The sequence below is a fragment of the Adlercreutzia sp. ZJ176 genome (assembly GCF_011038975.1).
In the GTDB taxonomy this organism is placed as follows: Bacteria; Actinomycetota; Coriobacteriia; order Coriobacteriales; family Eggerthellaceae; genus CAAEEV01.
In genome coordinates, this window is the sequence record NZ_JAAKEC010000010.1 from 1 (window position 1) to 55,983 (window position 55,983).

54 protein-coding genes, 1 tRNA gene and 1 other RNA gene are annotated in these 55,983 nt (G+C 67.0%); 49 read left to right on the plus strand and 7 right to left on the minus strand.

Annotation, left to right across the window (positions count from 1 at the left end; genetic code table 11):
• The first annotated feature begins 426 nt into the window (after window positions 1–426).
• A complete protein-coding gene (locus tag G7Y50_RS06475; RefSeq protein WP_165055393.1) occupies window positions 427–732 on the plus strand; it encodes a hypothetical protein in 306 nt (101 codons plus the stop codon).
• A gap of 183 nt (window positions 733–915) precedes the next feature.
• Here the strand turns inward: G7Y50_RS06475 and G7Y50_RS06480 are convergent, their stop codons facing one another.
• Complete coding sequence (locus tag G7Y50_RS06480; RefSeq protein ID WP_165056992.1) at window positions 916–2,133, minus strand: PD-(D/E)XK nuclease family protein; 1,218 nt, start codon at window positions 2,131–2,133, stop codon at window positions 916–918.
• A gap of 419 nt (window positions 2,134–2,552) precedes the next feature.
• Here G7Y50_RS06480 and G7Y50_RS06485 point away from each other — a divergent pair, with 419 nt between their 5' ends.
• Together G7Y50_RS06485 and G7Y50_RS06490 are read left to right on the plus strand one after the other, a co-directional pair.
• Window positions 2,553–2,918, plus strand: a complete 366-nt coding sequence (locus G7Y50_RS06485) for a hypothetical protein (RefSeq protein ID WP_165055397.1) — start codon at window positions 2,553–2,555, stop codon at window positions 2,916–2,918.
• Window positions 2,908–3,291, plus strand: coding sequence for a hypothetical protein (locus G7Y50_RS06490; protein WP_165055400.1), 384 nt, complete (start codon window positions 2,908–2,910; stop codon window positions 3,289–3,291). Before G7Y50_RS06485 ends, G7Y50_RS06490 begins: the two co-directional genes overlap by 11 nt.
• A gap of 50 nt (window positions 3,292–3,341) precedes the next feature.
• Here G7Y50_RS06490 and thpR read toward each other — a convergent pair whose 3' ends face one another.
• Window positions 3,342–3,866, minus strand: a complete 525-nt coding sequence (gene thpR, locus G7Y50_RS06495; protein ID WP_165055402.1) for an RNA 2',3'-cyclic phosphodiesterase — start codon at window positions 3,864–3,866, stop codon at window positions 3,342–3,344.
• A 43-nt stretch (window positions 3,867–3,909) separates the two neighbouring features.
• The gene (locus G7Y50_RS06500) at window positions 3,910–4,272 is read right to left on the minus strand and encodes an arsenate reductase family protein (protein WP_165055404.1); all 363 of its coding nucleotides are present in this window, start codon (window positions 4,270–4,272) and stop codon (window positions 3,910–3,912) included.
• A gap of 561 nt (window positions 4,273–4,833) precedes the next feature.
• Between G7Y50_RS06500 and cpaB the strand changes: the two genes are divergently transcribed.
• Genes cpaB through G7Y50_RS06565 form a run of 13 tightly spaced genes read left to right on the plus strand, consistent with a single transcriptional unit; the run spans window position 4,834 to window position 15,162 of the window.
• Complete coding sequence (cpaB, locus tag G7Y50_RS06505) at window positions 4,834–5,514, plus strand: Flp pilus assembly protein CpaB (protein ID WP_165055406.1); 681 nt, start codon at window positions 4,834–4,836, stop codon at window positions 5,512–5,514.
• The gene (locus G7Y50_RS06510) at window positions 5,514–7,022 is read left to right on the plus strand and encodes a chromosome partitioning protein ParA (RefSeq protein WP_165055408.1); all 1,509 of its coding nucleotides are present in this window, start codon (window positions 5,514–5,516) and stop codon (window positions 7,020–7,022) included. The genes cpaB and G7Y50_RS06510 overlap by 1 nt, the downstream gene beginning before the upstream one ends.
• Window positions 7,019–8,353 carry a CpaF family protein gene (locus G7Y50_RS06515; RefSeq protein WP_165055412.1) on the plus strand — a complete coding sequence of 445 codons (1,335 nt, stop codon included), beginning with the start codon at window positions 7,019–7,021 and terminating at the stop codon, window positions 8,351–8,353. Before G7Y50_RS06510 ends, G7Y50_RS06515 begins: the two co-directional genes overlap by 4 nt.
• Window positions 8,326–9,294, plus strand: a complete 969-nt coding sequence (locus tag G7Y50_RS06520) for a type II secretion system F family protein (RefSeq protein ID WP_206214793.1) — start codon at window positions 8,326–8,328, stop codon at window positions 9,292–9,294. Before G7Y50_RS06515 ends, G7Y50_RS06520 begins: the two co-directional genes overlap by 28 nt.
• Entirely contained in the window at window positions 9,294–10,253 is a 960-nt protein-coding gene (locus tag G7Y50_RS06525; protein ID WP_241159500.1) for a type II secretion system F family protein, read from the plus strand. The genes G7Y50_RS06520 and G7Y50_RS06525 overlap by 1 nt, the downstream gene beginning before the upstream one ends.
• An 18-nt stretch (window positions 10,254–10,271) precedes the next feature.
• Window positions 10,272–10,538, plus strand: coding sequence for a hypothetical protein (locus tag G7Y50_RS06530; RefSeq protein WP_241156517.1), 267 nt, complete (start codon window positions 10,272–10,274; stop codon window positions 10,536–10,538).
• The gene (locus G7Y50_RS06535) at window positions 10,535–10,726 is read left to right on the plus strand and encodes a hypothetical protein (protein WP_165055415.1); all 192 of its coding nucleotides are present in this window, start codon (window positions 10,535–10,537) and stop codon (window positions 10,724–10,726) included. Before G7Y50_RS06530 ends, G7Y50_RS06535 begins: the two co-directional genes overlap by 4 nt.
• A gap of 20 nt (window positions 10,727–10,746) precedes the next feature.
• Window positions 10,747–11,280: a TadE/TadG family type IV pilus assembly protein gene (locus tag G7Y50_RS06540; protein ID WP_241156518.1), complete on the plus strand. Its 534-nt coding sequence runs from the start codon at window positions 10,747–10,749 to the stop codon at window positions 11,278–11,280.
• Window positions 11,277–13,418 (plus strand): TadE/TadG family type IV pilus assembly protein, encoded by a 2,142-nt coding sequence (locus tag G7Y50_RS06545; protein WP_165055419.1) that lies wholly within the window; start codon window positions 11,277–11,279, stop codon window positions 13,416–13,418. The genes G7Y50_RS06540 and G7Y50_RS06545 overlap by 4 nt, the downstream gene beginning before the upstream one ends.
• Window positions 13,415–13,855, plus strand: a complete 441-nt coding sequence (locus tag G7Y50_RS12200; protein ID WP_304518489.1) for a hypothetical protein — start codon at window positions 13,415–13,417, stop codon at window positions 13,853–13,855. The genes G7Y50_RS06545 and G7Y50_RS12200 overlap by 4 nt, the downstream gene beginning before the upstream one ends.
• A gap of 28 nt (window positions 13,856–13,883) precedes the next feature.
• Entirely contained in the window at window positions 13,884–14,486 is a 603-nt protein-coding gene (locus G7Y50_RS06555; RefSeq protein WP_165056994.1) for a hypothetical protein, read from the plus strand.
• On the plus strand, window positions 14,483–14,845 hold the full coding sequence (locus tag G7Y50_RS06560; RefSeq protein ID WP_165055426.1) for a DUF192 domain-containing protein: 363 nt from the start codon (window positions 14,483–14,485) through the stop codon (window positions 14,843–14,845). Before G7Y50_RS06555 ends, G7Y50_RS06560 begins: the two co-directional genes overlap by 4 nt.
• Window positions 14,842–15,162, plus strand: a complete 321-nt coding sequence (locus G7Y50_RS06565; protein WP_165055429.1) for a hypothetical protein — start codon at window positions 14,842–14,844, stop codon at window positions 15,160–15,162. Before G7Y50_RS06560 ends, G7Y50_RS06565 begins: the two co-directional genes overlap by 4 nt.
• On the opposite strand, the gene G7Y50_RS06570 is transcribed toward G7Y50_RS06565, so the two are convergent.
• Both G7Y50_RS06570 and thrC read right to left on the minus strand, forming a co-directional pair.
• Window positions 15,155–15,499: a winged helix-turn-helix domain-containing protein gene (locus G7Y50_RS06570; protein ID WP_165055432.1), complete on the minus strand. Its 345-nt coding sequence runs from the start codon at window positions 15,497–15,499 to the stop codon at window positions 15,155–15,157. The two genes, G7Y50_RS06565 and G7Y50_RS06570, sit on opposite strands and share 8 nt — an antisense overlap.
• An 82-nt stretch (window positions 15,500–15,581) precedes the next feature.
• The gene (thrC, locus tag G7Y50_RS06575; RefSeq protein WP_165055435.1) at window positions 15,582–17,156 is read right to left on the minus strand and encodes a threonine synthase; all 1,575 of its coding nucleotides are present in this window, start codon (window positions 17,154–17,156) and stop codon (window positions 15,582–15,584) included.
• A gap of 170 nt (window positions 17,157–17,326) precedes the next feature.
• Between thrC and G7Y50_RS06580 the strand changes: the two genes are divergently transcribed.
• From G7Y50_RS06580 to G7Y50_RS06605, 6 genes are all read left to right on the plus strand, one after another.
• Complete coding sequence (locus G7Y50_RS06580) at window positions 17,327–17,608, plus strand: type II toxin-antitoxin system RelE/ParE family toxin (RefSeq protein WP_165055574.1); 282 nt, start codon at window positions 17,327–17,329, stop codon at window positions 17,606–17,608.
• 10 nt (window positions 17,609–17,618) lie between these two features.
• The gene (locus tag G7Y50_RS06585; RefSeq protein WP_165055571.1) at window positions 17,619–17,918 is read left to right on the plus strand and encodes a HigA family addiction module antitoxin; all 300 of its coding nucleotides are present in this window, start codon (window positions 17,619–17,621) and stop codon (window positions 17,916–17,918) included.
• Between the two features lie 237 nt (window positions 17,919–18,155).
• Window positions 18,156–18,425 (plus strand): FeoA family protein, encoded by a 270-nt coding sequence (locus G7Y50_RS06590; protein WP_241156521.1) that lies wholly within the window; start codon window positions 18,156–18,158, stop codon window positions 18,423–18,425.
• A 231-nt stretch (window positions 18,426–18,656) separates the two neighbouring features.
• Window positions 18,657–18,890: a FeoA family protein gene (locus tag G7Y50_RS06595; protein WP_165055437.1), complete on the plus strand. Its 234-nt coding sequence runs from the start codon at window positions 18,657–18,659 to the stop codon at window positions 18,888–18,890.
• A 239-nt stretch (window positions 18,891–19,129) separates the two neighbouring features.
• On the plus strand, window positions 19,130–21,484 hold the full coding sequence (locus G7Y50_RS06600; protein WP_165055439.1) for a ferrous iron transporter B: 2,355 nt from the start codon (window positions 19,130–19,132) through the stop codon (window positions 21,482–21,484).
• Window positions 21,485–22,117: 633 nt separating this feature from the next.
• Window positions 22,118–22,351, plus strand: a complete 234-nt coding sequence (locus G7Y50_RS06605; RefSeq protein WP_165055441.1) for a hypothetical protein — start codon at window positions 22,118–22,120, stop codon at window positions 22,349–22,351.
• 320 nt (window positions 22,352–22,671) lie between these two features.
• Here G7Y50_RS06605 and G7Y50_RS06610 read toward each other — a convergent pair whose 3' ends face one another.
• Window positions 22,672–23,235: a TetR/AcrR family transcriptional regulator gene (locus G7Y50_RS06610; RefSeq protein WP_165055444.1), complete on the minus strand. Its 564-nt coding sequence runs from the start codon at window positions 23,233–23,235 to the stop codon at window positions 22,672–22,674.
• 173 nt (window positions 23,236–23,408) lie between these two features.
• Between G7Y50_RS06610 and G7Y50_RS06615 the strand changes: the two genes are divergently transcribed.
• The 17 genes from G7Y50_RS06615 to G7Y50_RS06695 all read left to right on the plus strand — a co-directional run bounded on the left by G7Y50_RS06615 (window position 23,409) and on the right by G7Y50_RS06695 (window position 40,908).
• Window positions 23,409–25,970, plus strand: a complete 2,562-nt coding sequence (locus G7Y50_RS06615; protein ID WP_165055448.1) for a molybdopterin-dependent oxidoreductase — start codon at window positions 23,409–23,411, stop codon at window positions 25,968–25,970.
• Complete coding sequence (locus G7Y50_RS06620; RefSeq protein WP_165055451.1) at window positions 25,970–26,596, plus strand: 4Fe-4S dicluster domain-containing protein; 627 nt, start codon at window positions 25,970–25,972, stop codon at window positions 26,594–26,596. Before G7Y50_RS06615 ends, G7Y50_RS06620 begins: the two co-directional genes overlap by 1 nt.
• Window positions 26,597–26,707: 111 nt before the next feature.
• Window positions 26,708–27,955, plus strand: coding sequence for an NrfD/PsrC family molybdoenzyme membrane anchor subunit (gene nrfD / locus G7Y50_RS06625; RefSeq protein WP_165055463.1), 1,248 nt, complete (start codon window positions 26,708–26,710; stop codon window positions 27,953–27,955).
• Between the two features lie 67 nt (window positions 27,956–28,022).
• Window positions 28,023–28,400 (plus strand): hypothetical protein, encoded by a 378-nt coding sequence (locus G7Y50_RS06630; protein WP_165055465.1) that lies wholly within the window; start codon window positions 28,023–28,025, stop codon window positions 28,398–28,400.
• Window positions 28,387–28,848, plus strand: coding sequence for a DUF4405 domain-containing protein (locus G7Y50_RS06635; RefSeq protein WP_165055467.1), 462 nt, complete (start codon window positions 28,387–28,389; stop codon window positions 28,846–28,848). The genes G7Y50_RS06630 and G7Y50_RS06635 overlap by 14 nt, the downstream gene beginning before the upstream one ends.
• A 52-nt stretch (window positions 28,849–28,900) precedes the next feature.
• Complete coding sequence (locus G7Y50_RS06640; protein ID WP_241156522.1) at window positions 28,901–29,626, plus strand: molecular chaperone; 726 nt, start codon at window positions 28,901–28,903, stop codon at window positions 29,624–29,626.
• Between the two features lie 103 nt (window positions 29,627–29,729).
• Window positions 29,730–30,113 carry a metal-dependent transcriptional regulator gene (locus G7Y50_RS06645; RefSeq protein ID WP_165055469.1) on the plus strand — a complete coding sequence of 128 codons (384 nt, stop codon included), beginning with the start codon at window positions 29,730–29,732 and terminating at the stop codon, window positions 30,111–30,113.
• A 480-nt stretch (window positions 30,114–30,593) separates the two neighbouring features.
• Entirely contained in the window at window positions 30,594–31,334 is a 741-nt protein-coding gene (locus tag G7Y50_RS06650; protein ID WP_165055471.1) for a septum formation initiator family protein, read from the plus strand.
• A gap of 98 nt (window positions 31,335–31,432) precedes the next feature.
• A complete protein-coding gene (locus G7Y50_RS06655) occupies window positions 31,433–32,380 on the plus strand; it encodes a Ppx/GppA phosphatase family protein (RefSeq protein ID WP_165055473.1) in 948 nt (315 codons plus the stop codon).
• A 188-nt stretch (window positions 32,381–32,568) separates the two neighbouring features.
• Window positions 32,569–32,651 (plus strand) — tRNA-Leu (locus tag G7Y50_RS06660).
• A gap of 87 nt (window positions 32,652–32,738) precedes the next feature.
• The gene (locus G7Y50_RS06665) at window positions 32,739–33,788 is read left to right on the plus strand and encodes a polyprenyl synthetase family protein (RefSeq protein WP_165055475.1); all 1,050 of its coding nucleotides are present in this window, start codon (window positions 32,739–32,741) and stop codon (window positions 33,786–33,788) included.
• 29 nt (window positions 33,789–33,817) lie between these two features.
• Complete coding sequence (locus G7Y50_RS06670) at window positions 33,818–34,714, plus strand: peptidoglycan-binding protein (RefSeq protein ID WP_165055478.1); 897 nt, start codon at window positions 33,818–33,820, stop codon at window positions 34,712–34,714.
• Window positions 34,715–34,830: 116 nt separating this feature from the next.
• On the plus strand, window positions 34,831–36,096 hold the full coding sequence (gene leuC / locus G7Y50_RS06675) for a 3-isopropylmalate dehydratase large subunit (RefSeq protein ID WP_165055490.1): 1,266 nt from the start codon (window positions 34,831–34,833) through the stop codon (window positions 36,094–36,096).
• Between the two features lie 51 nt (window positions 36,097–36,147).
• Window positions 36,148–36,639, plus strand: a complete 492-nt coding sequence (locus G7Y50_RS06680) for a 3-isopropylmalate dehydratase small subunit (RefSeq protein ID WP_165055495.1) — start codon at window positions 36,148–36,150, stop codon at window positions 36,637–36,639.
• Window positions 36,640–36,723: 84 nt separating this feature from the next.
• Entirely contained in the window at window positions 36,724–39,357 is a 2,634-nt protein-coding gene (locus G7Y50_RS06685) for a phosphatidylinositol-specific phospholipase C domain-containing protein (RefSeq protein ID WP_165055509.1), read from the plus strand.
• Window positions 39,358–39,405: 48 nt separating this feature from the next.
• Window positions 39,406–40,509, plus strand: coding sequence for a 3-isopropylmalate dehydrogenase (leuB, locus tag G7Y50_RS06690; RefSeq protein WP_165055513.1), 1,104 nt, complete (start codon window positions 39,406–39,408; stop codon window positions 40,507–40,509).
• A 24-nt stretch (window positions 40,510–40,533) separates the two neighbouring features.
• Window positions 40,534–40,908 (plus strand): NifB/NifX family molybdenum-iron cluster-binding protein, encoded by a 375-nt coding sequence (locus tag G7Y50_RS06695; RefSeq protein ID WP_165055516.1) that lies wholly within the window; start codon window positions 40,534–40,536, stop codon window positions 40,906–40,908.
• 356 nt (window positions 40,909–41,264) lie between these two features.
• Here the strand turns inward: G7Y50_RS06695 and G7Y50_RS06700 are convergent, their stop codons facing one another.
• On the minus strand, window positions 41,265–44,222 hold the full coding sequence (locus G7Y50_RS06700; RefSeq protein WP_165055519.1) for a hybrid sensor histidine kinase/response regulator: 2,958 nt from the start codon (window positions 44,220–44,222) through the stop codon (window positions 41,265–41,267).
• Between the two features lie 173 nt (window positions 44,223–44,395).
• Here G7Y50_RS06700 and hisS point away from each other — a divergent pair, with 173 nt between their 5' ends.
• The 10 genes from hisS to G7Y50_RS06750 all read left to right on the plus strand — a co-directional run bounded on the left by hisS (window position 44,396) and on the right by G7Y50_RS06750 (window position 55,532).
• A complete protein-coding gene (hisS, locus tag G7Y50_RS06705) occupies window positions 44,396–45,700 on the plus strand; it encodes a histidine--tRNA ligase (RefSeq protein WP_165055521.1) in 1,305 nt (434 codons plus the stop codon).
• Between the two features lie 242 nt (window positions 45,701–45,942).
• Window positions 45,943–47,721, plus strand: coding sequence for an aspartate--tRNA ligase (gene aspS, locus G7Y50_RS06710; RefSeq protein ID WP_165055532.1), 1,779 nt, complete (start codon window positions 45,943–45,945; stop codon window positions 47,719–47,721).
• A gap of 281 nt (window positions 47,722–48,002) precedes the next feature.
• On the plus strand, window positions 48,003–48,608 hold the full coding sequence (locus tag G7Y50_RS06715) for a recombinase family protein (protein WP_370458003.1): 606 nt from the start codon (window positions 48,003–48,005) through the stop codon (window positions 48,606–48,608).
• A gap of 492 nt (window positions 48,609–49,100) precedes the next feature.
• A complete protein-coding gene (locus G7Y50_RS06720) occupies window positions 49,101–49,370 on the plus strand; it encodes a GntR family transcriptional regulator (RefSeq protein WP_165055551.1) in 270 nt (89 codons plus the stop codon).
• A 114-nt stretch (window positions 49,371–49,484) separates the two neighbouring features.
• An RNA gene (ffs, locus tag G7Y50_RS06725) (signal recognition particle sRNA small type) lies at window positions 49,485–49,578 on the plus strand.
• 143 nt (window positions 49,579–49,721) lie between these two features.
• Window positions 49,722–50,381: a VTT domain-containing protein gene (locus G7Y50_RS06730; RefSeq protein WP_165055554.1), complete on the plus strand. Its 660-nt coding sequence runs from the start codon at window positions 49,722–49,724 to the stop codon at window positions 50,379–50,381.
• Between the two features lie 163 nt (window positions 50,382–50,544).
• Window positions 50,545–53,208: a DNA polymerase III subunit gamma/tau gene (gene dnaX / locus G7Y50_RS06735; RefSeq protein ID WP_165056996.1), complete on the plus strand. Its 2,664-nt coding sequence runs from the start codon at window positions 50,545–50,547 to the stop codon at window positions 53,206–53,208.
• 63 nt (window positions 53,209–53,271) lie between these two features.
• Window positions 53,272–53,580 (plus strand): YbaB/EbfC family nucleoid-associated protein, encoded by a 309-nt coding sequence (locus G7Y50_RS06740; RefSeq protein WP_165053767.1) that lies wholly within the window; start codon window positions 53,272–53,274, stop codon window positions 53,578–53,580.
• Window positions 53,581–53,583: 3 nt separating this feature from the next.
• Window positions 53,584–54,180, plus strand: coding sequence for a recombination mediator RecR (gene recR / locus G7Y50_RS06745; RefSeq protein ID WP_165053764.1), 597 nt, complete (start codon window positions 53,584–53,586; stop codon window positions 54,178–54,180).
• Between the two features lie 374 nt (window positions 54,181–54,554).
• Window positions 54,555–55,532 (plus strand): ModD protein, encoded by a 978-nt coding sequence (locus G7Y50_RS06750; protein ID WP_165053761.1) that lies wholly within the window; start codon window positions 54,555–54,557, stop codon window positions 55,530–55,532.
• Window positions 55,533–55,983 lie beyond the last annotated feature (451 nt).

Here is a 55,983-nt window from a genome sequence, read left to right on the forward strand (position 1 = left end):
CCGTTCTTCATCATCTTGGCGCCGCAGACGCCGCATTTTGGGCTAGACACCGCTCACCCCCGACCCGGACTGACTTTTTTCTCGAAAAAGTGTCCCCGAACAGGGGTGTCAAGTGCTTTTGTTACACACTTTCTTGCCTATAGGGAAGTTGGTCGGCAACAACTCCGGAGGCATGTATATCTAGCTTGAACTGGGAAGATAGGGTAACTCTTTACACACTTTTCTGCCTATATCCCTGACATACCTGCAAACATCGAATCGGGCAATAAAACGGGCCTAGGATTTGCAGACAATCCCAGAGCACAAGTTCAATGGAAGGACAGAGCCTGTATACTGGTCACCGTGAACAAACACAAGGGCAAAGTTATCATAGGACCGGGAGCGAACGTCTGGCCTCACGAGTTGAAGACGGCGGAGGCGCTGGCTATGGTCGGTTACGTCGTGGAGTTCGTGCGGCGTAGCGAGCAGAAGCGCGTGCACTCCGCCGACGTGCTCATCGACGGTGAGTTGTGGGAGCTCAAGGCGCCGACCTCGGACAAGGCATCCGCCGTGGACAAGAACGTGCGCAAGGCGCTGCATCAGGCGAAGTGCGTGGTTTACGACTCGCGACGGATGAAGAGGGTCTCTGACGCCCAGGTGGAGCGCGAGCTGCGCAAGAGCGCGGCTGTGCTGCACAGCATGCGGCATCTGCTTTTTGTGAACCGTCGCGCCGAAGTGATTGACATCAAGTAGGAATCGGATACCATACAGTTAGCAAAGCGCCCGAACGGTGTGTAATACACTTACCTCCGGCGCTTTCTTTGTGTTTGGGATGCCCAACAGGCAACACCGAGTAACGAAGAATCACACCAGATGGCGCAATAACGCAGGCCATGCTGTCGTGAGGAGCTCCGTGCCATTAGGCGTGACCCTTTGTCATCTTGCAGATATACCCTCCTGCTTAGCGTCTTCAATGATGAGGGGTGCGATTCTCGCCTCGAATCTCATGAGCTTTTCGAGCTGCTTGTCGAGTTCTCTGAACACCTCATCTTCGGGCATTTCCTCATCGACAACGCAGTCAGCCGTAGAGAACGGCACATGGTAAGCCCAGTTGGTTCTCTTGGGACGCGAAGCGGCATGCCTGAATAGCGATTCGAAGCGGTTCATGAACTCTGAATCTAAGCCTTTTCGGTTCAGGCAGATCCAACTCTTGAAGCTCTCGCCTTCGCTGTTCACGACCTCGTAGAAGTAGTGGTTGCGGGTACCCCAAGCGCTGCTCGGCTCGTTGGTGGCGGGCAGGGCCGCCGTCATGCCTTGCGTTGTGAATCGCGCATAGGTCTTGTTGCACTTGCTCCTGTCGAGGATGATCTGGCCTGCGGAGTCGCGCTGCTCGGCCCACGCGAGGATGATCGCTGCGAGCGAGGATGCCCTATCAGGGCGATGCTCGTAGATGAGGTCGAGCGCCCTGCGGTGCTTAGCGTAAATGTCTGCGCAAATCCGTTCGAGCCGTTCGTCTCCCACGACACCCCTCCTGATTGTCTCGATGTAATTGTCGATAAGAAGCTCCACGTCGGGAGACAGCCGGGCCTTTGCCTTGGCTGTCTCTATGATGTCGAGGACATCGCGGTAGCTCATAGGGCACCAGTGCTCTGGATCGCTCGGGTCAGCTCCGTTAGGCGATAGGTATATGAAGACACGCCGGCACTGGGGGTATTGCGACTCGACAATTCTGCGGTATCGGTTCAGTTGATCGTCGTGCTCGCCTGCGCCTATCTTGTTCTCGATGCAGATAACATAGCGCTCGCTGGCAGAAACGGCCAGGATGTCGATACTGCGCCACTCGCGTCGTACGGTGAAATCGTGGCAGTCTAGGAGAAGGGCGTCAAAGATGTCTACGTTGTCGTTGCCGGCAGCGGCAATATGGGTGAGAAACCCCCGGATGACTGCATCTCCAAGCCCATGGTTGTCGTTGGGGTCGAGGAGCCAACCAAGAACGTTGCTGTGTCGTATCTCTGCACGTGCAATGCCGAGAACGTCGAAGAGATTGAATTGGTCGGCCCATTCGTCAAGGGGCTTGAGGCAATCGATGTCGAGAAGGAGCTCCTTTAGAGCAAGGGTATCGTCGTCCTCGGAAGCAGGTAGCTTCTCATTCATTGCGTCCCCAATCTTCAGAACGTAAGTCAAGCTGCCAATCTGCGATGCTGATGGGGTTCTTGCAGCTGTTGAGCCATTGTACCAAAACGATGTCGTAGCCCTGTGAATTTGCATGGCGAAGGAAGCGCAATGGCACCGGCGTGGCGCAATGGCGCCGTCTTCCGTTCATTTGGTTTGGCTCTGGAGGAGTCTTGCCTACCTGTCGCCAAGGGTGGACCGGGTTCAATAAAGACACTGATCCATGACCACTGCTCATTTAACCTACCAATGTTGACCCGGTGTTTCAACGGGACTTTTTCGAATGCTGCATCGCCAATTTGCACTCACTCCAAGGCATTTGTTCCGCTTTCTGCACCAGATGCAAATACGTATTTAACTGTGCTATTATTTGCGAAGAAAACAACGATGAAGGGAGCGTCATGGCACCGATGGAGCTTTTAGAAAGGGCTGCCGGGGTGAGCAGTCGGGTGTCGCGCGACTCGCGGATCAGCGTCACCGAGCTGTCACGGGGTACCGACTGGCGCAAGCGCCTCCCCGACGAGGGCATCATCGAAGTAACCGACCGGGGCGACACTGCCGCATGGCTCGTCTCCGACAAGGACATGCAGGCGCTCGTCAAACGCTACAGCCTCCTGGAGGAGGAGCTCGAACGCGCGCAGATCTCAGCGATTTTCAGGACGCGCGAAGATGCGCGGCCGAAAACCGGGAACGAGCTGAAGCAGGCGGCCCGTGCTGCCTTCGCCAAGCGCGGGCAAGAGCTTTCGGAGATCATCGATGGCGATTAGCGAAGAGATTCTCCTCGAGGCGGTGGATGCCATTGCCGGTTTGGACGGGCTGTCCATGGATGCCGACCACCTTGTGGAGGACGTCTACCTGCTTGCCTATGCCTTCCCCGAAGAAGGCGACTTCAAGGCCGCCGTAGCCAGCACCTGCAAAGCCGTCTCCTTTCTCGCGCGGGGGCAGGTGAGCTCGAGCTCGCTGAAACACGAGCTCGACCAGTGGCTCTCCTACCATTACCAGCACCGCGTCGCTCAAGGTGCGAAGGCCGACTGCCGCGTCATCTACCGTCCCTCAGAAGAGGGGATCGAGGTTAAGGGGTTCGGGCACCGCAAGATCCCCGAGGACTTCTATCGTCGGATGAGCGCGGGGCGTATCTAGCTGCCCCGCTTGCTTTGGGACAGTGTGATCCCCTTCGTCACCTTTCGCCCTTACCACTCAACCGCATAGAGCGGCTTGTAGACGACGCCTTGCCGTTCCAGGGCGCTCTTGAAGAGCGTGGCTCTCGCAGCGAAGGCCGGCTCCGGAAAGGGGACGGATGGAAGCGGCGCACGCGGGATGCGCGCGCGGCGCGCCAGGGTGATATGCGGCTTGAAGGGCTTGGAGTCGAACGGGATTCCGCGCGACTCCAAGCTCTCGCGCACCGACGCCGCAAGCGCCATCAGCCCGTCGTCCTCGGCGACGCCCAGCCACAGGGTGGCGTCCGAGGCGCGCCCAAACTTCCCCAGCCCGTCGGCTGTCAGGCGCGCCGGGGCCGCACTTGCGCATGTCTCGTCGAGCACGCCCATGGCCTGCCTCGTGGTTGCATCGTCCACTTCCCCGAGAAAGGCGAGGGTTATGTGGTAATTTTTCCTCGGAACGAACCGTCCTTCAACAACGGCGCTCAACACGCGCGCCATGCCTGCCACCTCGTCGACGAACGCCTCGGGCGGTTCGAGCGCTATGAATGCCCGCACAAGCCCCTCCTTTCAGCTGTGAAAAACCGTGAAGCAAAGAGAGCTAGCCCAGCGCGGCCCTCCAGTCGGCCTCCTTGAAGCCCGGTGTCGCCGGCACGCCGTCGACGATCAGCAAAGGCCGCTTCACCAGCATGCCGTTGCCTGCCAGCAGCGCGTAGGCATCTTCGTCGGTCATGCCGCCATCGAGCTTCTGCTTGACGCCCTGCTCGCGGTAGAGCATCCCCGACGTGTTGAAGAACCGGCGAATGGGCAGCCCGGACGCCTCGTGCCAAGCCCGCAGCTCCTCCGCCGTCGGGTTCTGCGCGACGATATCGCGATCCTCGAACGCGATCCCGTTGTCCTCAAGCCACTTCTTGGCCTTCCTGCACGTCGAGCACTTGGGATACTCGATGAAGAGCACTGACATGGATTCCCCTTCCCGCGGGCCTTCTCGCAGGCCAGCTTCCTGCAACCACCGTCCATCACCGTCGAACACGCACATCATAATGCCAGAGAGCGAATGACGGCGAAGTCGAGAAGCGTCTCCGTGACGAAAAACATCTCGTCGGCGCATGCCGGCCTGCGCAAAGGCAGGGACTTGCGCATGCTCGCGGGTGATGAATGGCGCAACGCTGTGACTGCGAAGCCCGTGCCGCCGCCGTGCTTCTCTCCAAGTCCGGCCACGTCAAGGAGAGGAGAAGGGGCGGGCGTGCCTAACGGGTGCGCGGGATGAGGGGAAGGGGCGGGAGATTCGCGCCAGACGGGGGCGACGAAGCGGGGGCTTCGCGTTGGATGGGCGCGGCCCTTGGCGGGCGTTCCTGCCAGGACACGTCGGCCTGCCGGGGCGAAGCGCGGCGTGCGCGCACGACGCTTCGCATCCGGAAGGGTGAAACGCTGCCTGATCCTCCAGGGGGTTTCGCCAGGTTCCGTCCATGTATCTGTCAGACGGGCTCGTTACGCTGGGCTTGACTGAAGAAGGCAGGTGCTTATGGCGAGGAGAAACAAATCGTTGGTGGCGGGGCTCATATGCGGCCTGTGCTGCGTGGCGTGCGTCGGCGTGTACGTGGCCCAGGTGGACGAGCAGGCCAGCGCCGCGCGCGCCGAGGCGCTTTCGCGCTACGGCGGCGACCAGCTTGAGGTGTGCGTGGCGCGGCGTGACGTCTCCGCGGGCGAGGTGCTTGACGATGCGTCGGTCGAGACCAAGATGTGGGTGGCGGCGCTGCTCCCGGAGGGCGCGTTGACGAGCAAGGCCGAGGCGGTCGGCAAGCAGGTGGGCTCGAGCATCCTGGCGGGCGAGGTGATATCGAGCAAGCGGTTCGAGGCCGCAAGCTCCACGATCGAGGTGCCCGACGGGCTCTCCGCGGTGAGCGTTCCGGCGCGCGAGGTGCAGGCGGTCGGCGGCGCGCTGGCGCCCGGCATGCGGGCTGACGTGTACGCGGTGGGGTCGACTTCCACGTCGAAGCTGGTCGCAGGCGCGCTCGTCATCGCAACGAGCGCCTCCGAGGCGGGACTCTCATCGGGGTCGACGGCGTGGCTGACGCTGGCCGTTCCCCCTTCTGCGGTCGAGGAGCTGGTATCGGCTGCCCAGAACCTGGAGCTGTACTTCGTGCTGCCCACGGCGACCCCTGATGGGGGATCCTCCGACAAGGGCGGCGGAAAGGGGGCGTGATGGGGCGGATCGTGCTGTGCGCTGACTCGGAGAGCTTGCGGCATCCCGAGCTCATGGGGCTTGACGGCGAGAGCGTAGAGGCGCTTCCCTGGCTCGAGTGCTTTGCGAGTGCCGGGGAGGCGCGCCGCTTCGCGTGCAAGGAGAAGGGCGTCGACGAGGTGTGGGTCGTCTCGTCAGACGACATGGAAGGCATCAACGTGGCGGCGGCGATGAGGCAAGACGATCCCGGGAAAGCTGTGTATCTGGTGCTCTTCGAGGCATCGGGATCGGTCTTGAGCCGCGCGCAGGCCGCGCGCGTGACGGGCACGCTCACCAGGCAGACGCTCACGCAGCGCTTCGCGCTCGAGAAGCGCAGGCATGCGCGGCGCTTGCCTGCGGGTGCGGGGGAGCGTGCGGCTGCGGCGGGGGCAGATGTGACGCCGGGGGTGAACGCTCGCGCGGCCGCAGCGCCGGGGGCAAGCGTGGAGGCTGCGGCGGGGGAGGCTGCGGCGCCAGGGGCGAGCGCGGGGGCAGCGGTGGAGATGGCGGCGGGCGCGGATGCCGCGCCGCGATTGGCAGCGGCAGCTGGCGCGGGGGAGAGCGCCGTCCCCGCCGCTTTCGCAGGCGCCCCTGCCGAGCGCAGCGCGTTCGTGCTCACGGTGGTGAGCGGCAGCGGCGGCGCGGGAAAGAGCTCGGTGGCGACGCTGGCTGCCTGCCTCGCGTGCGAGCGCGGCCTGCGCACGCTGCTGCTCGACGGCGACCTTCAGTTCGGCGACCTGCATCACCTGACGGGGCTCGAGCCTGCCGCCACGCTTGACGAGCTGATCGCGCAGGACGGCGCCGAGGTCCGCTTGGGCGTCAAAGGACAGGAGGAGCTGGTGCTCGTGGGCGCTCCGCAGCGGCTCGAGCAGGCCGACGCGGTGGCGCGCGAGCTGCCCGCGCTTCTGCGGAAGCTTGCGCGCAGCTTCGACGTCATCGTGGTGAACACGGGTGCGAGCTGGGCTGACTATCACGTGGTGCTGCTGGAGCAGAGCTCGTGCGCGCTGTTTTTGGTGGACCAGCGCGCCTCGTCGGTACGGGCGTGCCAGCATGCGCTCGAGCTGTGCGCGCGGTGCGGCATCGCGACGGGCTCGTTCGCCTACGTGCTGAACCGCTGCGGCAAGGGCGCGCCCTTCACCTCGATCGACGTGTCCTGCGCGCTGCAGGGGGCGCACGTGGCCGAGCTTGCGGAGGGCGGACACGTTGTCGAGGAACTGCTGGGTGCGGGGTATCCTTCCGAGCTCGTGGCCTCGGCGAACCCCTTCTGCGCGAGCGTCGAGCGCCTGCTCGACGAGCTGCTTCCCGAGGTCGCGGCGGCTCAGGGGCTCTCGCGGGGCGCGGCGCGCGGGCAGCGCGCGAAGTGGGGCGGGACGCTCTCGCGCCGGTCGCGCCGGCGCGCACACGAGGCGCCTGCGTCCGCGCGAGCGCTCGCGGGCATTCCGGCTGACGCGCGTGCAGGTGCTTCCGCTGTCGAGGAGGTGGGGACATGACGCTCGCGGAGCGCGTGCGCAGCGTGGAGGGCGCCAATGCGGCCGGGGCGCGGGACGCCTCGCCGCGCCGGCGCGGCGTCGAGGACCTGCGCCGCGACGTGCGGAAGCGCGTGCCGCTCGAGAGCATCGCCGTCATCATGGCGAGCAACCCCGAACGCGCGCGCAACGAGCTGCGCACGGCGTGCCGCGGCGCGCTCGCCGAGCCCCAGTGGGCCGACCTCACGGGCGCCCAGAAGAGCCGGCTGGCCGACGAGCTCATCGACGTGGTGTTCGGCATGGGTCCTTTGGAGGGGCTCATCGACGACGAGAGCGTCACCGAGATCATGGTGAACGGCTCACGCAGCGTGTACTTCGAGCGCGACGGCAAGCTGGAGCGCAGCCCCGTGAGGTTTGAGAGCGACGAGCAGGTGCGCGTGCTGATCGACCGCATCATCGGGCCCTTGGGACGGCGCATAGACGAGGCGTCGCCCATGGTGGACGCGCGCCTCGCGCAGGGGCATCGCGTGAACGCGGTGATACCGCCCGTGTCCCCCGACGGGCCGGTGCTCACCATCCGCGCCTTCTCGCGCCGCGTCATGACGCTCGAGGAGATGGAGCGCCGCGGCTCGCTCGACGCCGACCTGCGGGCGTTTTTGGGGTGGCTCGTGCGCGCCCGCAAGAACGTGGTGGTGTCAGGCGGCACGGGAAGCGGCAAGACCACGCTGCTCAACGCGCTGTCGTGCCTGATTCCCCATGAGGAGCGCGTGATAACCATCGAGGACTCCGCCGAGTTGAAGTTCGAGCAGCATCCGCACGTGGTGCGCCTGGAGGCTCGCCCGCGCAACGCCGAGGGCGAAGGCGAGGTGACCATACGTGATCTGGTGGTGAACGCCCTGCGCATGCGCCCTGACCGCATCATCGTGGGGGAGTGCCGCTCGGGCGAGGCGATCGACATGCTGCAGGCCATGCTCACGGGGCATGAGGGATCGCTCACCACGCTGCATGCGAACTCGCCCGAGGACGTGGTCGACCGCATGGTGACGATGGTCCGCTATGCGGTCGACCTGCCGGTGGACGCCATCGAGGCGCAGATCGGCGGCGCGTTCGACTATGTGGTGCAGGTGGCGCGCGCACCTGACGGGTCGCGCTTCTTGGCGCAGGTGGCTGAGGTGGGGTTCGACCGCGAACGGCGGCGCTGCGTGGTCGAGCGCGTGTACGTGCGCGATGCGCTCAGCGACGCGGAGGCAGGCGCGTGGCTGCGCCGGCCGGCCTGCTTGGATGAGGTCGTGGAGCGCCGCGTGGCGACGCGAGAAGAGGTGGACGTATGGGAGCAGCGAGCTTTTGGGCGGTGACGGCGGCGCTTCTCGCGCTGGCGGCGGGATGCTTGGCGGGAGCTGCGGCGTGGCGCGCGGCTTTGCGCTGGCGGCTCTCCGCGAGCGCGCTTGTCTCAAGCAGTCGCGAGCGCGCATTCCTCGTCCTGTGCAAGGGGTGTGCGCCGCTGAGGCCGTTGGCGCGGCGCCTTCTGCGGGTGCCGACGGCGGCCGAGGTGGTGAAGGGGGCGGCGTCCCTGGCTGACGCGCGGGGGTACGTGGCGGGCGCCGAGGAGCTGCTCTCCTCGGGGCTCGGCGTGCTCGCGTGTGCGTCGGCGGCGGCGTGGGCGCTGTCGGGCTCGGCGGTGTGCGGCGTTGCAGTGGGATGCTGCGCGGTGGGCGGCGCTGTGGCGGCGCTGCGCTCGGCGGCGGACAAACGCGCGCTCGGCATGCGCGAGGAGGTGCCGGAGGCGCTGCGCTGCATGGGCGTGTGCTTCCGCTCGGGGCTCTCGCTCCTGCAGACGCTCCAGCAGACGTCCCATGAGGTGAAAGGCCCGCTCGGCGACTTGTTCGCAGCGGCTGCGCGGCGAGTTGAGATGGGCGCGCCGACATCCGAGGCGCTCGAGGCGCTGCGCGACGGGCATCGCGTTCCCGAGCTGGCGTTCGTGGCCGTGGCGCTCGACGTGCAGCACCAGAGCGGCGGAAGCGTGGCGCCGGTGCTCGAGGCGGCGCGGGAGTCGGTCGAAGGCGAGCTCGAGCTCATGCGGTCGCTGCGCGTGCAGACGGCCCAGGCGAAGCTCTCGGCGCGCATCGTCACGCTGATGCCCTTCGTGCTGGTGGCGTTGTTCTCGCTGGCGAGCAGCGACTTTCTGGCGCCGTTCTTCAGCAGCTTCGCCGGCGTGGCCCTGCTCGGGGTGGCGCTCGCGATGCAGGCGGCGGGCGTGCTCATCGTGCGGCGCATGCTGCGCGTCGAGGCGGGGTGATGGCGATGACGGCAGTTGGCCAGGCGGGGTTGGCGTGCGTCGGCATGGCATGCGCGGCGGGCGCGGGCTTCAGCTTGTGGGGCGCGTACGCAGAGGAGCGCCACCGCCGGCGGCATGTGCGCGCCGTGCGTGAGGGAGGCGCGGCGGGCGCGTCAGCGCGTGGTGCGGACGCGCGCGGCAACGCGGGGCTTTTGGACGGGGCCGCGCTCTCGCTCGCGGTTGACCTGGGGAGGCGGATCGCGCTGGGACATGGGCGGCGCCTGATTCCCCCGCGTTGGTTGCGTGCGCCGCGGGCTTTGAGGCAGGCGCGCGTCGCGGGGCTCGACGGGCAGCTGACGCCCGAGGGCTTCGGCGAGGCGCGCGTGCGCCTGGCGCTTGCGGGCGCGGGCGCGGGCTTGGCGGTGGGGCTGGTGTTCTCGGGCGAGCTTGCGGCGCTGCTCTTCGTCGCAGGCGGCATCGCGGGATGGCGCCTTCTGCCTGCCGCGGTGGGGCGCCGCGCGCGCCGTCGCGCGCAGGAGATGGAGCGGCACTTGCCCGAGATGCTCGACGTGGTGGCGCTCGGCATGCGCAGCGGGCTCTCGTTCGACCGCAGCGTGGAGCTGTACGTCGAGCATTTCGACACGCTGCTCGCCGAGGCGTTCGGTCTGGCGCAGCGACAGTGGAGCTGCGGTTTGGCGCGTCGTGACGACGCGCTGCGCAACGTCGCGAGCTCATATGACTCGCCGCTGCTCAGGCGCGTGGTCGAGGGCATGGTGCGCTCGCTCCGCTTCGGCTCGTCGATGGCTGAGAGCCTGGAGGCGGCGGCGCGCGAGGCGCGCGTGAGCTACCGGGCGCGCCGGCAGGAGCAGGTTGCCAAGGCGCCCGTGAAGATGATGGTGCCGACGGGCGTGCTCATCCTGCCCGCCATGCTCATCATGGTGCTCGGGCCGGTGCTGCTCGAGCTGATAGAGGGGTTCTGATGGAGAGGAGAGAGGGTCATGGGAAGAATGGCGGCTGTTCGGAGGGGTTTTGCGTGGGTGCGCAGCGCGTGGGTGCGCAGCGCGTGGGGGCGCATGGGAGCGCGCGTGACGTCGGGATGGTGCCGTGCGCGGGCGAGGCTGGCGAGCGAGAGCGGTCAGGGCACGACCGAGTATGCCATCTTGGTGGGGGTGCTCGTGGTGATCGCGATCATCGCCATCACGCTGTTCCGGCCGAAACTCGAAGAGCTCTGGAACGCCATCGCCGATGGCATCAACGGCTTGTGAGCGACGAGCGGGGGCAGTCGACGGTGGAGTACGCCATCGTGCTGGGGGCGCTTCTGTGCGTGGTAGTCGCGCTCGGAGCGCTTCATCAGGTGCTCGACGCAGGGGTGCTCGTCGAGCATGCGCTGTCGGCGGCGTCGCATCACGTGCAGATGTCGGTCGGCTGGATGGCGGACGTGTTCGCCTACTGAGAAGGCGTGAGGAGGTTGCGGTGACGTGTGCGGTGACGTGTGCGGCGATGCGCGGACTGCGCCGCCTCGCTCGGTGCGAGCGCGGGCAGGCCACGGTCGAGGCGGCCTTCGCGCTGCCGGTGGTCATGGTACTGGTCCTGCTGCTCGTGCAGCCGGGCATCATCCTGTACGACCGCATCGTGATGCAGGGTGCGGCCGCGGAGGGCTGCCGCCTCCTCGCCACTTCGGCGGGGGATGCACGTGTGGACGAGGACTTCATCCGGCGGCGGCTGGGGGCAGTGCCCGAGCAGGACTTGTTCCACGTGCACGGAGGCGCATGCACGTGGAAGATAGGGCTTGAGGGCGACGAGGCGTCGGAGCGGGTGGGCGTGTCCATATCCACCGAGGTGAAGCCGCTTCCCCTGATCGGCGCGGGCGCGGCCTTCCTCGGCATGACGAACGAGCGGGGGAACCTGGTGGTGAGCGTGCGCGTCGAGCAGACCGCTCAGCCTGCGTGGGTGGCCGACGGTGCGAGCGGGCTTGACCCAGCGGAATGGATAGGAGCATGGCAATGAGGGCAGGGAGATGCGTCCGCCTGTCGCTGTTTCGCGACGAGCGCGGCGTCACCACGGTGGGCATGGCGGTGGCCCTTCTGGTGACGCTGTCCCTCGTGTTCTCGTCAGCGCAGGTGTATCGGATAAACACGGCTTCCGCCGAGATCCAGGAGGTGGCCGATGCCGCCGTGCTGGCGGCCGAGAACGAGGTAGCGGAGTTCATGGTGGCCGTGCGCATGTGCGACGCTGCCGTGCTGTCGATGACGCTGCTCTCGGCGAGCGCATGTGGGCTCGGCGTGGTCGCGCTGTGCGTGCCGGCAGGGGCGAGCATCGGCGGGCAGCTCGTCGAGCTGGGGGCGAAGGTGGCCGAGGCGCGCGACTCTTTCGCACGCAAGGCCGAGGCGGGGCTCAATGCCTTGCAGCGGGCGCTGCCGTTTCTGGCGGCGGCGAACGCGGCGTCGGTTGCGGCGGCGAACAACCCGCAAGGCTCCGCCGCGGGCTACTTCGCGGCGGCGGTGCTCGTCCCCTTCGAGGGGAAGCCCATCAGCATCGCCGGCGCGCAAGCCGCCTCCGATGCGGGGAAGGCGGTCTCCGATGGCGCGGAGGACATCCGCGCGGCGGCTGAGCATGCCGAGCAGGCGGCTGAGCAGGCGAACGAAGCCAAGCTGCGCGCGTTCGAGCGCGACTGCGGAGCGAGCCCTGCGTACTGCATGTACGAGCGCGCCGACCATCTGGCGAACCTTCCCGCCGACGAGAACCCTCTCTACCGTAGCGTCGACGCCTGGTCGTTCTCCGTGGCGCTCAAGCGCGCGCAGGCGTACTACCCGGCGCGCTTGGCGGCTGAGCAGCCCGCGTCGCCAAGCGTGGCCGAGCAGGCGAACTCCGAGCTGCGCAAGCGCTTCTACGCCTACGCGTCCGAGCAGCTCTCGACAGGGTACGTGGTGGAGACGCCCGATTCGTTCGAGGCGCGCTTCCCGCACCTGTTCCGTAACACCGAGGAGCTGCGAGGCACGGCGCTTTACGACGAGGCGGTCTACCCGGTGACCGACCGGGACGGGGTCCTGACGATGCACGCGTGGCCGGGGTGCCCGAACGCCGCGGGCGCTGTGGGCACGGGGTCGATCCGCAGTTTGGAGGAGGGCGGCTACCAGACGTGCGAGCTGTGCGCGTTCGTGCCTTCGAGTTTGGGGAACGTGGCGGCTGCCTCCACGGCCATCGACAACGGGTTCGAGTACCACTACGAGGCGGTGGCGCGCGCCGCCGAGGACTACGCCCGGGCGCGGGAGGAGCTCGCGCCGAAGGCGGCGGAGGTGAAGGAGAAGGCCGGCGGGCTCATCGACGCCTGCGCGCAGGCCATGGCCGATCTGGGTCCGCAGCGCATAGCGGCGTCGCCGCCAGGGGCGAAAGGCGCGATTGCCCTGGTGGTGAACCTTGACGCGTCGGCGGCCGACGCGGGGTTCGAGAGCTCATTCGTGAGCGGTGGTCGCACGTTGGGCACGCGCGCAGCGGTGTCGGGCGCGACGCTCGTGGCCGATGCGGGCCACGACGGCTCGACGGTCGTCACGTCGCTGCTCGACGGGTTCGGGCAGGGAGGCGGCGCGGCCGTAGGTGCGGTGCACGTGGTGCTTGACTGCTGGTCGGGGCTGCTCAGCGTGTTCGCGCAGGGCCAGGAGGCGCTCTCAGGCGCGATCGAGCGCGCGTTCGGGTCGTTGCCGCTCGCGAGCGCGAGCGGGCTTGGCGCCTGGGCGTCGGGCAAGCTGCGCGACGCGGTGGCTGCCTGCGGCCTCGAGCCGGTCAAGCTCGACGCCCTGAAGCCCGTCTTGGTGAACACGGGGCGCGTGACGGGGGCGAGCGACGATGCCTTCTCGGTGCGCTTCAGGGAGGTCGAGCGGCGCGCGCTGACCACCTCGAGCGGGTCGGGAAACTTGTTCGCGGCGCTCGTCGATGACGTGGAGGATGGTGCGCTCGGTCTTTTGGAGAGCGCCGAGGGCGGCGTGACGGTGGCTTCGATCGAGCTTCCCGTAGGAGGCGTGCGCATCCCCGTGAAGCTGACGCTGCCGTCTTTCGCGGCTGACGAGGCGCGCGGGTTCGTCGCCATGTGCGCACAGAAGGTGCGCTCGGCGGTGGGGACGGCTACGGGAGCGAGGGCGTGGGAATGAGCAGGCGGACGTTGCTGCGCTCCGAGCGCGGCCAGATGACGGTTGAGCTTGCGGTGGTGCTGCCAGTGGTGATCGTGGTGGCCGCCATTGCGGTGAACGCGCTCACGTTCTTCTCAACCTGCGCTGAGTTCGACCGCGTGGGGCGCAACGCCGTGCGCCTCTGCGCCACGTCCCCGGCATACGGGCAGGACGTCGACCAGTCGGCGGCGCTCGTGGAGTCGATGGTGGAGGAGGCGGTCGACCTCGAGAACGGGGAGGTCTCGGTTGAGGTGAGCCGCGACTGGCAGGGGCATGCGGCGTTCGCGCTCAAGATGCGCTACCGTCCGACGCTCTTCGGCCTGGGATTGAAGGACGAGGTGCTCGGGGTCGCCCTGCCTGCATTGGAGCACGAGAACCGCTTTGTGGTGGATACGTACAAGCCGGGCATGCTGCTCTAGCGGCCCGGTGGGAGAGGAGGTGGCCGACGTGGCGTCTGACCTCGACGTTCAGACGGGTCGCCTGCGAAGGGCCGTCGGCGTGGTGGCTGCGTTGGCGCTCGTGCTGGCCTGTAGCGCGGCGATCGGCCATGCGAGCGCGTCGGGCGCACGTGCGGCGGAGACGCCGGCGAAAGAGGCTGCCGCAGCGGGCTTGCAGGCGGGCGAGGCGCTGGCGAGGGAGGCCGCAGAGAGCGCGCACGCCGAGGCGGACGCGGCGGCAGGACCTGCGCACGTGCGGGACCTCACCGGGCGCATGCTGGCCGGAGAGGATGTTCTCACAGGTGAGCTGGCTGCGGCGGGCGAGGCGCCACGCTGGTTCGCAGACGAGCTCTTCCCGCTTGCAGACGAGGAGGACGTGATGGCGTCTGACGGTTGGACGGTGGTGGGATTCTCGATGGGCTGCGGTGCTCAGGAGGCCCTGGAGGACGTGGCTGCGCGCCTGCGAGAACATGGATGGCAGGGGTACGAGAGCGGCGTGGCAGGCGTCGCGACGTTCGAGAAGGAGGAGGGGACGTGTCGGTGGGCGATGGTGTCATGCGCGCAGATGCCTGCGGGGACGAGCGTGGTGGTGCGCGTTCAGCGGGCGGCATGACGGGCGTCGAGCTTCTGACCACGTGGCGCGCGCGGGTGCGAGGCCTGCTCTTCCGCGCGCCTGACCAGGTGGTCTATGTGCTCGTTCCCTGCTGCGACGTGCATACCTTCGGCATGCGGCATGCTCTCGACCTGGCCTTCGTGTCGAGGGAGGGCGTTGTCGTGGAGGTGCGGCGCAACGTGGGGCCGCGTCGGTGGTGCGCGTGCCGGGGCGCCGTGGCGGTGGCGGAGCGGTTCGCGCGTGCGGGACCGTGGCTCGAGGCAGGGGACGTACTTGAGATTGCCGCGCGAAGAGCGCGCGGCGAGGCGGCGGATGACGGAGGGAAGAAGCAGTTGGCGGAAAGGGAGGTTGAGCCATGAAGACGTGCCCGGTATGCAAGACGACGCTGTTCGACGACATGGACGTGTGCTACGGCTGCATGTACCGTTTCGGCAGCAACCCGCAGCTGGAGAGGAAGGCCCAGCTCGACGGGGTGGGAGGCGATCCGGGGAGGCCTGCGGAAGAGCCGAAGGCCGAAAGAGGGGGTGACTTGCGCACGTGGTCGGTGCGGCTCGAGGTGCGAAACCGCTCCGACCCCGGTCAGACGTGGGCGGTTGAGCTCGTCCCTCCCTACGAGCCGGTGCTCGGGGGAGAGGGTGCGCAAGCTGTCCCGCTGCAGGAGGACGCGGTTAGCTGACCATGTCGTCGAAGAGGCTCTGGGCCTGCGTGCTCAGCGCCTCCTCGATGGCGAGGTAGGAGTCGAGGAGCTTGTTCCCCTCCTCGGTGAGCTCGCTGCCGTGCGCGCCGTCGCGGTTGAGCAGCTGGATTCCCAGGGCGGCCTCGGTGTCCTTGATGATGCGCCACGCCTTGCTGTAGGCCATGCCCATGCTCTTGGCTGCGGCATTCAGCGAGCCGCGCTCGCGCACGCCCAGGCACAGGCTGGCTATGCCGCGGCCGAAGGCCGATTCGCTTTCGGAGCCCGGGTTCTTGATGGAGAGCTTGATCCCCATTTCCAGCTTGGTCAGTTGGTCCATGCGCGTTCCTCCGTGTCTATCGCAAACCCGCCGCATGGCGCGGCGGGTGGTCTGCTTCGTCTATTTTCGCATGCTTTCGCGCTCAGCGTCGCAAAAAGTTCTCGGCGGCCGCTTCGATGCTCGCCACGTCGTTGTCGATGGCCTCGGAGAAGCGCGCGGGCATGGAGTCGAGCGACGCAAGCCCGGCGGGCACGTCGTGCTTGCCCGTCTCCTGCGCGATGAGCTCGTTGAGCTCGCAGCCGGTGAGGGCCGCCACGTCTGCGGGGAGCTCCTGCGCGGGGTCGAGGGCGTGCAGGGCGCGGTACACGTTGTTGCCGAACTTGGCCCAGTGCGCTGTGCTCGCGATGAGCACGGGGTTCTCGCCGCGCACGTTCTGGGCCACGGCGTAGGCCACGGCGGTGTGCGGGTCGAGCAGGTAGTCATGCTCGTCGAGCACGCGCTTGATGGTGGCGAGGCACGTGGCGTTGTCGATGGAGTCGGCCACGAACGTCTCGCGCACGCGGGCGAAGGTGTCGGCGTCAACGCGGAAGCAGCGCTTCTCGTTGAGGTCGCGCATCCAACTGGCGATGGCCTGCGCGTCGCGCCCGGTGAGCTCGAACAGCTGGCGCTCGAGGTTCGACGAGACGAGGATGTCCATGGAGGGGGAGGGGGTGAGCACGAACGTCCGGTCGGATATGTCATAGGTGCCCGTGTTGATGAAGTCGGCGAGCACGCGGTTCTCGTTGCTGGCGCACATGAGCGTGTCGATGGGCGTGCCCACCTGCTTGGCGTACCACGCGGCCAGGATGTTGCCGAAGTTGCCCGTGGGAACGCACACGTCGATGGGGCTGCCCGCCTTGACCTTGCCCGCGGCCACCAGCTCGGCGTAGCTTGAGATGTAGTAGACCACCTGGGGGAGCAGGCGCCCCCAGTTGATGGAGTTCGCGCTCGAGAGGGCCACCTTGTGCTCACCGAGCAGCTTGGCGGCGAAGTCCCCGTCGGAGAACACGCGCTTCACACCGGTCTGACAGTCGTCGAAGTTGCCGCGCACGGCCCACACCTGCACGTTTTCGCCGGTGGTGGTGACCATCTGCTTGCGCTGGATGTCGCTCACGCCGCCGTCGGGGAACAGCACGCCGATGCGCACGCCGTCGGCGTCCTTGAAGCCCTCGAGCGCCGCCTTGCCGGTGTCGCCCGAGGTGGCGACGAGGATGCAGAACTCGTGGTCGAGCTCGCCGCGGTCGCGCAAGGCCTGCGCGCTGGCCGAGAAGAACTGCGGCAGGCACTGCAGGGCCATGTCCTTGAACGCGCTCGTGGGGCCGTGCCACAGCTCGAGCACGTGCGTGTTCTCGTCGAGGGAGGTGATGGGGCAGATGTCCTCGGTGTCGAAGTTGTCGCCGTAGGAACGCGCCATGAGCTCGTCGATCTTCTCGTCGGGCAGGTCGATGTTGAACGCCCGGTAGACGGCGGCGGCGCGCTGCGCATAGGGGAGCTTTGCGAGGCTTGCGATCTCGTCAACCGTGAAGGAGGGGAGCTCCTGGGGGACGTAGAGCCCGCCGCCGTCCGCCAGGCCGTCGATGACGGCCTGGGTGAACGGCACGGGCTCATTGCAGCATCCGCGCGTGTCAACATAGCGGTTTTGCCCGAACGCGCGGGCTCGGTCAGTTTTCTGCGTCATGGATTCAACCTTTCGGGGGTGTACATGCGGCTCAGTATACTAGAGCGGGCATGTGTCAGAAGCATTTCGGCACGTGATTCGGCGCGAAAACCACGGGCGGCGAGCAAATGCGCGGCATGCGCTGCCCCGGAATGATAACGCTTGACGTTAATAACGCGAAAGGTTACTATATGATCGTGTCGTTTGCGGACAAGGACACGCGTTGCCTTGCCGAGCTGAAGCGCGTGCGTCGCTTCGAAGGGTTCGAGCGCGTTGCGCTGAGGAAGCTGCGCCAGCTGGAGGTTGCGAACAGCCTGTGGGACCTGAGCGTTCCTCCGGGCAACATGCTCGAGAGGCTCAAGGGAGACAGGGCGGGCCAGTACAGCATCCGCATCAACGACCAGTATCGCATCTGCTTTGCGTGGACTGAGGCGGGGGCGGAAAACGTCGAGATCGTCGACTACCATGCGTGAGGTGATGAACATGGCTGCTTTGCTTGACCCCGTCACTCCCGGGGAGCTTCTCAAAGAAGAGTTTCTGGTTCCTCTGGGCATCAGCCAGTATCGCCTCGCCAAGGAAACGGGCATGCCTGCGCAGAGGGTCGGGCAGATTGTCCTGGGGAGGCGCAGCATTACGGCAGACACCGACCTTCGCCTCTGTCGCTTCTTCGGGCTGTCGGACGGCTATTGGCTTCGCGCGCAGGCGGCCTATGACCTGGAGATGGCTCGTCGCAAGCTGTCCTCAGAGCTTGAGCGCATAGTGCCCTGCTCGCGAGCGGTTTAGCCAAAGAGGGCTGGGTTTGCCAGCATGCGCCGTGCGACGATTGGGCGCGTGTCTGAGCCCGCCCGCCTCTGCTCCTCAGCTCCCGTTCCTATGCTCCTGCGCTCATTCCCATGAAAGTAACCTAAGGCGGACATTTTTCGAAAAAAGTTTTCCAAGGGTTTCTTTTTGAAAAAGTTTGCTTTAGAATACTTGTGTTACATAGAGCTAACTTTGATGGGAATTGAGATGCGAAACGCTATGGCAGTTGAGAACCACGCCTTTGCCCCGGCCGAGCCGAAGGTGCGCATGCAGCAGATGCCGCTGACCTTCCTGAACGAGGGCAGCCGCGCGCGGGTTGTGAAGGTTCGCGGAAAGGGCGACGTGCATCATCACCTCGAGAACCTCGGGTTCGTCGAAGGTGCGGATGTACGTGTTGTTTCCGGGAGCTCCGGCAACCTGATCGTCGAGGTCAAAGGCGCACGCGTCGCGCTTGACAAGTCGGTGGCGTCGAAGATCATCACCTGCTAGCGCGTCTGCGTCAGCGCGTGCTTGCGTTGGCATGTGCTCGCCTCGGCATGCGCTCGTGCCGCGGCCTCGGGCTGCGACCTCGGGCTGCGGCGCTGGCAAGCGCGCCTGGCTTTGGCGCGTGTTCGTATCCTGCGTTCGCAGCTCGCGCCGCGGCCGTTAGGCCGTCGCGCTCGCGTGCGACTCCCCCAAAGAGAGCAGACTCGCTCAGTCGTTTACATGAAAGGAAGGACGATGACACAGCAAGACAAGACCCTGCGCGACGTTGCCGTGGGTGACTCCGCCGTCGTGCGGCGCCTGACGGGCGAGGGAGCTGTCAAGCGCCGCATCATGGACATGGGCATCACCAAGGGCACCGAGGTCTCCGTGCGCAAGGTGGCTCCCCTCGGCGACCCGATCGAGGTCACAGTGCGCGGCTTCGAACTCTCGCTCCGCAAGGATGAGGCGGAGAAGGTGCTGGTGCTCTAGAGAGCAGTCCCTACGGGTATGCGCTGGCGAGGCGCATATTTTTAAGCCTAGCAGTTAGAAATCGTTAACTTTCTGGCCGCCGCTGCGAACGACCGCAGCGCAGAGGACCCTCCGCCCGCGCCCCGCGCCCCGCGCCCGCGCCCCGCGCACGCGCCGCACCACCCGCCGTCCGCAACGCTCGCGCCGTATCGCTCGCACCCCGGCCGCCAGATCGCGTCAACAAAGAAGGAAAGGGAACCATGGGAATCAACATTGCGCTTGCCGGCAACCCCAACTGCGGCAAGACGACCATGTTCAACGACCTCACCGGCGCCAACCAGTACGTTGGCAACTGGCCCGGCGTGACCGTTGAGAAGAAGGAAGGCACGTACAACCGCGACAAGGACGTGACCGTCACCGACCTGCCGGGCGTCTACTCGCTGTCCCCGTACAGCCCCGAGGAGATCGTCACGCGCGACTACCTCATGAGCGGCAACCCCGACGTGGTGATCAACCTCGTCGACGCCACCAACCTCGAGCGCAACCTCTACCTCACCACCCAGATCATCAACCTGGGCCTGCCGGTGGTCGTCGCGCTCAACATGATGGACCTCGTGGAGAAGAACGGCGACAGAATCGACGTGGCCAAGCTCTCCGAGGCGCTCGGCTGCCCCATCGTGGAGACCTCCGCCCTCAAGGGCCGCGGCACCGCCGACGTGGTCAAGGCCGCCGTGGGTGCCGCGAAGAAGGGCGCGCCCGCCGCATCGGCCCTGCGCTTCTCCGACGACGTGGAGGAGGCGCTCGGCAAGATCATCGACATCCTCGGCACGCGCGTGAAGCCCGAAAGCGCGCGCTGGTTCGCCGTCAAGCTGCTCGAAGGCGAGCAGCTCACCATCGACGCGCTCAAGCTTCCCGCGTCTGACCTGGCCAAGGTCGAGGCCGTCCGCACGGCGGTGGAGGACGCCGAGGACGACGACGCCGAGTCCGTCATCACCAACGAGCGTTACGACGCGATCACCGAGGTGTGCGCCGCCTGTGTGAGGAAGTCCGCGAAAGGCATGACCACTACCGAGAAGATCGACCGCGTGGTCACCAACCGCATCCTCGGCATCCCCCTCTTCATCGCGATCATGTTCTGCGTGTACTTCGTGGCCGTCTCAGTTGGCGGCGGCGTGGTGACCGACTGGGCCAACGACGGCCTGTTCGGCGACGGTTGGCTCTACACGAACACCGAGGCCTACGACGAGGCCGTCGGCGCGTGGGAGGAGGAAGTCGCCGCGGCTGAGGAGGCGGGCGCGAGCGAGGCGTCCCTCGAGGCCCTCGCGGAGGAGGAGCCCGATCCGGCCGAGTTTGGCCTGTGGCACCCGGGTCTCACGCCGGTGGTGTCCGATGCGCTTGAGGCCATCGGCTGTGCCGACTGGCTGCAGAGCCTCATCGTCGACGGCATCGTCGCCGGCGTCGGCGCCGTGCTCGGCTTCGTCCCGCAGATGATTCTGCTGTTCCTCATGCTGTCGTTCCTCGAGGCCTGCGGCTACATGGCGCGCGTGGCGTTCGTCATGGACCGCGTGTTCCGCCGCTTCGGATTGTCGGGCAAGTCGTTCATCCCCATGCTCATCGCGAGCGGCTGCGGCGTGCCGGCGGTCATGGCCACCAAGACCATCGAGAGCGAGAAGGACCGCCGCATGACCATCATGACCACCACCATGATCCCCTGCGGCGCGAAGATGCCGATCATCGCGCTCGTGTTCGGCGCGCTCGTGGGCGGCGACTCCGAGGCGACCTGGTGGGTGGCCCCTCTGTTCTACTTCCTCGGCCTGGCTGCCATCATCATCTCCTGCATCATGCTGAAGAAGCTCAAGTGCTTCGCCGGCGAGGTGGCCCCGTTCATCATGGAGCTTCCGCAGTACCACCTCCCCACGGTGAAGAGCGTGGCTCTGGCCACGTGGGAGCGCGTGCGGTCCTACATCGTCAAAGCCGGGACCATCATCTTCCTGTCGACCATCGTCATCTGGTTCCTCATGAACTTCGGCATCTACGAGGGCGCGTTCGGCCTGCTTGACGCCGAGATGGAAGGCTATCTGGACAATTCCCTGATGGCGGGCCTGGGCAGCCTGCTTGCGTGGGTATTCGCGCCCCTGGGCTTCGGCAACTGGGAGTCCGCCGTCACCTCCATCACCGGGCTGGTGGCGAAGGAGAACGTGGTCGCCACGGTGGGCATCCTCACGCAGCTCGGCGAGCTTGGCGAGACCGATCCGGTTCTGTGGGAGGGATTCGCGGCCATGCTCGGCGGGTCGTCCGCCGCGATCATGGCGTTCTGCGCCTTCAACCTGCTGTGCGCGCCGTGCTTCGCCGCCATCGGCACCATCCGCCGCCAGATGATGAGTGCGAAGTGGACCTGGGCGACCATCGGCTATATGTGCGGCTTCGCGTGGTGCGTGGGCCTCATGATCTACCAGTTCGTGGGTCTGGCCACGGGCGAAGTGAGCTTCGGCGTCTTCACGGTGGTCGCCGTCGCGGTCGCCGTTGTCCTGCTGTTCCAGCTGTTCCGCCCGGTGCCGCGATTCGAGGACGAGCCCGCGAAGCGCGACCTCAAAGCCGCGTCCGACGCCGCCTAACGCTGCGAAGGGCGATGCGCCCGCCTCGTCCCGAACAGGGGGAGTTCTTCTCCTGTCATCCTGACCAGGCGAGGCTCTCCCTCCCCGTTCTGACCAGGCGCCCCATCCTGACCAGGCGAAGTTCTCCCTCCCCGTTCTGACCGGGCGCCCCATCCTGACCAGGTGAAGCTCTCCCTTCCCTATCATCCTGAGCGAGCGAAGCGCCCCGCGCCACCCCGAGAGAGTCACCCTCCCTGTGTCATCCTGAGCGAGCGAAGCGAGTCGAAGGATCTGGTCCCGAGCATGGTGCGCCCGCATGCGCAATTCGCTTGCGGCCAGATCCTTCGACTCCGCGCCCTGCGGGCGCTCCGCTCAGGATGACATGGGGGGATGCTCAGCAGGGCCTCCGCTCGGGATGACACGGGAGGATGGCGCAGCGGGGCGCCCTGCTCGGGATGACACGGGGGGCGCGCCTCGTCGGGCGGATGTCGTGAGATGCTTTGGTGGGCGGAACCTGCGGGATGCTCGCAGGTCGGGCGCGGCGCAAAGCGTTTCGCGCCTTGAGTGATGCTGCGCGGGTGGGACGTTCGCGTGAGGACGAGCCTGGATGCGCCCGCAAAGCGTTTCGCATGAAGTTGCGTGAAAGGACCTGTCATGAAAGAGCTTGTCTTGACGCCGGGAACCGTCGCCCTGCTGGCGGTCGTGGCCGCGTGGGCGGTGTGGGCCGTTCGCCGCATCACGCGCCGCGGCCTGTGCGACTGCGGCGACCACTGCGGCGACGCCGGCGTGTGCGCCTCGGGCTGCTCGGGCTGCTCGCGCGGGGGCTGCGGAGCGGCCGAGAAGATGGTCGCCGACATGGGCCGCTCTCTCGAGGATCCGAAGGAGTAGGGGGCACCCCTCGGCGCGTGCGCCTCGCGGCTGCGATTGCTGCCGACTCTCAGCTCATGCGCCTCGGCCTGCGCATCTCGGGCTTCTCATGCGGCTGCGCATCTCGGCCTGCGCCCCCTCGGCCTGCTCGTGCGGGGGGCGCTCCTCGGCCTGCGCCCCCTCGGCCTGCTCGTGCGGTGCGTGCGCTCCTCGGCCTGCTCGTGCGGCTGCGCGCGCAAGCCGACCCTCGGCCTGCGCGCCTCGGCTTCCCGCAGCCTGCCTCCGCGCCTCCGCGCGGCAATTATTCGCAATGCTGCGTTTGGCGAGCTTGGCGCGATCGGCTACGCGCTTGCCCGCTTGACAAAATCCGCAACAGCTCGTGCGACAGCTTCGGGGGACTCTCTCATGCCGCGTTCTTGCCAATCATGCATGATGCCGGCGCATCCTTCGACAATTGCCAACAGGGCAAATCGCTCTGCGCTTTCTTGCTCGGTGGGGTTCTCGGGAAAGGACTCGAAGTTAGGGTAATCGGAAGTCAGGTACAGGAGCTTGCGGGCAAAGCTGTAGCGAAGATACCTATCGCGTGCCAGGGTTACCAGGTAGTCCTTGTAGTCCAACGACAAGCGGCAATTGCGCAACATGAGCTCGTAAATGTCGCCCTTGCAGGCTTCGCTGTCTGCTATCAGCGCATCGATTATCTCGTTTTCGATTTCTGCCAAAACGTCTTCGGGGACATCGTAGTGAGCATAGAACGTGCTTCGTCCTATGCCGCAATTGCGGCATAGCTCGGAGACGGTAATCGAGTGCACGGCCTTTGTCTTCACCATATCCAGGAGGGTTTCCCTGATAAGCAATCGCGTAATGCGAGACCGGCCGTCTTCTCTTCTTGCGTGGTTCTTGCTCATTGCGCTTTACCTTCCTGCCGAAGCGACAACTTTCAACATGTCTGCGAGTACGATGACACTCTTCTCGAATATGTAGTGTAACTCCCAACTGAAGGAAAGCATGTAGTGGAAAGCCGAACAGGGAACTAATTATATTACATCTTGTCCAGAAACAAGAGTGAAGGAGGGCTCAAGTGGACAAGGAGAAGAAGCGCAGCTTGACTCGGCGTGGCTTTCTGAAGAGCACGGCCGCCGTTGCCGCCGGGATATCGGTTGCCTCTGTTGCAGGCGGAACGCTGGCTTTGGCCGAGGGCAATGCGGACGGTCAGTCGGAGGCCGGTGGCGAGCAGATCTTCCGGGGCGTGTGCCGCCCCAACTGCTTCGGCTTTTGCCACCTCAACGTTCATGTGCGCGACGGCAACATCGTGAAGACGTCGCGCGCCCCCTACGACAACCCCGCCTATTCGAGAATCTGCCAGCGCGGCCTTTCGCATGTGCAGCGCATCTACAACGATCAGCGCGTCAAATACCCCATGCGCCGCGTTGAGGGCACTGCGCGAGGCGAGGGCCAATGGGAGCGCATCTCCTGGGATGAGGCCATAGGGGAAATCGTCTCCAAAATGCAAGAGTACATGGGGCAGTACGGCTCGACGGCCGTGGCAATCGAGCAGGGGTCTACCCAAGGCTGCGCGTCTCCGATGATCTACACGCGTCTCACCCAGGCTCTGAATCTGTCCTTCGTCGTACCGAGCTACGATGCGGCATCTGCTTACGCCATGTCGAGAACGACGGGAACCGTGCAGGGCTGGTATGCCAACGAGCGCACTGATCTGGTTAACTCCAAGACCATTGTCGCCTGGGGTGCCAATGTGACGGATGCTCAGGTTCAGCAGTGGCATTTCATTAAAGAGGCCATGGCGAACGGCGTAAAGCTCGTGGTTGTCGATCCCACGTTTACCCAGCTGGCGTCTAAGGCCGATAAGTGGATTTCCACGCGCCCTGGCACCGATCCTGCCGTTTACCTTGGCGTTATGAACCAGATTTTCGAGCGCGACGCGGTTGACGTCGAATTCGTGGGCCAGCATACGGTCGGTCCGTTTTTGGTTCGAGAAGATACGGGGAAATTCCTTCGCTGGTCCGAGGTGAACGAAGAGGCCGCTGCCGCTAAGGCCGCGCAAGAGGCCGCCGCGCAGCAGGCGGCCCTCCAGGCCATGCAGGCTGCGGCGGGCCAGGGCGAGATCATCGCGGGAATGGCCTATCAGAGCACACTTGAGGCCATGGCCTATGACGATCAGCCCGTGGTCATGGAAAAGGGCGCGCTGATGCCGGCCAACCAGAGCAGCGCCCCGGATCTCTACGGAGCAACGCAGGCCGCCGGCACGAAGTGCACTTCTGCGCTCACGCTTCTCAGGGACAGCGTCGCAGGCATGACGCCCGAGAAGGTCGCAGAGATCGCGGACATTCCCGTGGAAACGTTCTTGGAGCTTACCGACATTTGCCTGGACGGGCCGGTGACCCACTATGTTGGCTACGGCGCTCAAGCATTCGTCAACGGCGTTCAGAGCACTCATGCGGGAATCACCATGAGCGCGCTCACGGGTAATCTTGGTAAGCCCGGCGCTTCGTTCGGGGCGTTCTGGACCTTGGCCAACGTGGCTGACATGGCATTTGCCGTTGGCGCCGGCATCGGCACGGCACCTATGATCGTCGATGTGTATCTCCCCGAGGTTGTTGCATCAGGGAAATACCTTGGCGAAGACCGTCCCATCAAGATGCTCTTTATTGCCACGGGCAACCCGCTCAACTGCTCTACTGATACCAATTTGCTGAAAAAGACTTTCGACGCCATCGATTACATCGTGGTTGCCGATCCCATGATGACCGATACGACCAATTACGCTGACTTGGTGCTGCCGGTATGCCAATGGTTCGAGACCGAGGAGATAACCCAAATCGGCGAGAACGTCACCATCTCATTCAATGAGAAGGCGATCGATCCATTGTATGAATCAAAGTCGGATGTCGAGATCGTAAAGCTTATCGCCGATCGATTCGGATTAGGGGATTACTTCCCAGCCGATGCCAGCGAAGCTCTGAAAATGCAGTTCGGAGAAAACAACGAGAAGGCGAAGGCGCTGGGCGCTACCTATGACGAACTGAAAGAGAAGAAGGAGGTGCGCTGGGAGCCCGATGACGTGTACATCGCCTTCAAGGACGGCCAGTTCCTCACTCCTCACGGTCGCCTTGAGTTCTACGTGGAGGATCCGCAGGTTCGCTTCCCGACGCAGCTTACGCCAACTGAGGAAGACATTGCCTTGGAGCATCTTCCCCATTGGTTCCCGCCCCTGCACGCCTGGCACGAGAACGAAGAGCATGCGAAGTACCCGCTTGTCTGCATGAGCGAGCGCGCCCGCTTCCGCGTTCATTCCCAGTGGCATAGCGTGCCCGCGCTGAACGAACTTGATCCGGAGCCGATCGTTCGCATCAATCCCGCCGATGCCCAAGAACGCGGCATTGAAGACCGCACCTATGTGGAGTGCTACAACGACCTCGGTCATGTGGTGGCCAGAGCCCATTATTCAGACGCCATCCGCCCTGGAACCTTGGTGTATCCGAAGGGATGGCATGCCAGTCAGTTCAAGGCTGGGAACTGGTCGGAGATCATCCCCAACGACTTTGATGTGTTCGGTGCAGCAACGAGCTTCATGGACACGGTGTGCGAGATTCGCCCGTGGGACGAAGGGAGTGAGAAGTAATGGCCCATTACGGATACGTGATTGACAGCAAGAACTGCATCGGCTGCCATGCGTGCGCGGTAGCATGCAAGATCGAGAACAATCTGCCGAATAACAATTGGTGGAACCGCATTTTCACCATCGGCGGGGACAATCCCAACACCCCGGCCGGAACCTTCGGCGAGAACCTGACCATGGGCAACATGCCCGTCATGTGTCAGCACTGCGAGAACCCGGCCTGCATTCGCGTCTGCCCCGTCGGCGCCACCTACAAGGACGCGGAGACCGGCGCGGTGCGCCAGGATTACGACAAGTGCATCGGCTGCCGTATGTGCATGGCCGCCTGCCCCTTCACCGGCGTGCGCTCCTTCAACTGGGACGAGCCGAAGTACGCCGTCGACTTCCCGGTTGGCGACCCGGAGGTGCCGGCCCATCAGAAGCACACGGTGGAGAAGTGCACCATGTGCTGGCACCGGCTCGCAAAAGGGGAGCAGCCCGCCTGCATCGAGGTCTGCCCTGCGCGAATTCGCTACTTCGGCGACTTCGACGACCCTGATTCGGAAGTGAGCCGGCTCATTGCGAAGCGCAGCTACCATCAGCTTTTGCCCGAAGAAGGCACGAGGCCTTCGGTCTACTATCTCGATTAGGCGTCAGGGAAAGCATCGCACTGACTATTCATGCAATTGGGCGCTGCGCTCGTCTGGGAGCGAGCTCGCTGCTTGCAACGTGCAGCGCCCTTTGACCTTGAGGGGAAACACATGTCTAACATCTCAACTACTCTGGAATCAGGTAAGCCAAGGGACGTGAGTTCCGGGAACAGCAAAGCGGGCGGCCGCGGGCTGACCATCGCCATCGCCGTGTCGGCGGTGCTTGTGGCGGCGGGCCTGGCCCTGTGGGCGATGCAGCTCTCGGGCGGCATGGTCCAGACCGGCATGCGCAACCTGGACTCGTGGGGCCTCTACATCACGTGCTTCATGTTCCTCGTGGGGCTTTCCGCCGGCGGCCTCATCATAAGCTCGGTGCCCAAGGCGTTTGGCATCCAGGGCTTCGGCGGCATCTCCAAGGTGGCCGTCATGACCTCGATAGCCGCCACGGTGGCCGCCATCGGCTTCGTCGTGGTGGACATGGGCCAGCCCTTCCGCGTGTGGGAGCTGTTCGTGTACTCCAACCTGGGAAGCCCGCTCATGTGGGACATCGTGGTGATCGGCACCTACCTTATCCTGTCATGCGCGTACCTGTGGGCGCAGCTCCAGGCCGAGAAGGGCAAGGTGTCGCACACGGCCCTGCGCGTCATCAGCGTGATCGCGCTGGTGTGCGCGGTGCTGGTGCACTCGGTGACCGCCTGGATCTTCGGGCTGCAGCAGGGCCGCGAGATGTGGCACACCGCGCTTCTGGCCCCGTGGTTCGTGAGCTCCGCGCTCGTGTGCGGCACTGCGCTCGTGATGGTGGTGATCATGGCCCTGCGCAAGGTCGGCTACCTCTCGCTCGACCAGTCCCACATGGTGAGGCTCGCGAAGCTCTTGGGCGCCTTCGTGGTGGTGGACCTCTACTTCTTCGGCTGCGACCTTCTGACTGAGGTCTTCCCCGGGGGCTCGGGCGCCGAGGTGGTGTCCATGCTCGTGGCGGGTCCCTTGGCCCCGTACTTCTGGGTCGAGGTCATCGGCTGCGCCGCCTGCGCCGTCATCTGCTTTGTCCCCTCGCTGCGCACGAACGCGCTGCTGGCCGTCGGCGCGCTGCTGGCCATCGCGGGCATCTTCTGCAAGCGCGTGCAGCTGCTGGTGGGCGGCTTCCAGATCGCCAACCTCGATTACCCGACCGTCCTGACCCCCATGCAGCACACCTCCTGGGATGCGGGGCTCTCGGGCATCTACGGGCAGCTTGTCTACTGGCCCACGCCCTTGGAGTTCGGCGTGATGCTGGGCGTGGTCGCCCTGGGCGTGCTGGTGTTCCTGCTGGGCGTCAAGTTCCTGCCGCTCAAGCCCGCTGAGGACTCTTCTTCGAAGTAGCTCTCTTCGCGCAGGGCCCGCGCCTCCCCCCCGGCGCGGGCCCTTCTGTAACGGAAGGGAACATGCCATGAAAAAACCTCTGCTTGCCCTTGCGGTCATTGCCATGGTCCTCGCCGGCGTGGCGGCGGCTGGGTTCGCGGCGGAGCCGACGTCGGGCATCCTGCCCATCACGGCCGACTCTGCCTGCCCTGCAGCAGGCTGCGCCAGCGGCCAGTGCCACGGGTTCGCGGACGTGCCCGAGCCCGACGGCGTCCATGAGATGGTGTGCCCCGAGGCGGGATGCGCATCCGTGGAGTGTCACGCATGGGACTCGCTCACCGGGCGCTACCACCAAGCGTCGGACATGTCGCTGAACTTGTGGATTCTCATGCCCGTGGCGCTGGTGCTGGGCCTGTGGCTGCTGACGCGCGTCCTGCCGAAAGGAGGCCGTCATGAGGAAGCCTAAGATGATCTTCGACATCGCCATGCTGGCGGTGTACCTGGTGGCGGCCAACCCGGCCGTCACGGGCATCCCGCTCCACGAGTACCTGGGCCTCGGCGCCTTCCTGGCCATGGTTCTCCACATTACGCTCAGCGCGGGCGGCTTGACCGGCCGCGGCCACGGGGGGCGTTTGGCGCTGAACGCCGTGCTGCTGGTGTCGTTGGCGGTGTGCGCGGTGTCGGGCGTCATGGTGTCGGGCACCGTGCTCCCGGCGCTCGGCCTGTACGAGACGGGGTACTTCTTCTGGGATCCCCTGCACGCCCTGTCCGCCAAGGTGCTGCTGGCGGCTCTGCTGGTTCACCTGGTGCTGCGCAGCCCGGTGGCATGGGCCTGGATTCGCCGCCAGCGTGCCAGGGCATCTGCCGCCGAGGGGGCGATCGCCCGCGAGGATGCGACAGCTGAGAGGGCCTAGCGGCATCTTGCCGTACTATGCTGTCGAAAGCTCAACTGACGAGGAGGCTTTGGTGACTATTTCCGCAGACACGTGGCAGGCGCGCGCGGCGATGTGCGAGCTCTTGGCGCTCTCGCTGCGCTACCCGAAGGACGCGGTGCTTTCCGAGAAGGTGGCGTCGGGCGAGTGGCATGACGCGGCCGACGAGATCGCCGGGGCGCTCGCGCTCGCGTGGTCAGCCGACGAGACGGCCGCGGCGGATGGGGGCGCGGCGGCTCCGTCCGATCCGACCGAGCTGCAGCGCGCTCTGCGCGTCGAGGCGACGCGCCTGTTCGTGGGCTCGCCGGAGCCGGCGTGCTCGCCGTTCGAGGGCGTGTGGCGCGCGGCCGACGATGGGGTGCAGGCGCTTCTGTTCGTGAATCCGCATTCCATGGCGGTCGAGCGTTTCTGCAAGGCCTGCGGCTTAGGGCGTCCTGAGGGCACTAACGAGCCGCTTGACGCGGTGGCGACCGAGCTTGAGCTGCTGGAGTACCTGGCTCTGCGCGCGGCGGTGGATGTCGCCGAGGCCGAGGGCGACGCTCTTGGCGAGCCCGAAGATGCCGTCGAGGCCGAGGGCGACGCCGGTGACGTGGTGGCTTCGGCCGACCTGCCTGGCGGTAGCCCGGAGGCGGCGTGGGACCAGTTCATGGCTGACCACGCGAAGGCCTGGATGCCCCGCTTCGCCGAAGCCTTGCAGAAGGAGTCCCGCATCCCGTTCTACCGCCAGGTTGCCCGTCTGCTGGGAGCCTTCATCGGGTAGCCGCGCGCATTGCGGCTGCGGCGCTGCGTCCCTGCGGCCCCGCTGCGGCGCCGGCCTCGCCTCTTGTGTTACCATGGACCCATGCTATGCGAAGGAGGGTGCCATGGAGAAGATGTCCATGTCGCATGAGGACTACCTTGAGGCGATGGTCATGCTGGGGGCTACCACCGAGGCCTCGGTGCGCTCGGTTGACGTCGCCTCCAAGATGGGCGTCTCGAAGGCGTCGGTGAACAAGGCGATGTCTATCTTGAAGGAGAAGGGCCTCGCCGAGCAGCCCTATTACGGCGACATCACGCTCACCGAGGCGGGCTACGCCTACGGGTCGTCGGTGCTCGAGCGCCATGAGGCCCTGTCGCGCTTCCTCAACAAGGCGCTCGGCATCCCCGCCGACGTGGCCGAGCGGGAGGCGTGCCTGATGGAGCACGCCATCAGCGACGAGTCGTTCGAGAAGTGGCTCGCCTTCATCAAGGGACTTGATCTGGAGTAGGGGAGAGCGCGGGCGCTGCGCGATGGCGGCCCCCAGGGCCGCGACCGCCGCGCGGACGCGCGCAGGGCCGCACCCCGCTGCCCCTCCCCGCGACCGCCGCAACGCCGTGCGGACGCGCCGGTAACGAAAGCCGATCAATTAGTTATGGAAGGGCTCTGCGGAGCCCTTCATCTGTGGTATTCTGAATGAGCTCATCGCATGAACACACTACTGAAACGAACTCGGTGCATAAGGGGCGCATTTCCTTTGGAAAGACAATCCCATATCGTGTCCTTTGACGAAGCTCGCCGCTCGACGCGCGGCGGCCGCGCTGCGTCCGGCGGGCCTTCGGGCGCGCGGGGAAGCGGCCTGCGCGCAGGCCGCGCGACGTCCGCGGAGACGCGCGGAGGCGGCCGCGGTGACGCGTACGCGCCGCGGGGAAGCACAGGCAGCACGCGGAGTCCCCTGCGTGCGGAGGCGCGTGGCGACAGCCGCGGGCGGATGAGCCGCTTTGCGCACAGCGAGGTGCGCGCCGCGCGGTCGCACCCCTCCTTCGACGCCGCTGGCCAGGCCCAGGAGTCCGAGGAGCGCGCCCGCGAGGCAGCGCGCCCGTCGTCGCTTCGCGAGCGCGTGTCCGCGAAAGTGGGCGCCGTGAAGCGCTCCCGCGCGAAGGGCCGCGCCGAGCGGCGCTTCTCGCAGCAGTACGGCGGCGCCGACCGGGGCGCGGGCGCCGAGACTTCAGCCGGCCCGCGCGCGGCGGTGTACAAAGGCGAGATGGGAGCCAATCACCGACGCGCCGCGCGCATGCAGGACGACGCGGCGGCGCAGGGCCGCTCTGCGCGCTCGACGTCCGCCAAGAAGCCGCGCCGGCTTTCGCCGGCCCTCGCCGTGAGCGCGGCGGTGGCGGCGTGCCTGCTGCTCGGCGGCGTGTTCCTCTACACCCCGGCGCAGCAGTTCTACCAGGAGGTGCGCGAGCGTGATCGCCTGCAGGCCGAGTACGCCGTGCTCCAGCAGCGCAACGACGCCATCCAGAACGAGGTGGACGCGCTGTCGAGTGGCGCGGGCGTCGAGGATCGCGCGCGCGCCGAGTTCGGCTGGGTCAAGAAGGGCGAGACCGCCGGCAGCGTGGGCGGCCTCGACGTGCAGAAGGACTCGAGCTTCCGCGCCAACATCGCCCCGGGCAGCGTGGAGGCCCCCGAGACGTGGTACTCGTTCCTCGATCCCGTGTTCGGGGTCAAGTAGCCCGGGCTCGCTGACGCCAGCTCGGAATCATTGCGGCGCGGCGGCTTCGCGGGCATCCTGCGAAGCCGCCGCGCTTTTGACAGCAAGGGAGGTTGCCCATGGACGTGCAGGGTGCGCAGCGGTTCGCCGCCATCGACATCGGGACGGTGACGTGCCGCATGCTGGTGGCCGACGTAGCCGGCGGGCGCGTGGTCCCGCTGGCGAAGGAGTACGCGATCACGAACCTGGGCGAGGGCGTCGACGCCTCGGGCGAGCTCAAAGCTGAGGCCATGGAGCGCGTGGCGCGCACCATCGACCGCTACTGCGACGTGCGCGACGCGCTCAGCACGCCGGAGCATCCCGTGCTCAAGACGGTGTGCGTGGCCACGTCGGCCGCGCGCGACGCGCGCAACGCGTCCGAGTTCGCGCGCATGCTGGCCGACCGCGGCCTCGAGCTGGCGGTGATCCCCGGCGAGCAGGAGGCGGCGCTGTCGTTCGCGGGCGCGTCGGCGGAGTTTCCCGGCGAGCGCATCCTCGTGGTCGACGTGGGCGGCGGCTCGACCGAGCTCATCGTGGGGCTTGCGGGCGGCGTGCCGCAGAAGGCGCATTCGTTCGACATCGGATGCCGTCGCGTGACCGAGCGCTTCCTGGCGAGCGACCCGCCCGCGGCCTTAGAGCTCTCGGCGGCGCGTGCGTGGTGCGCCGAGCAGTTCGCCGCCTACTTCGAGGAGCTGCCGGAAGGCGCGCGCCCGGACCGCATGGTCGCCGTGGCGGGGACGGCGACCACGGCGGTGAGCATCCGCGAGGGCATGGAGACGTACGACTCCGACCGCGTGCACGGGGCCCGGGTGTCGCTCGAGGAGCTCGAGGGCATCACGCGGCGCCTGGCGGCGCTGCCGCTCGAGGAGCGCGCGCAGGTGGTGGGCCTCGACCCCGGGCGCGCGCCGGTCATCACGGCGGGCCTGCTCATCCTGGAGGAGGTCATGCGCGCCGCCGGGGTCGGCGCCTTCACCGCGAGCGAGTCCGACATCCTGCAGGGCATGCTCCTACGGGCCGCTCAGGGCTGACGCCGCGCGGGGCTGGCGGGCGCAAGGCTGACGGGCGCAGGGCTGACGGGGCGTCCCCCTCCCGAGGCATCCCGGGCCGCCGGGCGGGCCGTTTCGCGAAGCGGCTCTGCGGGCTGCCCCGATCTGGTATGATGGCAAGCGCGTCGAAGGCGTGAGAAGGCGTGATCCTCGTGGTCCGGCAGGTTCTCGGGGGCGTGGCGGAATTGGCATACGCAGCGGACTTAAAATCCGCCTCTTCGGATTGTGGGTTCGAGTCCCACCGCCCCTACCATGAACACCCCTTGTGCTATCATGCTTATCTCGCGCACCCATCTGTTAGCTTGCGTACCCACCTGTCAACCTGCGGCAAGAAAGCGCTATGGAAAACATCAACGAGATCCTCGCGGGCGTCGATCATGCGCCTGCCACTTTCGAAGAATATCTCACCTGCTATGCCGACAAGGTGGGCGAGCTCATCAACGGCTACATCCCGCGCGGCAGCCATCCTGACATGGACCGCTACCTCTATGCGCCGCTGTTCGCGTACAGCCAGAACGGCGGCAAGCGCCATCGCCCGCTGATCTGCTTCGCGGCGTGCATGGCCGTGAGCGGCGACGTGGTGCGCGCCACGTCGGCGGCCGCGGCCATCGAGCACTTCCACACCGCGGCGCTCATCCACGACGACATCGCCGACGAGGCCGAGCTGCGCCGCGGCGAGCCGTGCCTGCACCTCACGGAGGGGCTGGGCCTCGCCATCAACATGGGCGACTTGGCGCTGTCGCTCGTGAACGGCACGGTCATGGACGATCCCGCGCTCGACGACGCCACCAAGGTGCGCGTGGTCACCGAGCTCATCAACATGACGCGCCGCACCATCGAGGGCCAGGCGCTCGACATCGGCTGGGCGCGCGACGGCCGCTATGACATCACGCCGGAGGACTACCTGGTCATGGCCACGCACAAGACCGCGCACTACTCGGGCGCGGTGCCGCTGGCCATCGGCGCCATCATCGGCGGCGGCACGGAGGCGCAGGTCGAGGCGCTGCGCAACTACGGCCTCGACACTGGCCTCGCCTTCCAGATCCAGGACGACCTGCTGAACCTCATCGGCACCGAGGAGAGCACCAAGAAGGACTTCCGCAACGACATCACCGAGGGCAAGCGCACGCTCGTGGTGGTGCACGCGCTGCAGAACTCGCCGGCGCGCGACCGCCTCATCGAGATCCTCTCGTCGAAGGAGAAGGACCCGGCCGTGTTGGCCGAGGCCGTGCAGATCATGGAGGAATCGGGCTCGATCGACTACGCGCGCAGCTACGCCGAGAACCTCACGTCCATCGCGAAGAACCGCCTGATCGACATGGTGGGCCCGTCGTCGTCGCGCGAGCTGCTCGTCTCCATGGCGGACTGGTTTGTGAACAGGCTCAAGTAGGGCTGCGGCGGACAAGCGAGGCGGATGTGATGAAGACGATCAAGCGAGGGGACTCAGGGGCTGCGGTCGAGGACGTGCAGCAGCGCCTCATGCTGGTGGGCCACTTGACGCAGGACCAGGTCACGGGTTTGTATGACGAAGTCACGGCGACGGCGGTGCGCGAGTTCTGCCTCAACATGCACTTTGGCGCGCTCGACGAGGTGACCGACAAGGTGTGGGCGGCGCTCGTCGACGCCTCCTACAACCTGGGCGACCGCACGCTGTACCTGCGCATGCCCTACTTCCACGGCCACGACGTGCTTGAGCTGCAGCAGGCGCTCGGCGCGCTCGGGTTCTTCTGCGGGACTGAGGACGCCATCTTCGGCGCGCACACCGAGCTCGCGCTGCGCAAGTTCCAGACGAACATGGGGCTTCCCTCCGACGGCATCGCCGGCGCCTACACCTACGCCTCGCTGCGCAACCTGCAGCACTCGTGGGTGGGCAAGGAGGCCTCGCACCTGTCGCGCCCCATCGGGTTCGCCCGCGCGGCCGACGTGCTCGAGTCGCATGCGCTGTGCCTGTTCGGGACGTGCGAGTTCACGCGCTCGGTGGCCTCGCGCATGTCGAACCTGGCGGTGGCCACCAACCCCTCGTCGAAGATCGTGAGCGCCGACGCGCTCTCGGTGGCTCCGGACGAGTCCATGCTGCTCGTGCACGTGTCGATGGAGGTCGCGGAAGGCGAGCAGGCCGTCCCCGTGGTGGCCTACGCCGACGAGGAGACGCTCGCCGTGCGGTTGAAGGGCGCGCTCGCCGCCGCCCGCGGCGCCTGCCCGCCGCGCGTCGTGGTGGTGCTCCCCGGGCGCATGTGGGAGGACGCCGGGGCCGACCGCAGCGCCCAGCACTTCGCCATCACCCTGCTCGACGCCCTCTGCGCCGCGCTCTCCTGATCTTCCGCCCGTCCTGACGCCATAAACAACCAGGGGCTCTGCGTTCGCGCGCTTTTTCGCAGTGGTACAATAATGCGGTTTTCCACCCTCAGGCAATCCAGGAAGAGGAGTCCTACATGGCACGTCCCATGACCATGGCGGAGAAGATTCTCGCCGCCCATGCGGGGTTGGACGAAGTGGAGCCGGGCCAGCTGATCGAATGCGATCTCGACCTCGTGCTCGCCAACGACGTCACCGCACCCATCGCCATCAAAACCGTCCGCCAGATCTCCGAGCGGGTGTTCGACCCGGAGAAGGTGGTCTTGGTCCCGGACCACTACGTTCCGAACAAGGACATCAAGAGCGCCGAGCAGGCCAAGATCGTGCGCGACTTCGCGCGCGAGCAGGGCATCACCCACTACTACGAGGTGGGCTGCATGGGCGTCGAGCACGCGCTTCTGCCCGAGCAGGGCGTCGTGGGCGCGGGCGACCTGGTCATCGGCGCCGATAGCCACACCTGCACGTACGGCGCGCTCGGCGCGTTCACCACGGGCGTGGGCTCCACCGACGCGGGCGTGGGCATGGCAACCGGGCGCGCGTGGTTCAAGGTGCCCGAGACCATCAAGTTCGTCATCGACGGCAAGCTGGCCGCGGGCGTGACCGGCAAGGACGTCATCCTGCACATCATCGGCATGATCGGCGTGGACGGCGCGCTGTACAAGGCCATGGAGTTCACGGGGTCCGCCATCGAGGCCCTGCCCATGGACGAGCGCCTCTCCATCTCCAACATGGCCATCGAGGCGGGCGGCAAGGCCGGCCTCATCCCGGTCGACGACGTGACGCGCGCCTACATGGACGGCCGTACCGAGCGCCCCTACACCGCGTACTACTCTGATGGGGACGCGCAGTTCTCCCAGGTCATCACCATCGACGCGGCTGACATCGTGCCGACGGTGGCCTTCCCGCACCTGCCGAGCAACACGCGCCCGGTCGCCGAGGCGCGTGACGTGAAGATCGACCAGGCCGTCATCGGCAGCTGCACCAACGGCCGCCTCGACGACATGCGCCAGGCCGCGGCGGTGCTCAAGGGCCGCAAGGTGCACCCCGACGTGCGCTGCATCGTGATCCCCGCCACGCAGAAGGTGTACCGCCAGTGCATGGAGGAGGGCCTCATGGACATCTTCCTCGACGCGAACTGCGCGGTGTCCACCCCCACGTGCGGGCCGTGCCTCGGCGGCTACATGGGCATCCTCGCCGCGGGCGAGCGCGCCATCGCCACCACGAACCGCAACTTCGTCGGCCGCATGGGCGACCCCACGAGCGAGGTGTACCTCTCCTCGCCGGCCGTCGCTGCGGCGAGCGCCGTGCTCGGCCACATCGGCCTGCCGGAAGATCTGGACTAACGTCTTCCCGAGCTGAAGGGATAGAATAGAGCATCCGAAAGGAAAACGCAGATGCAATTCAAGGGAACCGCTCATCGCTACGGGCGCGACGTCGACACCGACGTCATCATCCCGGCGCGCTACCTGAACACGTCCGACCCAGCTGAGCTGGCGAAGCACTGCCTGGAGGACCTCGACGTCACGTTCGTCGAGCGCGTCCGTCCCGGCGACATCATCGTGGCCGACGAGAACTTCGGCTGCGGCAGCTCGCGCGAGCACGCGCCCATCGCCATCAAGGCCGCGGGCGTCGACGTGGTCATCGCCAAGAGCTTCGCGCGCATCTTCTACCGCAACTCCATCAACACGGGCCTGGCCATCATGGAGTGCCCCGAGGCCGTTGACGCCATCAAGCAGGGCGACGTGGTGAGCGTCGACGCCGACGCGGGCCTCATCACTGACGAGACCACGGGCGCGACGTTCACCGCCCAGCCCTTCCCGCCGTTCATCGCCGAGATCATCGAGGCGGGAGGTTTGGTGAATCGCTGGAAGGCGAAGCTGGCGTAAGCCGGGCGGTGCTATCATGGGCGCATGCGCCCGCATGCGGGTTTCGAGCATGCGGACTTTCCGATCTCGAAGGAGCGTGTGGTCATGACGCAAGGCGCATCAGACTCGCAGGACTCGTCGGACCTTCTCCGGCAAATCACCCCATCTTGGATAGCGCGACCCGAGGGAGACGCTCCCTCGGGCGCGCTTGTCTCAGCCGCCGCATGGCGCGCGCCGCTTACGCGCCGCGGCTTTTTCGCGGCGTCGGCGTTGGCGGCCTCGACGCTCCTCGTCGGCGCGCCCCACGTGCCCGGCTCATCGGGCGCACCCGGCGCGTGGGGCCTCGGCGCGCAGCCGGCCTGGGCGGACGACCCCGACAACAACGTGGGCGACAAGCTGTCCGACTACATCATCCGCCTGCGCCCCAAGGGCTTCCTGCGCACGGTGAGCGTGCACGGCGACGGCACGGTCGTCGGGCAGGTGTGCTGGCTCTACCAGCAGGGCACCTCGAGCAAGCACCACCTGTCGTACCATCCCGACCTCGGCGGGTACTCCATCCACACGATGTCCAACTTCGAGGAGAAGAAGCTCTCGTCGAACAACGTCTGGTCGGTTGACGGAGACAGCAGAGACGAGGGGAAGGCCATCCACGTGTGGAGCGGCGGCTACGACGAGAAGGCAAGCCGCGTGTTCAAGTTCAGCCGCCAGGACGACGGCACCTACCTCATCAAGAACGTGAACAGCGGCAGGTACCTCTCGCTTGAGAACGTCAACGACGACACCAACGAGAACAAGGTGGTGCAGCGCGGAAGCGCGATGGCGTGGGAGGTCGAGATCGTCGGCGTGGGCGTGGCCGGCAGCTCGGACGACGACGTAGACGAGCGCTACCCCACCTCCCAGTTCTGCAAAAGCTACAGCAGCTTCCCGCTCGGCCCCTGCTGGATGGGCTCGATGACGGCCGTGGGCGGCGACACGCTCCTCTCGGCGATCTCCCTGCCCGGCACGCATGACTCAGGCGCGCTCAGCATCGACAACGACACCGAGCCGCAGACCTCCATGGCCAAGTGCCAGCAGGACTACATCCCCACGCAGCTCAACCTGGGCATCCGGTATCTGGACATGCGCCTGGGAAACGGTGACGACCCCGGCGTGAACCACGGCGGCATGTACGCGTACCGCAAGGACCATACGGGCTTGAAGCTCTCCGACGTCTTCGAGTACTGCAAGACCTTCCTGGGCGCGAACTCGACCGAGACCATCGTCATGCTGGCCACGAACTCCGACGGCGACAACGCCAAGATCACGAGCGCCTTCGCGAAGTACCTGGGCGAGAAGAAGCCCGACTCCGACGAGACGTGGTTCTACGACGGCAGGCACGTCCCCACGCTTGCCGAGGCGCGCGGCAAGATCGTGCTCTTGCGCCGTTTTACGCCGGAGGGGGCCGACAAGGACGCGTACCAGTACGGCATTGACCTGCACGACTGGGATGCCAAGGTGGAGGCGAGCGGCGAAGACGGGCTCGCCCTCATCCACGAGGAGCTGGTCGAGGAGAAGAGCGGTGATGCCGTCACGGATCGCCGTTACACCACCGTGTACGCGCAGGACAACTACAACGTCCCCGCTGACGACAAGCCTCCCTACGTTGACACGGCGCTCGCGGACGCGGAGGGGCTCCCCGATGACGCCACGCAGAAGGTCAAGGTCACGGAAGACGGCCAAGAGCAGGAGGTAAGCGTCCCCAAGGCGAACTACGCCATCAACTACACGTCGAGCTCGCGGTTCGTCCACTCGTACAGCAACCCGTTCTACGCCGCCCAGGCGATGAACGAGCATTTGTACAAGAGCCCCTACTTCTACAACGACCGCGTGAACACGTCGTCGAGCAAATGCAAGTTCATCGGCATCATCCCGTCTGACTTCACGGACGCGGTGCTCGCGCGCAGCATCTACGAGCGCCAAGTGCTCCAGCCGTCGTTCACGCCTGGCGCTTGCGCCGTGCCGCCCGACCAGGTGACGCTCACCTATGGCGACGACTTCGCGAGCGCGCAGTTCGCGGGCGGCGGAAGGTGCGGCAAGGACTACTACAGGCTGACGGGCGCCTCGGCGCCGCTCGACGTGGCGCACGCGGGCGCGGGGCTCGGCGCCACGTGCGCGCTGACGTACGTGTCGGTCGACCCCTTCGGCCCCGAGCGCGAGGCCTGGTCAAAGGAGGGCGTCCCCCTCACGGTGCTGCCGCGCCCGGTGAGCCTGGTGTGGGAGGGGATCGACGGGCTCGTCTCGGCCGCCGACGTGCGCTCGAAGGTGGTGGCGAAGCTGCAGAACGTCATCGACGGAGACGACCTCTCCGCGCGCCTGGAGTTCTGCTACGATAGCGGAGGCGCGCCGGGCGCTGCCGTGGACGCCTCGAAGCTCGGGGCGCTCGGCGAGGGCACCTACTGGGTGCGCGCCGCGGGGCTTGCCGGCGAGAAGGCGGTGGACTACGAGCTGGTCGACGACGGGCGCGTCAGCTTCACCGTGTCGCGCGCGAGTGCTGACGGCGCGGGCGCGGGTTCGGGCTCGGCTGGCGCTGCTGGCGCTGCGGGCGCGGGCGAGGCGGCGGGCACGCCGCTGGCACCGACCGGCGATGACGCGGACGTCGCGAGCATGGCGGCCGGCGCCGTCGCCGCTGCGGCAGCCGTTGCCGCGGCGGGCGCGTACGCGTGCGCCTCCGCCGACGACGGCGCGGGCGCGGTGCGCTGAGGGGTCTGCGCGAAACGTGCGCGGACTCGGGTTTTTGAAAGGAAGAGCATGACGAACTACAAGATTTGCCTGCTGCCGGGTGACGGCATCGGGCCGGAGATCATCGCCGAGGGCGTGAAGGTGATGAACGCGGCGGGCGCGAAGTACGGTGTCACGTTCGCGTGCACCGAGGCGCTCATCGGCGGCTGCGCCATCGACGCGGCGGGCACGGCGCTGCCGGACGAGACGCTCGAGGTGGCGAACGCCTCCGACGCCGTTCTGCTGGCGGCGGTGGGCGGCCCGAAGTGGGACACCACCGACCCGGCCAAGCCGCGTCCCGAGCAGGGGCTTCTGGGCATCCGCAAGGCGCTGGGCCTCTACACCAACCTGCGCCCCGTGCAGATCTTCAGCGCGCTGGCCGACGCCTCCACGCTCAAGCCCGAGGTCATCGACGGGGTTGACATGATGATCGTGCGCGAGCTCACGGGCGGTTTGTACTTCGGGAAGCGCGAGCGCTTCTACGACGAGGAGGGCGCCGGCGCGCTCGGCGCGCGCGGGCAGCGCGCCTACGACACGCTCGAGTACCGCGAGTACGAGATCGAGCGCATCGCGCGCCAGGCGTTCGAGGCCGCGCGCAAGCGCCGCGGCAAGGTGACGAGCGTCGACAAGGCAAACGTGCTCGAGACGAGCCGCATGTGGCGCGAGATCGTGCACCGCGTGGGCGCGGAGTACCCTGACGTGGAGCTCGAGGACCTGCTGGTGGACAACACCGCCATGCAGCTCATCAACCGCCCGGCCGACTTCGACGTGGTGGTGACCGAGAACATGTTCGGCGACATCCTGTCTGACGAGGCCGCGCAGATCACGGGCTCGCTCGGCATGCTGGCGAGCGCGAGTCTGGGCGACGGCGTGGCGCTCTACGAGCCGAGCCACGGAAGCGCGCCCGACATCGCGGGACGCGGCATCGCCAACCCGCTCGCGCAGATCCTCTCGGTGGAGATGATGCTGCGCTACAGCTTCGGCATGACGGAGGCCGCCGACGACATCAAGCGCGCGGTGACCGAGGTACTCGACGAGGGCTGGCGCACCGGCGACATCAAGGACGCCGAGACGCCCGCCGACCACGTGGTGGGCACTGTGCAGATGGGCGACCTGGTAGTCGCGCACCTGTAAGGCCGATCGCAAAGGAGAGATCATATGAGCAACACGTTTAAGCTGGCCGTGCCGACGCTGGGCGAGGCGGGCCTGGAGGGTGAGCGCAGCGGGCACTTCGGCCACTGCGACTGCTTCACCATCGTCGACATCGCCGACGGCGAGATCACCGCGGTGGGCGAGCTGGCCAACCCGCCGCACGAGGAGGGCGGCTGCCTGCGCCCCGTCAAGCTGCTGCACGACGCGGGCGTCGACGCCATCGTGGCGGCCGGCATGGGCATGCGCCCGATGATGGGCTTCGCCGACGCGGGCATTACGGTGTACTTCGAGAACCGCACGCCGAACGTAGGCGACATCGCCAAGCTCGTGGCCGCGGGCGAGGTGCCCACCATGGGCCCCGAGAACGCCTGCCACCACTAGGCAGCGCCGCCACTGGGCACCAAAGCACCAAGGGCAAGGCGCCCGCCAGCTGGCGGGCGCCTTGCCCTTCTCGTGTCATCCTGAGCGAGCGAAGCGAGTCGAAGGATCTGGCTCCGGGCGCGGCGCGCCCGCATGCGCAACGCGCTCGCAACCAGATCCTTCGACTCCGCGCCCTGCGGGCGCTCCGCTCAGGATGACATGAGGGGGGGGGAGCGCTTCGTGCGAAGTCGCTCGGGATGACATAGGGGACGTGGGGCGCGGCTGTGCTCAGGACATGGGGATGCGGAGCGCGGTCGTGCTCAGGATGACGCACGGGGGCGCAGGATGACACGGGGACGCGCCTCTATTGCGTCCCTTTATCGCGGCATCCACTTGCCTAGCATGCGCGCGAGCGACTCGATCTCCAGGGGCTTCGCCATGTGGTCGTTCATGCCCGAGGCGCGCGCGTGGCGGATGTCCTCGACGAACGCGTCGGCGGAGAGCGCCACGATGGGGATCTCCCCCAGGTCCGGCCGCTCGACGGCGGCCGCGCGAATGGCGCTCGACGCCTCGTAGCCGTCCATGACCGGCATCTGGATGTCCATCAGCACGATGTCGTAGTAGCCGGGCTCGTGGTCGAGCAGCATGTCGACGGCCAGCTTGCCGTTCTCGGCATGCTCCACGACGGCCCCGGTCATGCCGATGAGCTCCTCGGCGATGGCGGCGGCCATCATGTTGTCCTCGGTCAGAAGGACGCGCTTGCCGGAGAAGGCGAGCCCCTCCAAGATGGCCCGCTCGTCCGTCGCATCCGCGGTCTTCCCCGACAGCACCTCCTGCATCACCCGCACGAGGCGGCTGCGGAACAGCGGCTTCGAGATGAACGCGTCCACGCCGATCTCGCGCGCCTCCTGCTCGATCACCGACCAGTCGTAGGCGGACAGGATGATGATGGGAATGCTCTTGGTGGCGACCTCGCGGATGCGCCTCGCCGTCTCCAAGCCGCTCATCTGGGGCATGCGCCAGTCCAAGATGACGGCGCGGAACGCGTCGTCGGCGGCTTCGGCGGCCTGGACGGCGTCGATGCCCTCCTGGCCGGAGAGCGCGAAGGCGGAGCGCATCCCTATGTTGTCGAGCAGCGTGCAGGCCCCCTCGCAGGCGACCTTCTCGTCGTCCACCACCAGCACGCGCACGCCTTGCAGGTCGCTGAGGTCCTCGCGGCCCCCGTCGCGCAGCTTCAGGTGGACCACGACGGTGAACGTGGTGCCCTCACCCTCCTTCGACGTGACGTCAACGGTGCCGCTCATCAGCGAGACGACGCTCTTCACGATGGCCATGCCGAGGCCCGTGCCCTCGATCTTGGACGTGCGCGAGTCGTGGGCGCGCGCGAAGGGCTCGAAGATGACCTCCAGGAACTCCTCGCTCATGCCGCAGCCGGTGTCGCTGAAGGTGAACTCGTAGCAGCCGCATTCGGGGATGCGGCTGGGAAGCTCGGCGATGTGCAGCCCGATGGTGCCGCCCTCGGGGGTGAACTTCACGGAGTTGCCCATGATGTTCACGAACACCTGCTGGAGGCGGGTGGGGTCGCCGATCACGTGCTCGTGCTTGATGTTCGTCAGCTCCACCTTGAGCTGCTGCCCCTTCGAGGCGATCTGGGGGCTCATGATGCTGATGAGGCTCTCGATGGACTCGGACAAGTTGAAGGGCTCGTCTGTCAGGCCGATGGAGCCCGACTCGATCTTCGCCATGTCGAGCACCTCGTTGATGAGTCCGAGCAGGTGCTTGCTCGCGGCGGTGATGTTGTTGAGGCACTCGTGCACGCGGTCGGGGTCGTCCGCGTGCATGCTGGCGATGGCGGTGAGCCCCATGATGGAGTTCATGGGCGTGCGGATGTCGTGCGACATGGAGTTCAAGAAGTCGCTCTTGGCCCGGGAGGCGTGCTCTGCCGCCTGGAACGCGTCTTCCAGGGCGAGGCGGCTCGCGATCTCCCGCTCCTTGGCGCTGGTGATGTCCTGGATGGCGACGAGCAGGCTGATCGGCTCGCCCGCGGCGTCGCGGTTCAGGCACAGGGTGGAGGACTGGAGCCAGCGGCCGCCGGCCTCGTCGGATGTCCGCCACTCGTTCTTGACGTAGGGCTCTCCCGCGCGAAGCGCCTTCTTCGCGTCGTCCTCGTCGAGGAAGAGAGCGGCCGGCGCGCCGCCGGCTGAGCCGTCCATCTGCGACTCGAAGTAGGCGCGCAGGTCGCGGTAGCTGCCCTTCGCGGGCAGGCTGCTCTCGGCGTTGTCGTTCTTCAGAAGCTCGTAGGTGCCATCTGCCAGGTTGATGGACAGCAGGTTGTTGAAGAGGTCCGTCGACACGTCGATGATGCGGGTGGCCTCCTGCCGCTCGAGCAGCAGCTCCTGGTTCCGCGCCCGCGCTTGCAGCAGGAAGACCGCGATGATGACGACGCTCGCGATGAGCATGCCGGCGACGACGATGATGCCGGAGGCGTTCGCCTCCGAGATCATGCTGTTGGTGATGGCCGAGGGGAACGAGCGCACGAGCACCCAGTCGTAGGAGGGGAGCTTGACCAGGAAGGTGTTGCCCGTCCCCTCGGACGTGCGGTACGTGAAGTCGGCGGAGGCCCCCGTGGAGGTGTCCTCGACCAGGTCGTTGATGTCGGCGCCGTCAAACTCCTTGTCGGCGAACACCTCGCTGATGTTGTCGGCGTTCTCCCTGGTGGGGTCAGCTTGCGCAACCACGGTGCCGTCGGCTGTGCACAGGTAGGTGGGGGTGGTCTGCCCGTAGAACTCGGTGGTCATGGCCCCGACGAGGGTGTCCTCGTGGAGCACCGACACCAAGACGCCGAGGATGTCCTCGCCGTCGTAGACGGGGGCGTAGAAGGCGAGGATGTTGCTGCCGTCGAACAGGGCGCTCTCGACGAAGCACACCCCGCTTTCGCCCTGCATGCCCGCCTGGTAGTAGTGCCGGCTCGAGGCGTCGGCGGTGACGCCTCCGCCGTTGTAGGCGGTGCCGTCGGCGGCGACGAAGAACGTGTTGTCGAACTGGGAGGCGGCGTAATCGGCGACGACGTCCTCGAAGCTGATGTCCTCGTCCTTGAGCGCGCGTTCGCAGATCTTGGCGGCGCCCCTCAGGTTGTTGAGGGCGCCGTCGAACACGTCGTTGACGCGCCGCGCCGTCTGGTTGGCCGACGTCTCGAGGTACTCGTTGGTCTGGCTGATGACGCGCTGGGCGTTCACGTTCATGAACAGGAGCAGCGCCACGGCGAGGATGGCGACGGCTGCGCAGATCGCCAGGAAGCGGTTGCGCGTCTCTTTGTCGGTGCGTGGCTTGCTCATCAGTGACCTCATGTGCTCGGGGAGTTGGCCGTTCGCACGAGGCGGTTCGCAGGCTCGTGCGCGTTGCTGCCATTATAGCGCAGGCCATTATAGAGGTTTTTGCGCGCCGCCGCTTTCCGCGCGCCTGCGTTACAATGGTGAAGTTTACGGTTACGGCAGAGAAGGACTCACCCATGGCAATCCAAGCACCCGAAGGCACCAAAGACCTGCTTCCCGACGAGGCGCTGTTCTGGACGCACTTCAAGGCGGTGGCGGTGCGCGTGTTCGGCGCGTACGGCTACGTGCCCATCGAGACGCCCGTCATCGAGCAGACCGAGCTCTTCGTGCGCGGTATCGGCGAGGCCACCGACGTGGTGAGCAAGGAGATGTTCACCTCGCTCTCGGGCGAGAACCTGAAGAAGCTGCTCGCCGGCGGCACCGTCAAGAGCAAGAGCCGCCTGTCGATGCGCCCCGAGGGCACGGCGGGCGTGGTGCGCGCCGTGGTGCAGCACGACTTGGTGCCGCAGGGCGCGGCGCCGGCGAAGCTCATGTACGCGGGCCCGATGTTCCGCGCCGAGCGTCCGCAGAAGGGCCGCCAGCGCCAGTTCAACCAGGTGGGCGTGGAGTGCCTGGGCGCCGAAGAGCCCACGGTCGATGCCGAGGCCATCATCATGCTCATGCGCTTCTACCGCGAGATCGGCATTCCTGAGGCTGACACGCGCCTGCTCGTCAACTCCATGGGCTGCGACGCGTGCCGCCCGGCGTACCGCGAGCAGGTGCGCGCCTACATGGCCGAGCACGCCGACGAGCTGTGCGAGACGTGCCTGACGCGCGCGGAGCTGAACCCGCTGCGCGCCTTCGACTGCAAGAATCCCGGCTGCGCGGCCGTGATGGAGGGCGCGCCGAAGATCACCGACCATCTGTGCGACGACTGCCGCGAGCACTACGAGACGGTGAAGGCGCTGCTCGACGGAGCGGGCGTGGCCTTTGCGGAGGACGCCAAGCTCGTGCGCGGCCTCGACTACTACACGCGCACGGTGTTCGAGGTGCAGGTGGACAACGGCATGGGCAGCCAGAACGCCATCGGCGGCGGCGGGCGCTACGACAAGCTGGCCGAGGAGGTGGGCGGCCGGCCCACGCCGGGCCTCGGCTTCGCGCTGGGGTACGAGCGCTGCGTGCTCGCGCTGCAGGCGGTGGGCGCGGAGTTCCCCCGCGCGCAGCGGTGCGACCTGTTCGTGGCGTGCGTGGACGCGAGCGTGCGCACGGCGGCGTTCTCGCTCGTGCAGCGCTGCCGCGACGCGGGGATGGCCGCCGACATGGATCACCAGAAGCGCAGCTTGAAGAGCCAGTTCAAGCTGGCCGACAAGCTCGGCGCCGCGCACGTGGCCGTCCTCGGCCCCGACGAGCTGGCGGCCGGCCAGGTGAAGCTGCGCAACATGGACACCCACGAGGAGCGCCTCGTGGCGCTCGAGGACGCTCCCTCCGCGCTCTTGGCTTGAGAGGGTTTGGCGGGGAATTGGCCGCGCGGGAGTGATTTTCCCGCTCAGGCGCGGGCTTCTGTCGTACAATAAACCAGTTTGGGATAAGCTCCCCTCGCCTGCGCGCGCATGCGCCGGCTTGCCTGCGCGCCGCGCGGGCCGCCGAGGCGCCGTCGCTGCGCGTGCCGTCGCGTGCTGCGACGCGCCCGCCACGCCCGCGGGCGAGGGGTGGAAGCTAAGAGGCTCAAGGAGAACGAACTGTCATGGCAGATCTGAAGAACGAATACTGCATGCACACCGCCACCTGCGGCGAGCTGCGTGCGCAGGACACGGGCCGCGAGGTCGTGCTCACCGGCTGGGCGTGGCACAACCGCGACCACGGCGGGCTCATCTTCTGCGACCTGCGCGACCGCGCGGGCTACACGCAGATCGTGGTCGACCCCGACTGCGTGAGCGCCGAGGACTTCGCGTGCGCCGAGCATTTGGGCCGCGAGTACGTGCTGAAGGTCACCGGCGCGGTGCGCGAGCGCGCCGCCGAGGCCGTGAACCCCAACATGGCCACGGGCGAGATCGAGGTGCTGGCGAGCGCGATCGAGGTGCTCAACACCTCCGTCACCCCGCCGTTCTCCATCGAAGACGGCATCGAGACCGACGAGACCACGCGCATGAAGTGGCGCTACCTCGACATCCGCCGCCCTGAGATGTACGCTGCGCTGCGCTTGCGCCACACGGTGGTCCAGGCGATGCGCACGGCCCTCAACGAGCGCGGCTTCCTCGAGATCGAGACGCCCATCCTGGCGAACTCCACGCCTGAGGGCGCGCGCGACTACATCGTGCCGAGCCGCCCGAACCCCGGCAAGTTCTACGCGCTGCCGCAGAGCCCGCAGCAGTTCAAGCAGATGCTCATGTGCGCGGGCGTCGAGCGCTACTACCAGATCGCGCGCTGCTTCCGCGACGAGGACCTGCGCGCCGACCGCCAGCCCGAGTTCACGCAGGTGGACATCGAGATGTCGTTCGTGCAGGGCGAGGACGTCATGAACATGATGGAGGACGTCATGGCCGAGACGCTCGCCGCCGCAGGCGTCTCGCACGCCTTCCCGCTCGAGCGCATGCCCTATGCCGAGGCCATGGAGCGCTTCGGCTGCGACCGCCCCGACACGCGCTTCGGCATGGAGCTCGTGAACCTCACCGAGATCGTGCGCGGCTGCGGCTTCGGCGTGTTCGCCCGCGCCGTTGAGGCCGGCGGCGTGGTGAAGGCCATCAACTGCAAGGGCGCCGGCGACTGGAGTCGCGGCGACGTGGAGAAGCTCGCCGACATCGCGGCGGCCAACGGCGCGAAGGGCATGGCCTGGATCGCCTTCACGTCCGACGGCAAGGAGAAGAGCCCCATCATCAAGTTCTTCGAGGAGGACGTGTACGCGCGCCTCAAGGAGGCCATGGGCGTGGAAGCGGGCGACCTGCTGCTGTTCGCGGCCGACAAGGCCGAGGTGGCCAACGCCGTGCTCTCGGCGCTGCGCCTGCACATGGCCGACCGCCTGGGCATCCCGCGCGAGGGCCACAGCCTGCTGTGGGTGGTGAACTTCCCCATGTTCAAGTATGATGAGGACGAGAAGAAGTACGCCGCCGAGCACCATCCGTTCACGCACGTGCTCGACGAGGACCTGGACTGCATCGAGACCGAGCCCTTGGCATGCGGATCCTACAGCTACGATTTGGTCATGGACGGCTTCGAGGTGGGCGGCGGCACCATCCGCATCCACAACGCCGAGGAGCAGCGCCGCGTGCTGCGCGTGTGCGGCCTGACCGACGAGCAGATCGACGAGAAGTTCGGGCACCTCATCCACGCGCTCGAGCTGGGTGCCCCGCCGCATGGCGGCATCGCGCTGGGCCTCGACCGCCTCGTCATGCTGCTGGCGGGCAAGGAATCCATCCGCGACGTCATCGCGTTCCCGAAGACGTCGAGCGCAAGCGATCCCATGACGGGCGCGCCGAGCGCCGTCACGGGCCGGCAGCTCAAGGAGGTCAGCCTCCGCACGCTGTAGGCGCTGCCGCGCGGCTGTCCTCACGTGCCGCGCCCTCACGCGCCAGCATGGTGTCACCCCGAGCGCCCGGCCTTCTGGCTCGGGCGCTTTTTCATTCCGGAAGTACGAGACGCGAGAAACGCTCAACCCTACAGCTAAGTAATTCGAGGGAAAGCGAGGTTGAGGCAATGGAGCGGAGGACTTTGACGGCGGAAGCGGGGAAGAGGGCGGCAGGGCCGCAGGCGACGGAGCCGCAGGCGGCGGTGCAGCTGTCCGACACGCGAGCGGATGCGCGCAAGGCGGTGATATACGGATATGCGCGCGTGTCGGCTCGTGACCAGAACCTGGCGCGTCAGATCGACGCGCTGCTGGAGTTCGGCGTGAAGCGGCAGCTCATCTACGAGGACCGCGCGAGCGGGCGCGACTTCGAGCGCCCGGGGTTCCGGCGGCTGATGCGCCGGCTGCGCGCGGGTGACGTGGTGGTGGTGAAGAGCATCGACCGGCTCGGCCGCTGCTATGGCGACATCCTCGAGCAGTGGCGCGTGCTCACCAAGGAGCGCGGCGTCGACGTGGTGGTGCTCGACATGCCGCTGCTCGACACGCGCACCCGCGTGGACGGCGTGACCGGGGCCTTTTTGGCTGACGTGGTGCTGCAGCTTCTGAGCTACGTGGCGCAGGTGGAGCGCGACAACATACGCCAGCGCCAGGCTGAGGGCATCGCCGCGGCCCATGCGCGCGGCGTGCGCTTCGGCCGCCCGCGCCTCGAGCGTCCCGAGCCCTACTGGGACGTGCTCGAGGGCTACTTGGCGGGCCTGCTCACGCGCAAGGAGGCGTCAGCCGCCCTCGGCGTGAGCACGGCCACGTTCGACCGCTGGAAGCGGGAGGACTTGGCGCGGCATGTCGTGTAAATGGTCATTAACACCTGAGAAGTTGTCACGAGCAAGGTAAAAATTGCTACGAACGGCTTGAAAACAGCACTGAGAAAAGGTAGACTTTTTGCGAGGAGTCAACGAGTGTGAGAAACGAGCTGAAAAAAAGGGGTTTTTCAGCGGTTTGGCGCGGAAAACGCGCCGAATGCGCGCAAAGGGAGACGCTGAGAAAATGTCTACCTTTCCTGTGTTTGTGATGATGGGGTGTTCTTTTTAGCAAGGCCTCGCACGTTGGGACATGACCGGGACTCGGCCATGAAAAACAATAGAGGGAACGCCGCCCCGAGGCGGGGTGGCTTTTTTATTGCGCCGTGTCCCCTCTGTTGCCCACGCTCGCGCCGAATATGGCTGACTTCGGCAAATCTGCAGGTGAATAGCTCGAAGAATCTTTGAGTGCCACGGCGGGGTTCGGACGTGCCGCGATACGCGCCCGGCGCTCGAACTGCGCCGTAGAGAGGGGGACGGTGGCTTATGGGCAGGTTGAGCAGCAAGGAGGGGGCCTCGCGGCTCACGCCGCTGCAGCAGCGCATCCTGGGGTTCATCGTCGAGCGCACGGCGATGGGCGGCGGCCACGCGCACTGCACCAAGCGGGAGATCGCCGAGTTCATGAAGTGCAGCGCGAAGACCGTGGACCGCGCGATCGTGCGCCTGCGGGCCGAGGGCGTGATCGAGTCGCATCCCCGCTTCAACGAAAGCGGAGGTCAGGAGGGCAACACCTACCGCGTAGTGTCCTCCGAGTAGCCTCGGCGCCCGCCCCTTCGCCCTGCCTTCTCGTGGAGTTTTGGAGAACCTGCTGATTTCGCCGGGTTCTCTTCTCGTTCCCCTATACTAGGTCGATGTGCTTGCGAGTGCATCGAACGGGCTTGGGCGGCGCCAAGTTCCGAACCTGGTCAGGTCCGGGAGGAAGCAGCCATAAGGGACCGCTGACGAGCGCCCATGCCTGCTCGGTGCACTTCTCTGCGCGTCGCGCCCGGCGCTGCGCGCTGGCTCGCACGCCGTGCGTCGGCTCTCGTTCCATGCGGCGCCCGGCCAAAGGAATGCTCGCTTGCTGTGCCAACCTCCGGGTTGGCATTATCGTGGGAAGGGCTCTTTGTGGAAATCATCAACTTTTTCGTCAACCTGCTGAAGGACCCGCGCGGGCAGATCGCCGCGTGGATCATCGCGCTGGGGCCGGTGTGGGTGTACACGCCGCTGTTCCTCATCGTGTTCATCGAGACGGGCCTCGTGTTCTTCCCGTTCCTCCCCGGCGACTCGCTGCTGTTCGCGGCGGGCGTGTTCTCGGCCGACGGCGGCGGGCTCAACGTGGTGGCCACGCTTATCGTGTTCTACGTGGCGGCCATCCTCGGCAACACATCGAACTACTGGATCGCGCGCTTCTTCGGCAAACGCATCATCGACTCCGGCAAGGTGAAGGCGCTCACGCCCGAGCGCATGGAGAAGCTCGACCACTTCTTCGAGAAGTACGGCGGCCTCACCATCGTCATCACGCGCTTCATGCCGTTCTTCCGCACGTTCGCGCCCTTCATCGCGGGCACCGGGCACATGAACTTCGCGAAGTTCACGTTCTTCAACTGCGTCGGCGGCATCTCGTGGGTGAGCCTGTTCGTGCTGGTGGGCTACTTCTTCGGCGGCATCCCGCTCGTCCAGGACCACTTCGAGGTCATCGTGCTCGGCATCGTGGCCGTGTCGGTCGCGCCTGCCATCATAGGCGCCGTCAAGGCCGCCATGAGCTCCCGCAAGAACAAGAAGTAGGGGAGGCTTGGCGCTTCCCGTGACTTGGCGCTCCCTGCGATCGGGCCGCATCGCGTTGCCTGCTTTCGAGGGCTCGCCGGCGCGAGCGGCGTGACGCGGGCGCGCGGCTTTGGGTTTGCGCTATGATGGGCGGGTAACCTTTTTGCTGAGAGAGGCGCACCGCATGGCAGAGGCACTGTATCGCAAATACCGTCCGCAGATCTTCGAGGACGTGGTGGGGCAAGAGCACATCGAGCGCACCATCAAGAACGCCATCGAGTCTGACAAGGTGAGCCACGCGTACCTGTTCACGGGCCCGCGCGGCACCGGCAAGACCACCACGGCGCGCCTGCTCGCCAAGGCGCTGCTCTGCCAGAGCGGCCCCACGCCCGAGCCCGACGGCACGTGCGAGGACTGCGCGATGATCGCCGCGGGCGAGCACCCCGACGTCTACGAGCTCGACGCCGCGTCGCGCACGGGCGTGGAGAACGTGCGCGAGGAGATCATCGGCCGCGTGCAGTTCGCCCCCACGCGCGGGCGCTACAAGATCTACATCATCGACGAGGTTCACATGCTGTCGACGGCGGCGTTCAACGCGCTGCTCAAGACGCTCGAGGAGCCGCCGAGCCACGTGGTGTTCATCCTGGCCACCACCGACCCGCAGAAGGTCCCCGAGACCATCCACTCGCGCTGCCAGCGCTTCGACTTCCGCCGCATCTCGAACGAGGCCATCGTGTCGCGCCTCGGCGCCATCTGCGTGGCCGAGGACGTGGAGTTCGAGGGCGAGGCGCTCGACCTGGTGGCGCACCGCGCGGAAGGCGGCATGCGCAACGCGCTGACCTCGCTCGAGCAGCTGATCGCGTTCGGCGAGGGCCGCGTGACCATGGAGGTCGCCGAGCGCATGCTCGGGTCGCTTGCGGTGAGCGAGCTGGGCGAGATCGTGCGGTTCGTGGGCACGCGCGACGTGGCGTCGTGCTTCCGCTGGACGGCCGAGTACGTGGAGACGGGCGCCGATTTGGCGCAGTTCACGCGTGACTTCGCCGAGCACGTGCGCAACATGTATGTGATGTCGCTCGCCGGCGCCGACGTGGCGCTCGACGTGAGCGAGAGCGTGCGGCGCGAGATGGCCGAGGAGCTGCCGCTGTTCGGCCCCGATCGCCTCGCCCGCCTGCTGGGCGTCCTGGGCGACCTGTCGGCGGAGCTCAAGTCGTCGACCAACCCGCGGCTGTCGTTCGAGATCGCGCTCACGCGCATGGTGCGGCCCGACTCCGACCTCACGCTCGAGGCGCTCGCCGAGCGCGTGGAGGCGCTCGAGGCGGGGTACTCGGCGGTGGCGCACGTGGTGAGCGCGGGCGCTGCGGCGGGTGCGAGCGCGGCGGCGGGCGCTGGTGGGGCGGCTGTGAGCGCAGTGGTAGGCGTTGGCGCGGCGGTTGCGGCGGTTGCGCCGGCCGAGCGCGGCGGCGAAGGGGCCCTGCGCGAGCCGGCAGCCGCGCAGCGGTCGGGAGTGCAGGGCCCGGTGCGCGCCGAGGCGCAGCCCGTGCGCCGCGCGGTCGCAGGCGCCGCCGAGGTGCAGCCCGCTTCGTCCCGGCCCGTGGAGGCCCGACCGACGGCGGCGGCGCAGGCGGCGACGGCCCAGCCCGCGGTAGCAACCCAGCCCACGGCGACTCGGGCGCAGCCCGCGATGGCGACCCAGCCTGCGATGGCGACTCAGGCGCAGCCCGCGGCATCCGCCCAGCCCGCCGAGGCGCAGCCTGTGGCAGCGGCTTCGGGCTCCCCGTCCGCGGCTGCGGGCGAGGTGCCCGCGCAGCTGGCCGAGAGCTTCAAGAACCCCGCGGCCCTGCAGCGCACGTGGCAGGCCGCGCTCGCGACGCTCAAGAAGGCGAAGGCGGCCTACGGCGTGCTCTTCCTGAACACCAAGGCGTCGTTCGACGCAGCCCGCGGCGCGCTCGTCATCGACTTCCCCGCCGAGAACGACTTCGCCTTCAAGGCCGTGCAGAAGCCCGACGTGCAGGACGAGCTCGCCGCCGCGCTCGCGCATGCCTGCGGCGTCCCCATCCCGTTCCGCCTCTCGAAGGCGGGCGCAACCACGGCGCCGGTCGTCGCCGCAGCCTCTGCCTCCGTCGCGACCGTCGCAGCCTCCTCGGCTGCCGCCGGCTCCTCTGCGCAGGCTGCGCCGCGCGCCGAGGCTGCGCAGCAGCTCACGCGCCCGTCCGACCAGGTCCAATCGCGCCCCGCGGCCGACCCTGCCGCTCGGCGCCCTTCGGCTGACCCTGCCGTCCAGCGCCCCGCTGCAGCCGACTTCGCGGCTCCGCGCCCCGCGGCTGGCCCTGAGCCGCGCGTCGACGCCGCCACGCAGGCCACGCCGCCTGCGCCCTACGAGACGCCCACCGGCTACGCGGGCTTCGACGACCTCGTTCCGCTCGACGCCTACGACGACCTGGTTCCCTACGACGACGCCGACGTCTACGAGCCCGCTTTCGAGCCGGCCTTCGAGCCTGCTCCCGTGGCCGCGGCTTTCGCCCAAGGGCAGCAGCCCGCCGCTTCCGTTCGCCAGCCTGACCCTGCGGCCTCCGCGCGCGACCAGCGCTCGCAATCTGCCCGCAGCCCGCAGCCCGCTTCTGCGGCCCGCAACCCGCAATCTGCCCGCGGCCCGCAGCCGGCCCGCAGCTCGCAACCTGCCTCCGCGGCCCGCAGCCCGCAGCCCCAGCCCGCCCGCAGCTCGCAGCCGGCTCGCGATCCGCAGCCCCAGCCCGCCTCCGCGGGGCCCGAGCCCTCGATGGCCGACCTCGACGCCATGCTCGCCTTCGGTTTCGGCGCGGACGTGTCTTTCACCGAGGTCAGGGAATAGCCTTTGCGGTACCATAGTCCCCACGCTTGAAAACTTCCGCCAACATCACCGAAGGAGTTCCCCATGGATATGAAGAAGATGATGAAGCAGGCCCAGAAGATGCAGCTTGAGGCCGCGCGCGCCCAGGAGGAGATCGCGCAGATGGAGTTCACGGCCACCGCGGGCGGCGGCATGGTGAAGGTGTGCGCCAAGGGCGACATGACCATCAGGTCGGTGACCATCGACCCCGAGGCCGTCGACCCCGAGGACGTCGAGATGCTCGGCGACATGATCCTCGCGGCCACCAACGAGGCGCTGCGCTCGGCCACCGAGGCCACCAACGCGCGCATGGGCGCCGTCATGGGCGGCATGAAGATCCCGGGCCTGATGTAGCGCATGCAAGCGGCGCCATCCATCCAGAAGCTGCTCGACGAGCTGGAGCGGCTGCCGGGCGTGGGCCCGAAGTCGGCCCAGCGCATGGCCTACTACCTGCTGAACGCCGACAAGGCGTCGGCTCTGCGGCTCGCCGGGGCCATCATTGAGGTGAAGGAGACGGTGCGCTTCTGCAGCCGCTGCTTCAACTACGCGGAGGGCGAGCTGTGCGAGATCTGCGCCAGCGCCAAGCGCGACCAGAGCGCCATCTGCGTGGTCGAGGAGCCGCGCGACATCCCGCCCATCGAGCGCACGGCGGTGTTCGCGGGCGTGTACCACGTGCTCGGCGGCGCGCTCTCGCCGATGGAAGGCGTCGGCCCCGACGACCTGCGCGTGGCCGAGCTGCTCAAGCGCCTGGCCGCGGAGGACGTGACCGAGGTGGTGCTCGCCACCAACCCCAACATCGAGGGGGAGACCACGGCCGCCTACCTCGCGCGCCTCATCAAGCCGCTCGGCATCACGGTGACGCGCCCTGCGAGCGGCCTGCCCGTCGGCGGCGACCTTGAGTTCGCCGACGAGGTGACGCTCGGTCGCGCGCTCGAGGCCCGCCGCCCGCTGTAGGGGAGGGGCGCGAAGGCAGGCGCCCCCCGCCCGCCTGCCTGCGGCGTCGTACAAAAGATAAGGCACGTGGCCTGCGGTGCAGGTCACGTGCCTTATAAGACAAAGAGCCCTGTCCCCTCCAAAAACAGAACCCTTATCTTCCCGAAGCAAAGTGCGCTTCTCGTAAATCGCATGTATTATAGCATCGTCTCCACATAATCCCAAGAGAAAATTCTCGCGCAGCGCACTTCACAACGCACTATTCTGATATGCAGATAACTAATGAAGGCGGCGACGCGGGGATGTGACGGGGGCGCGTCGGCTGGGGCCGGGTGCGCCCCGCAGGCGCGGTCTTGTGCGCTGAGTCGCCGCCTGACCTGCGATAAGGAGCCGCCATGCAATACTTCGCCGATGCGCGCATCGACCACTTCATCACCGAGGACCTGCCCTATCTCGACCTCACGTGCCAGGTGCTCGGGCTTTCGGACGCGCCGGGCGAGATGGAGTACTTCACGCGCGAGGACTGCGTGCTCGCGGGCGTGGCGGTGGTGCGCCGCATGATGGCGAAGCTCGGCTGCGAGGTGGTGGCTGCCCGCGCTGACGGCGACCGCGTGAGCGCAGGTGAGGCGTTCATGCGCGTGCGCGGGGGCGCCGAGCAGCTGCATGCGGCGTGGAAGGCGTGCCTGAACGTGTTCGACCACCTGTCGGCCGTGGCCACCAAGACGCGCCGCATGGTCGATGCGGCGCACTCCGCGAACCCGCGCTGCGAGGTGCTCACCACGCGCAAGTCCATGCCGGGCGTGAAGGACCTGCTCACCTACGCAGTGGTGGCGGGCGGCGCCTACCCGCACCGCCTGGGGCTCTCCGAGACGATCATCGTGTTCAGCCACCACCTCACGTTCATGGGCGGCTTCGACGCCTTCGTCGAGAAGCTCCCCGAGATCAAGGCGCGCTGCGTGGAGAAGAAGATCTTCGTCGAGGCCGACGCCGAGCAGGCGCGCATCCTCGCGTACGCGGGCGTCGACGCCGAGCAGGCGATCCGACGGAACCACGTCCACCCAGAGCGCGTCCCCGCGTACGCGGGCGTCGACCACCCGCCCGCGCACTCGCAGCCCGCCATTCCCTGCCCAGAGCGCGACCTCGCGCGCGCGGGCGTCGACGGCATCCAGCTCGACAAGATCCCCGCTGATGAGCTGGGGCTGCTGGTGCGCGAGCTGCGCGCGATCAACCCGGCCGTCACGCTCATCGCCGCCGGCGGCATCAACCCCGAGAACGCCGCCGCCTACGCCGCCACGGGCGTCGACGGCCTGGCCACCACGGCGCCCTTCAGCGCGAAGCCCCTCGACATGAGCGTCCGCATGCGCGCGCTGTAGCAAGTGCCGTCCCCTGTCGCCGAGCGAGCAGCTTCCCCCCCCGTACCACACCGAATGAGCAGCCGTCTGTGCTATCCGGGGAGGGCAGCCTCCCCTCCCATGTCGCCGCGCGAGCAGCCCCGCCACCTTGGGCGAGCAGCCTTCTCCCGTGTCGTCTTGGGAGAGCCTCCCTCCTCGTGCCACTGAGTGATCGCTCTCGTCATCTCAGGTGAACCTCCCTTCTCATGTCATCCTGAGCGAGCGGAGCGAGTCGAAGGATCTGCTCCCAAGTGCGGTGTGCTCGCATGTGCGTTCTGCTCGCGGCCAGATCCTTCGACTCCGCGCCCTGCGGGCGCTTCGCTCAGGATGACACAGAGGGAGAGGCGCTTGCGGGGGCGCGCATCTGTTATACTCGTTCGCGATATAAGGAAGCAGGGTCGTGAGACGTCTAGGCGCGTTGCGGCTGAGGGTT

Coding starts and splice junctions, on each gene's coding strand:
- G7Y50_RS06695 (WP_165055516.1), top strand. CDS start 40,534: ATGAGCAACACGTTTAAGCTGGCCGTGCCGACGCTGGGCGAGGCGGGC.
- cpaB (WP_165055406.1), top strand. CDS start 4,834: ATGGCGAGGAGAAACAAATCGTTGGTGGCGGGGCTCATATGCGGCCTG.
- recR (WP_165053764.1), top strand. CDS start 53,584: ATGCAAGCGGCGCCATCCATCCAGAAGCTGCTCGACGAGCTGGAGCGG.
- G7Y50_RS06475 (WP_165055393.1), top strand. CDS start 427: ATGGTCGGTTACGTCGTGGAGTTCGTGCGGCGTAGCGAGCAGAAGCGC.
- G7Y50_RS06740 (WP_165053767.1), top strand. CDS start 53,272: ATGGATATGAAGAAGATGATGAAGCAGGCCCAGAAGATGCAGCTTGAG.
- G7Y50_RS06520 (WP_206214793.1), top strand. CDS start 8,326: ATGGGAGCAGCGAGCTTTTGGGCGGTGACGGCGGCGCTTCTCGCGCTG.
- G7Y50_RS06665 (WP_165055475.1), top strand. CDS start 32,739: ATGGAAAACATCAACGAGATCCTCGCGGGCGTCGATCATGCGCCTGCC.
- G7Y50_RS06545 (WP_165055419.1), top strand. CDS start 11,277: ATGAGGGCAGGGAGATGCGTCCGCCTGTCGCTGTTTCGCGACGAGCGC.
- hisS (WP_165055521.1), top strand. CDS start 44,396: ATGGCAATCCAAGCACCCGAAGGCACCAAAGACCTGCTTCCCGACGAG.
- G7Y50_RS06560 (WP_165055426.1), top strand. CDS start 14,483: ATGACGGGCGTCGAGCTTCTGACCACGTGGCGCGCGCGGGTGCGAGGC.
- G7Y50_RS06620 (WP_165055451.1), top strand. CDS start 25,970: ATGGCCCATTACGGATACGTGATTGACAGCAAGAACTGCATCGGCTGC.
- G7Y50_RS06565 (WP_165055429.1), top strand. CDS start 14,842: ATGAAGACGTGCCCGGTATGCAAGACGACGCTGTTCGACGACATGGAC.
- G7Y50_RS06685 (WP_165055509.1), top strand. CDS start 36,724: ATGACGCAAGGCGCATCAGACTCGCAGGACTCGTCGGACCTTCTCCGG.
- G7Y50_RS06750 (WP_165053761.1), top strand. CDS start 54,555: ATGCAATACTTCGCCGATGCGCGCATCGACCACTTCATCACCGAGGAC.
- G7Y50_RS06605 (WP_165055441.1), top strand. CDS start 22,118: ATGAAAGAGCTTGTCTTGACGCCGGGAACCGTCGCCCTGCTGGCGGTC.
- G7Y50_RS06530 (WP_241156517.1), top strand. CDS start 10,272: ATGGGAAGAATGGCGGCTGTTCGGAGGGGTTTTGCGTGGGTGCGCAGC.
- G7Y50_RS06525 (WP_241159500.1), top strand. CDS start 9,294: ATGGCGATGACGGCAGTTGGCCAGGCGGGGTTGGCGTGCGTCGGCATG.
- G7Y50_RS06650 (WP_165055471.1), top strand. CDS start 30,594: ATGAGCCGCTTTGCGCACAGCGAGGTGCGCGCCGCGCGGTCGCACCCC.
- dnaX (WP_165056996.1), top strand. CDS start 50,545: ATGGCAGAGGCACTGTATCGCAAATACCGTCCGCAGATCTTCGAGGAC.
- G7Y50_RS06510 (WP_165055408.1), top strand. CDS start 5,514: ATGGGGCGGATCGTGCTGTGCGCTGACTCGGAGAGCTTGCGGCATCCC.
- leuC (WP_165055490.1), top strand. CDS start 34,831: ATGGCACGTCCCATGACCATGGCGGAGAAGATTCTCGCCGCCCATGCG.
- G7Y50_RS06585 (WP_165055571.1), top strand. CDS start 17,619: ATGGCTGCTTTGCTTGACCCCGTCACTCCCGGGGAGCTTCTCAAAGAA.
- leuB (WP_165055513.1), top strand. CDS start 39,406: ATGACGAACTACAAGATTTGCCTGCTGCCGGGTGACGGCATCGGGCCG.
- G7Y50_RS06720 (WP_165055551.1), top strand. CDS start 49,101: ATGGGCAGGTTGAGCAGCAAGGAGGGGGCCTCGCGGCTCACGCCGCTG.
- G7Y50_RS06655 (WP_165055473.1), top strand. CDS start 31,433: ATGGACGTGCAGGGTGCGCAGCGGTTCGCCGCCATCGACATCGGGACG.
- G7Y50_RS06595 (WP_165055437.1), top strand. CDS start 18,657: ATGACACAGCAAGACAAGACCCTGCGCGACGTTGCCGTGGGTGACTCC.
- G7Y50_RS06570 (WP_165055432.1), bottom strand. CDS start 15,499: ATGGACCAACTGACCAAGCTGGAAATGGGGATCAAGCTCTCCATCAAG.
- G7Y50_RS06480 (WP_165056992.1), bottom strand. CDS start 2,133: ATGAATGAGAAGCTACCTGCTTCCGAGGACGACGATACCCTTGCTCTA.
- G7Y50_RS06490 (WP_165055400.1), top strand. CDS start 2,908: ATGGCGATTAGCGAAGAGATTCTCCTCGAGGCGGTGGATGCCATTGCC.
- G7Y50_RS06645 (WP_165055469.1), top strand. CDS start 29,730: ATGGAGAAGATGTCCATGTCGCATGAGGACTACCTTGAGGCGATGGTC.
- G7Y50_RS06500 (WP_165055404.1), bottom strand. CDS start 4,272: ATGTCAGTGCTCTTCATCGAGTATCCCAAGTGCTCGACGTGCAGGAAG.
- G7Y50_RS06590 (WP_241156521.1), top strand. CDS start 18,156: ATGGCAGTTGAGAACCACGCCTTTGCCCCGGCCGAGCCGAAGGTGCGC.
- G7Y50_RS06700 (WP_165055519.1), bottom strand. CDS start 44,222: ATGAGCAAGCCACGCACCGACAAAGAGACGCGCAACCGCTTCCTGGCG.
- G7Y50_RS06485 (WP_165055397.1), top strand. CDS start 2,553: ATGGCACCGATGGAGCTTTTAGAAAGGGCTGCCGGGGTGAGCAGTCGG.
- thrC (WP_165055435.1), bottom strand. CDS start 17,156: ATGACGCAGAAAACTGACCGAGCCCGCGCGTTCGGGCAAAACCGCTAT.
- G7Y50_RS06600 (WP_165055439.1), top strand. CDS start 19,130: ATGGGAATCAACATTGCGCTTGCCGGCAACCCCAACTGCGGCAAGACG.
- G7Y50_RS06635 (WP_165055467.1), top strand. CDS start 28,387: ATGAGGAAGCCTAAGATGATCTTCGACATCGCCATGCTGGCGGTGTAC.
- G7Y50_RS06610 (WP_165055444.1), bottom strand. CDS start 23,235: ATGAGCAAGAACCACGCAAGAAGAGAAGACGGCCGGTCTCGCATTACG.
- G7Y50_RS06670 (WP_165055478.1), top strand. CDS start 33,818: ATGAAGACGATCAAGCGAGGGGACTCAGGGGCTGCGGTCGAGGACGTG.
- G7Y50_RS06630 (WP_165055465.1), top strand. CDS start 28,023: ATGAAAAAACCTCTGCTTGCCCTTGCGGTCATTGCCATGGTCCTCGCC.
- nrfD (WP_165055463.1), top strand. CDS start 26,708: ATGTCTAACATCTCAACTACTCTGGAATCAGGTAAGCCAAGGGACGTG.
- G7Y50_RS06515 (WP_165055412.1), top strand. CDS start 7,019: ATGACGCTCGCGGAGCGCGTGCGCAGCGTGGAGGGCGCCAATGCGGCC.
- G7Y50_RS12200 (WP_304518489.1), top strand. CDS start 13,415: ATGAGCAGGCGGACGTTGCTGCGCTCCGAGCGCGGCCAGATGACGGTT.
- G7Y50_RS06680 (WP_165055495.1), top strand. CDS start 36,148: ATGCAATTCAAGGGAACCGCTCATCGCTACGGGCGCGACGTCGACACC.
- aspS (WP_165055532.1), top strand. CDS start 45,943: ATGGCAGATCTGAAGAACGAATACTGCATGCACACCGCCACCTGCGGC.
- G7Y50_RS06580 (WP_165055574.1), top strand. CDS start 17,327: ATGATCGTGTCGTTTGCGGACAAGGACACGCGTTGCCTTGCCGAGCTG.